This window comes from Streptomyces sp. cmx-18-6 (genome assembly GCF_046548915.1).
In the GTDB taxonomy this organism is placed as follows: domain Bacteria; phylum Actinomycetota; class Actinomycetes; order Streptomycetales; family Streptomycetaceae; genus Streptomyces.
The window spans coordinates 396,220-452,097 of sequence record NZ_JAEBEP010000003.1 but is presented as its reverse complement, the minus strand read 5'-3'; the positions used below and the strand labels follow the sequence as shown (position 1 = coordinate 452,097).

The following is a 55,878-nucleotide window of genomic DNA, read 5'->3' as shown; positions in this document are numbered from 1 at the left end:
TCCGCGTCTCCACCCAGCGTGAGCCCGTGGGCGTGTGCGCGGCCATCATTCCGTGGAACTTCCCCTTCGCCTGCATCTCCTGGAAGATGGCGCCCGCCCTGGCGGCGGGGTGCACCGTGGTGATCAAGGCGGCCGAGCGGGCGCCGCTCTCCGCGCAGGCACTCGCCTCGCGGTTCGCCGAGGCGGGTTTCCCGCCGGGCGTGGTGAACGTCGTGACGGGCGCCGGAGATGTCGCGGGAGCGGCGCTCGCCTCGGATGCGCGCATCGACAAGATCACGTTCACGGGCAGCGCCGAGACCGCCCGGTCGATCACGCGCGGCTCGTCCTGGAGGATGCCCCGGCTGACCACGGAACTGGGGGGCAAGGGAGCCAACGTCGTCTTCGCCGATGCCGACCTGGACGCGGCCCTGGACGCCACGACCGACGCCGTATTCGATCTTTCCGGGCAGAACTGCTGTGCGGCCGGGCGTACTTACGTACAGCGTGAGGTGTACGAGGAGTTCGTCGGGCGGTTGGTGAAGCAGGCCAGGTCCAGGCGGCTGGGAGATCCTCTCGACGACTCCACGCAGCAGGGCCCCCTGATCGACCGTGACCACCTGCGTACCGTGAGCGGCATGGTCACGCAGGCGTTGGACGACGGGGCGCGGCTCCTGACCGGGGGTTCGCCGGCCGAGCTCGGCGGCCTCTTCTACGAGCCGACCCTGCTCGGCGATGTGTCGGCCGGTGATCGCATCTCCCGCGAAGAGGTGTTCGGGCCCGTGGGCTGCGTCTACCCGTTCACCGACCTCGACGAGGTCGTGGCGCTCGCCAATGACTCGGACTACGGGCTTTCGGCTTCGGTCTGGACCTCGCGCCCGGGCACCGCCGACTCCTTCGCCGAGCGGGTGCGCGTCGGAACGTGCTGGGTGAACTGCTTCGGCTACTTCCTTCCCTACGTGCCCTGGGGCGGCGTCAAACTCTCCGGCAACGGTCACGATCTCGGTCGCGAGGGCATCGAAGCCTTCTTGAGCACGAAGGTGGTCTACCGGGCCCCCTGACCTCCCCGCCCGCCGAACTCCGCAGCGTGGACGAAACCGGCCGCGAGCCTGTCGCCCGCCCCTCTCGAGGGGCGGGCGACGGTGAGTCGCGTTGTCCCAACTAGCCCGCCCCGCACGGCAGATGCCGTGTCGGGGCTTCGTGTGCTATCTGGAGTCAGGATGCCTTGGTTACGCAATTACGTCGGTCAGTTACGTCTGTATTCGTACGTTGATCTGCTGTTGCTCCTGGCCGCTCTGAACGCGGATCCGCGCGGGATTCTGGGCGTCAGCCTGCTGTGGTTCGGCTTCCTCATCCACCTGGAGTGGCGTCACCGCGACCGGGGCCGCCTCGGCTGGCACTGGTCGCTGTGGGCCGTGCCGTGGCTGCTGGCGCCTCTGGTGGCGCCGAGCCTCTGGTTGCCCGCCTTCTACGTGTCTGCCGTGGCCTACACGTACAAGAAGCGTTTCCCCTGGGCCGCGGCTGTCTCTCCGCTGTTGAACGGCGCGCTGAAGATGTTCCTGGTTCTCCTCGTACCGGGAACGACGGCATTCACCGCCGCACTCGTCCTCCTGCTCATGTCGGTACGCAACCTGCTCGGCGATGTCCGGGATGCCGGCAAGGACGCCGAGGAGCGGGTGATGACGCTCCCGGTGATACTCGGATACCGGCGGGCGACGCCGTACGTCTACCCTCTCGGTCTGGTCGCGACCTCACTGACCTGGACCCTTATGGGTGGACTTTCCTGGTGGGCGCTGGCCGGCGCCGTGTCGGTGCAAGCGGCGACCTACCATCTGACGCCGCGCTAGCCGGGCCGGCCGCTACCGCAATCCGCCCGGTCCGCGCAGCCAGAGGTGCGCCATCCGCTCGGCGACGGCGATGGTGGGCAGGGCTGTGTTTCCGCTGGGGATGACCGGCATCACCGACGCGTCACAGACCCGCAGGTCCGCGACGCCGTGTACGCGGCCGGCCCAGTCGGTGACCGCCCCGCTGCGCGGATCCTCTCCCATGCGGCAGGTGCCGACCGGATGGTGGTATCCGCTGGACGAACGGTTGACGTGACGCTCCAGTAGCGCCGGGTCTTCGAGCAGCGCCGGGCCAGGACGGGGCGTGGCGTCGAAGCGGTCGCGCAGCGGTGCCGCGCCGGTGATCCGGTAGGCATGGCCCAGGCCCTCTCTCAGGAGCCGGAGGTCTTCCGGATGGTCGAAGTAGCACGGTTCCACCACCGGCGGCAGGGCCGGGTCCCGCCCCGCGAGACGGACGCGCCCCCGGGACAGGGTCCGCATCACTCGTACGGAGACGAACGCCTCCGCGCGGCCCTCGCCGGTCGTGCCGGTGCACGCGCCGATGAGATGGAGCGCGACCTCGTCGGGCCGGCCCTGTGGATCCGCCGCCGTGACGAGCACCTGGTAGCGAGGTTCCATGGGTGCTGTCACCGGTGCCGACCATCGCAGTGACAGGCCCGTATGGTCCTGCAAATTCCTTCCGACGCCCGGCAGGTCGACCGCGGGAGCTATCCCCAGCCGGCTCAGTTCGGCGGCCGGCCCTATCCCCGAACGCAGGAGAATCGCGCAACTGCTGTACGCGCCGGCTGCCAGCACCACGACGCCGGCCGGTATCACCTCACCGGAGACCAGTCGTACACCTCGCGCCACACCGCGGTGCGTGAGGACCCGGTCGACTGCGGTACGGGAGCGAATCACCAGGTTCGGACGTGACCGCACCGGGTCCAGATAGCCCTGGGCCGTACTCGTACGACGGCCGCCGAGCAGGGTGATCGGGGCAGGGCCCGCGCCCACCGCACCCGGCCGGTTGTGATCGTCCACGGGCGTCGCCCCCGCGGCCCGGGCCGCTTCCAGCAGGGCTGCGCTGAAGGGCGTCATCTCCTGCGGGGTGTAGCGGCGGATGGGCAACGGGCCGCCCGCCCCGTGGTGGTCGCCGGTGAAGTCGAGGTCGTTCTCCAGCGTGCGGAAGAACGGCAGCATCGCCTGGTAGGACCAGTCGGCGCCGCCCGCCTCGGCGGCCCACGCGTCGTAGTCCCGGGGCGCCCCGCGTACCGCCAGGCAGGCGTTGGTGGCCGAGCAGCCGCCCACCACACGGGCCCGAGGGAGGGGCTGGGCCGGGTTGCGCCGGCCCGCCGACGCCGTGTACTTCCAGTCGTGGGACGTGCTCAGATCGGCACACGAAGCCAGGTCGTGAGGCAGGGCGGAGGAGTGGTAGTCCGGTCCCGCCTCGACCAGGAGAGTGCGCCGGTCCGGATCGGCCGAGAGCCGGTTCGCCAGGACGCAGCCCGCGGTACCCGCTCCGACGATCACCAGATCGAAGGAGGAGGCTCCGGTATCGGCGGTCATGGGCGGACGGCTCGTGACCTGATCATCGGATCAGTGATCGCCCACATAGCGGAAGCGGGGAACCCGCCGCCCTTCGACGTCCACGTCCTCGACGAAATTGTCGACCGGTCTCACCCAGGTGTGGCGGTCACCGTAGGCGGGTGAGTGGAACAGCGCGTGGTAGACCACCGCGTCCTGGCCCACCTGTTCGTCCATGCCGTCGCCCAGGACGTGGTGTCCGAAGCCGGTGACTTCGTAGAGGTGCCCGCTGAAGTGCTCGTAGACACCGAGCTTGATCGTCGAATCGCTCATACCGTGTTCCCGTATCCCTGTTCACCGATGTCGTGCGAGCCGACGGCTCCGCTTCACCACCCCGGCTCTGACTGGCCATCATGCTAGCGGCGCTCAGGGGCATATGTGACGAATACGCGAGGTTGGGCGGACGTCGGTGCGGTCGTCTCCGCCGTGCCGTCCCGGTCGGTCGTACGCGAACGGCCGTTCGCCCGGTCCCAGGGGAATTCAGGCCCTCCCCGCCAGTTCGACCAGCTCCACCAGCGCCCCCGCCAGCGCGTCGAGCCCGGGACCCGCAGGCCCGCCCGGCTCGGTCATGTACGTGTCGCGGCGGATCTCGATCATCAGGGCCGAGACCCGGCGGTCCGTGCCGTAGTGCTTCAGGGGGACGTACGTGCCAATGAACGGGCTGTCGACGCCCGTGCCGCCGAAGCCGGCGAACGCCGCCTCGGCCAGGGAGCGCAGTTCGGGCGGGGTGTGGAAGGGGTCCGTGCCCAGGCAGACGGGCGGTCGGGGGCCCGTTCCGTGGAGTTCGTACGGGAGGGGCGCGGTCGGGTACGAGTGGACGTCGACGATCACCGCGCGGCCCGTGGCGGCGATCCGGGCGTCGACCGCCTCCGTCATCGCCCGCGCGTAGGGGTGGAAGTACCGCTCCAGCAGGGGTGTTTGGTCGAGGCCCGGCGGGCGCAGCCGCTCGCGGTGCGTGGTGTGGGTGTACACCGCGCCCATGCCCACGGCGCGCATCTCCTCGCGGTCGTCCGGGAAGCGCTCGGGGTCGACGACCAGTCGGGAGAGGGCGTTGACGAACCGCCAGGGCCGGACGGCGCACGCCTCGGCCGCCCGGGCCGCCAGCTCGGCCGTATGGGCGTCGGTGATGTGATCGAGTTCCCGCTCCAGAGCACTGTCGTCCAGGACGACTCCGCCGCGTACCTCCTCGGGAATCGCCCGGGAGCCGTGCGGCACGTGCAGCAGTACCGGGGACTCAGAGCTTCCGGGCAGGAGGCGGAACGACGGCTGGGGGTCAGTGCTCATGGAGCGGTCTCGGTCCTTCTCGGTGCTTCAGTGGGGAGACGGGGAGCCCGATTGTCCCATCCGTGAAGTCAGTTGGCGGAACCGATCACCGGGTAGTGGTCGGAGAGGTTCGTGTACGTGTAGTTCTTGCCCCAGCTGGAGACCGTCCAGGGGGCGCTCTGCTCCTTGATCACGTCGTTCTTCCAGCCGGACGGCTTGACGTGGCCGGCGCGGTGCAGGACGTGGTCGAGGTCCTCGCGGGGGTCGTTCGGGTAGCGCTCGGAGGCGATCGAGTTGTCGCGGGTGTCGAAGGAGTACGGGTGGCCGGTCTTGGTGTCGGCCGCCGTTAGGTCCGCGTCCTTGAGGAAGGAGGCGTACTCGGCGGAGTGCGCGTCCACGTTGAAGTCGCCCGCCACGATGACCTGTTCGGAGGCGGGGATCTTCTTCGCGTCGAGGAAGGCGTCCATCGCCTTGAACTGCCGGCTGCGCATCTGGGCCGCCTCGCCCGCCGAACAGCCGGGGTCGGTCGACTGGGCGTGGGTGCCGACGACGTGGACCCGGGCGCCGTTGACGTTCAACACGGTATAGGCGAAGCCCTTGTTGGACCACCAGTCGCCGCCGCAGGCGTCCTTGAAGACGTACTGCTCCTTGCGCACGATCGGCCACTTGCTCAGGATCGTGACGCCGCCGTCCTCCGGGGTGGTCGCCGAGTACGAGCCGCTGGTGGCGTCCCAGCCGCTCTTGCTCCGGCCGACCACCGGCGTCTGGTACGGGTACTGGGACGCGGAGTTCCGCAGCAGAGCGTCGGAGGCCCCGTTGTCGAACGCCTCCTGGATCACCACGACGTCGTTGCCCCGGAAGAACGACGTCTTCGGGATCTCCGCCGCCCGGTGGTCCTGGCCCCAGTTGGGGTAGAGGCTCTTGCTGAAGATGAACGTGTTGTACGAGAGCACCCGCAGCGACGGGGTCTCGGCGGCGGGGGCCGCCGCTGCCTGGGGCGAGTTCGCGGCCAGGGTGACGCCGGCGAGCGCGGCGGACAGAGCCACGCCGGTCAGGCGGCGGAACGCGGTGTGCGGCACGAGGTCTCCTGCTGATGAGTGGGGGCGTACCGGGTGGCACCCATCAAAGCAGCGGCAGTTACCCACGGGTAGACATCGGATGCCGTCAGTCTGTCCGGCTCGCTGCCATCAGGATTCCGTCGGTTCGGCGTACACGATGAGGTTGTCGACGGGGTGCCCCTCGGCGTCGAACGCTCCGTCGCAGGTGACCAGCCGCAGCGCGCTGCCCCTGGTCGCGCCGTAGACCCGTTCGGTGGGGAACGCCTTCTTGCTCACCGTCTCCTTGCCCGTGACGGTGAAGCTCAGGGACTTTCCGTCGCCGTCGCGGACGACGACCTCGGCGCCCTTGCGGATGTCCTTGAGGTCGTGGAAGACGGCCCTGCCGAAACGGGTGTCGTTGTGGCCGATCAGTACGGCCGCTCCGGGCCGGCCGGGTATCGCTCCGCCGGTGAACCAGCCCGCCTTCATGCCCTGTTCGGCGGGCGGGACCTCGACCGTGCCGTCCGCGTTGAGGCCGAGGCGCATGAGGGAGCTGCGGATGCCCAGGGAGGGGATGGCGACGTGGGCGGGGGCCGAACTGTCTGTGCTGGGTGTGGTGGGTGTGCTGGCCGTGGGGGGCGGCTGTCGCGTTGGGGTGGTGTCGGGGGCCGACGTCGGGGCCGGGTCCGGGGGCGTGGCGGGAGTCGGTGCGGCGCAGGCTGCCAGGGTCGCGCACAGGACGAGGCCGGGCAGCAGGCCGGCCGTTCGGGGGCGGCGGAGGAGGGGGGAGAGGCGGGAGGGCATGAGGCTCCGGTCGGCGGGGCCGTCACCGGATGTGGCGCCGCCCCCGTGCACGGCGGCGCCACATCCGGAGTCAGCGGTGGGCAGTGATGTCGGGTCAGCCGTTGCGGCGGCGCAGCACGAGGGTGCCCGCACCCGCGAGCAGGGCCGCACCGGCCACCGACCCCGCGAGGGCCGTGGCGCCGCTGCCGTCACCTGCGCCGGCCGGGCGCTCACCGGCCGCGACACCGCCGCGCGGCACGACCGCCGGGGCGGTGGCGGCCTCCTTGGGGGCCGCGGGCGCGGGTCGGTCACCGGCGGCGACTCCACCGCGCGGCACGGCCGAGGGGCGGGCGTCCTTCGCGGCCTTGGCGGCCTTCGCCCGCTCCGGCGACACCGCGGGGGCGCTCTCGGCGGGCGCGGACGGCCTCGGGGACGGGGCGGCGAGGGCGGCGGTCGACGGGAGCAGCACCGCGCCGGCCGCGACGGCGGCGAGCACGGCGGTGCGCAGGGAGAGGCGAGTGATCGAAGCGGTCATACGGAAGGCTCCATCCGTTGGTCGCCCCGTGACGGGCCCGGGTGCCGGTTGTGCACCGGGTGCGGGGCGTGGAGCCAGGCTGTCCGGAAGTTATGAGGAAACTGTCAGGACGTTGTGGTCATCCCATCAGGTCATCTCGTCGGGCCGTCTCGTCCGGTCATCCCGTCAGCCCGTCTCATGGGGCCACCTCATCGGGTCATCTCATGGGGCCGTCTCATCAGGTCATCTCGTCGGGACCGCGATGCAGTGCCGGGAGGCGCAGGGGGAGGCGCAGGGTGAAGGCCGAGCCCTTCCCCTGCGTACTGGTCGCGCTCGCCGTGCCGCCGTGGGCCTCGGCCAGTTTGCGGACGATGGCGAGGCCGAGGCCGCTGCCTCCCGTACGGCGGCTGCGCGACTTCTCGGCGCGCCAGAAGCGGTCGAACACGTGAGGGAGGTCTCCGGGCGCGATCCCGCTCCCGGTGTCCGCCACCTCGATCACGATCTCGCCGGACTCGGACTCGGACTCGGACTCGGATTCGCCTGACCCGTCCCGGTCCCCTGAGTCGGACCCGTCCCGGCCCCCGGATGCGCCGGCGTCCCGGTCCCCGAACCCTGACCCGTCCCGGCCCCCGGACCCTGACCCGTCCCCGTCCCCGTCCCCGTACGCGCGCAGCGTCACCGTCCCGCCCGCCGGCGTATGGCGTACGGCGTTGGAGACCAGGTTGCCCACCGCCTGCCGCAGCCTGACCGGGTCCGCGTGCAGGGTGGGGGCCGGGGCGGCGGTCACCACGGTCAGGGTGACGCCCGCCGTCTCCGCGCGTGCCTGGTGGGCGGCGGCGACCTGGCTCAGGAGGTCGTGGATCCGGACCGGTTCGGGGTGCAGCCGCAGCGCCCCGGCGTCGGCGGCGGCCAGGTCCTGGAGGTCGTCGATGATGTGCTGGAGCTGCACCGCCTCCTCCAGCAGCGAGGAGACGAACGCCGGATCCGGGTCGGCCAGACCGTCCTGGGCCGCCTCCAGCCAGCCCCGGATGTTGCTCAGCGGAGTGCGCAGCTCATGGGCCACGTCGCTCACCATGGCCTTGCGCTGCTCCTCCAGCCGCGCCCGGTGCGCGGACATGTCGTTGAACGCGGCGGCCAGCCTGCCGATCTCGTCGTCCCCCGCGACCGGGACCGAGGCGTGCTCCTCACCGTCCCGCATCCGCTGCGCGGCCCCGGTCAGCGCGTGCAGCGGACGGACCAGCCGCGCGCCCGCGAGCACCGACGCGCCCACGGTCAGCGCCAGGACCAGCGCCGCGACCCCGGCGATCTTCGCGGTGTTGGCCGGGGAGAGGTCGAAACCGGGCACCGTGGCGCCGCCCTCGTCGCCGATGAACAGGAGCGCGGGGGAGGCCACGTACGAGCTGAGCTGTTCGCTGCGCGCCGTCCCCACGCATGAGGCGATGGCCCGGTCGTCCTCCCCGGTGAGCTCCCGGGGCGGTTCGACGGCCGGAGCGGGGGCGGCCTCGCGCGCGTCGCTCGGCCGGGGAGCGGGCAGGGGGCCCGGCACCGGCACGACGGCCACCCCGCCCCACGACAGGTCCTGGTTCAGCCGCACACCGCTGCGGTCCTGGCGCTTCAGGCAGGCGTCGGCCAGTTCGTTGAGCGCGCTGAGCGCCTTCCGCTCCGTAGGGGTGGGCGCGTCCAGGTCCGTGGGGTCGCACCGGGCGCCCAGGGCCCGTTCGGGGTCGTTGCCCACCATCTGCACCCGGGGCCGACCGCTCGGCCCGACGACGACGTCCGAGGCGATCCCCACCCGGTTCAGGCACTCCGCCTTCCGGTCGGCGGTCCGCCGCAGCGCCGTACGCTCGGCCGCCGGCAACAGGAACGGGCCCACCGCCCGCGGGTCGATCCGGTCGGCGGCCGTGCCCCGCGCCTCGGTGCTCCGCGCGGCCAGGACGGTGTCCACCGACAGCGGGTCGACCACCGCCGAGGCTTCCGGCGGCAGGGCGGGGGCGGTCGGCGCGGTGGCGGAGTCGGCGAGCGGCCGCCGGCTCTGCGTGGTGAGGGCGACCCGGCGGCCCGAGTCCCGGGCCAACTTCCGTACGGTCGCGTCCACTTCGTCCCAGGTCGGGTTGCGGGCGGCGTAGTCGAGCAGGGTGTCGTAGATCCGGGCGTCGGCGGTCAGGTTCTGGCCCTGCTCCTGACGGATCGCGACCGAGGTGGTCTGTACGGCGAGCCAGGCGGTGGCCGCCACCGAACACGCGGCCACCAGCGCCGACACCCCGAGCAGCCGCCCCAGCAGACTCCGCCGCAGCGGTACGCGGGCCTGATCCCGGGGCCGGGTCCCCGCGCGAGCCCTGGGCCTGCCTTCCGCGCGGGACCGGGGCGGGCGCTGGGCCTGGCCCCGGCCCTGGCCCTGGCCCTGGCCCCGGCCCTGGCCCTGGCCCCGGCCCTGGCCCTGGCCCCGGCCCTGGGCCGTGGGCATGCTCCGGGCGCTCCGGGCCCCGGTCCGGGTGTGATCGTCGCCCCGGCCCCTACCCACGCCGCGCGGCCTTCGCCGGGTCGGTGAGTTTGTAGCCGACCCCGAAGACGGTGAGCAGACGGACCGGCCGCCGGGGTGCGGGCTCGATCTTCTTGCGCAGGTTCATGACGTGCACGTCGACCGTCCGGTCGCTGATGTAGCGGTCGAACCCGTGCAGCTCCTCCAGCAGCCGCTGACGGCTGAACACCCGGTCGGGGCCAGCCGCCAGTGCGGCCAGGATCCGGAACTCGCCGCGGGTGCACTCCACCGGCTCGCCGTCCACCGTCACCGTGTGCCGCTCGGGGTCCACCACGAGGCCGCCCACCCGCAGGGCCTGGTCCCCGGACGCCCGTTCCGCGTCGCCGCCCGGCCGCCGGGTGCGGCGCAGCAGTGTGCGGACGCGGGCCATCAGCTCGCGCGGGCTGTAGGGCTTGGTCATGTAGTCGTCCGCGCCGAGGTCGAGCCCGAGCAGCAGATCGTCCTCCGTGGAGCGGGCGGTCAGCATCAGCACGGGCAGTTCCCGGCACTCGGCGCGCAGCACCCGCACCACGTCCAGCCCGTCCGCCCGGGGCATCATCACGTCGAGGACGAGGAGGTCGGGTTCCTTGTGCCGTACGGCGTCGAGCGCGGCGAGACCGTCGCTCACGGTCCGTACGGCGTGTCCTTCCCGTTCCAGGTAGCGGCGTACGAGTTCGGCCTGCTTCTCGTCGTCCTCGGCAACTATGACGTCTGCGCACACGCACCCGAGCGTAGAGCGGGACCACAGCGCGAGGCCGGGCGGGGCCCCGGGGACGTAGACCGGGGGAGGGGCCTCTGCGACCGGTGGAGGGAGTCTCCGCGCCCCGGGGGCCGATCCGGTGGTGACGGTTGCCCCCCGGGCGCGGCCCCGTTCCGGCTGGAGGCCGATGCCGCCCTGCCCGCTCTGTTCGAGCGCTTCCCCGGCCTGCGGCTCGCGGTCCCGGACGCCGAGCCCACCAAGCTGCCGGTGATGACGCGGAACGACATGGCGGCCATTCCGGTGCTGCTGGGCCGAGGCGAGGGCGAACGGGGGACGTCCGCCGCCGAGCACAACCGCACGGTGACGGGCGGCACGAACTGCCGCCCGTCACCGCAGGGATGGGGAGCGGCAGAAGCGGCGGGGGTGACGCAGGAGAAGGGGGCGGGCCAGAAGCGGCGGGGGTGGGGCAGGAGAAGGGGGAGGGGCAGCAGCGGCAGAGGTGACGCAGGAGAAGAAGGGGGCGGGGCAGAAGCGGCGAGGGTGACGCATGGGACGCTGGACTGGACCACGCCTGTGGCCAATCCGTGGCCGGCCGGCCCGTCACCGACGAGGCGCCGTCGGGACCGCTCGTCGTGATCGGGGCGGAGCGGATCCTCTGCACCGAGCACTGGCTGCGGCGCGAGGGTTTCGCACCGCAGCCAGCCCTGGACCCGGGCGGGCGGGTAGGACGCGTCGACGGAATCGGCCGCACATCTCCGGCATTCAGGCCGGTCCTCATCTAGGACACAAGTTGTCCTATAGGGCTCCTAGTGTTGTCTCATCAGGAAGAACTGCAGGAGGGAAGAGACTGATGAGTCACGCCGCACCCGAGGGCTACACCAGCGTCGCGCCGTGGGTGGTCACCGACGACACCGGTGCACTGCTCGACTTCATCACCGTCGCGTTCGGCGGCGAGGAGACAGCGCGGGTGCCGGTCGAGGACGGCAGCATCGGCCACGGCGAGATCCGCGTCGGCGACACGGTCGTGCTGGCCTTCGACCGACGTCCTGACTGGCCGTCGATGCCGTCCCTGTTGCGGGTCTATGTCCCGGACGCCGACGCCGCCATGGCCGCCGCCGTCGCCCACGGGGCGCAGGTGATCACTGAGGCTGCCGACAGTGCGTGGGGGGACCGCGGGGGCAGGGTGCGCGACCCGTTCGGCAACATCTGGTGGGTGACGAGCCGGGCCGAGCAGATCGCGCCTGACATCGCCCTGGAGCGAATGTCCGAGCCGAAGTACGCCGAGGCGATGCGCGTGGCTCAGGAAACCCTGGACGCCACGCTCGGGGGCCGGGAGACCGGCGTGTCCAGCGCCCCGCAGTACCAGGCCCACTGAGCCTTCGCCGGGCCGGCGCTCGCGCCGGAGCGCGTGGGGGGCAGCTCCGCACGCTCCGGCGCGAGCGCCGGTCTCCGGCGTACGCCCGAAGTTCACGCGGCCCTGACACCCACCCCCTTCTGGCAGACACCGTAGGTGGTCTCCACGGTGACTGACTTCCCGTCCACCTTCCCGTCCACGGAGAGCTGAAGCAACCGGTCGACCCGGCCGCCGGGAGGTTCACGGCCGGTGTCGCCCGCGTTCCCCATGGGCGGGCTCGCGCTCGGGCCGCCCACGCCTGCGCCACCGCGCGGGCTCGTTCCCCGACGCTCTTGCCGACCTCCTGCTGTGTGGGGGTGCTGGATGCCTGCCCGGACGCGGTGGTGCCGTCTCCCTGGCCGCGTCCGGACAGCGCCCCGGCACCCCCGCCCTGGCCGCGTCCGGACAGCGCCCCGGCACCCCCGCCCTGGCCGCGTCCGGACAGCGCCCCCGGCACCCCCGCCCGAGGCCACCCCGAGTGAGGTGTGTCACGCAGAGTGAAATTCTTGGCATACATTCCGCCGAACCGGGGAGGGGCCCCGACCGCTGGTGCGGCCGTACCCCGGTCCACCGCGCAGGACGCCCCCGCTGAACCGAACGGGGGCATTTCGGGTACGGAAGGCAGAACACGACATGTCGGCGCTCAGCACCATCCACATCGACGGCGCCTGGCGGGCCGCCGGATCAGGCGCGACGCGCGAGATCCTCGACCCCGCCGACGCCACCGTCCTGGCCGTCGTCGCCGAGGGCGGCGTCGAGGACACCGATGCGGCGATCGCGGCGGCGCGGCGCGCCTTCGACGACGGCCCCTGGCCGCACAAGCCGGTCGCCGAGCGGGCCGGGCTGCTGCGCCGGGTCGCGGAGCTGCTCCAGCGGGACCGCGAGGAGATCGCGATCACCGAGAGCCGTGACACCGGCAAGACCCTCGAAGAGGGCCGCGTCGACGTCGACGACGTGACCAACGCCTTCCGCTACTTCGCCGACCTCGTGATGAACGAGAGCGGCGGCCGGGTCGTCGACGCCGGCGACCCCGACGTGCACAGCATCGTCGTGCACGAGCCGGTCGGCGTCTGCGCCCTGATCGCCCCCTGGAACTACCCCCTCCTCCAGGCCAGCTGGAAGATCGCCCCGGCCCTCGCCGCCGGCAACACCTTCGTGCTCAAGCCCAGCGAGGTCACCCCGCTCTCCACCGTCCACCTGATCCGGCTCCTGGCCGAGGCGGGCCTCCCGGACGGGGCCGCCAACCTGGTCACCGGCGCGGGCGACCCCGTGGGCGCGCGGCTCTCCGAGCACCCGGACGTGGACCTGGTCTCCTTCACCGGCGGCCTCGCCAGCGGTACGAAGGTGGCCCAGGCGGCCGCCCCCACCGTGAAGAAGGTCGCCCTGGAGCTCGGCGGCAAGAACCCCAACGTGGTCTTCGCCGACGCCTGCGCCACCGACGAGGGCTTCGACACCGCCGTCGACCAGGCCCTGAACGCCGCGTTCTTCCACAGCGGCCAGGTCTGCTCCGCCGGGGCCCGCCTGATCGTCCAGGACACCGTCAGCGAGCGCTTCGTCACCGAGCTGGCCCGCCGCGCCGACGCCATCCGCCTCGGCCGGGGCACCCTGGACGGCGTGGAGTGCGGCCCGCTCGTCTCCGCCCAGCAGCTCGCCAAGGTCGAGGCGTACGTCGCCTCCGCCCGCGAGGAGGGCGCGATCGTCCGGGCCGGCGGCGCGCGCCCCGAGCCCAGCGACGTACGCCCCGAAGGCGGCTACTTCTACCGGCCGACCGTCCTCGACGGCTGCCACCGGGGGATGAGGGTGGTCCGCGAGGAGACCTTCGGCCCGATCCTCACCGTCGAGACCTTCCGTACCGAGGAAGAGGCCATCACGCTGGCCAACGACACCGACTACGGACTGGCGGGCGCGGTCTGGACGAGCGACGCGGGCCGGGCCCGCCGGGTCGCCGGACGACTGCGCCACGGCACCGTCTGGATCAACGACTACCACCCCTACCTCCCGCAGGCCGAGTGGGGCGGCTTCGGGAAGTCCGGTACGGGGCGTGAGCTCGGCCCGACCGGCCTCGCCGAGTACCGCGAGTCCAAGCACATCTACCAGAACCTCAACCCGCGCCCCCAGCGCTGGTTCGCCGGCTGACGCCTGCGGGGACCCGGGCCGATCGACGCCCGGGTCCCGCCCGGCTGTTCGCAGCACCACGCACACGCACGAACCTTGCAGAAGGAGCAGTGACCGATGCCTCCCACCCCTCGCAGCACCGCAGCCCCCGACCCCGAAGGCCCCGTGGCCGACTACGTGATCGTCGGCGGCGGCACCGCCGGATCGGTCATCGCCTCCCGTCTCACCGAGGACCCGGACACCACCGTCACGGTCATCGAGGGCGGCCCCACCGACATCGACCGCGACGACGTCCTCACCCTGCGCCGCTGGCTCGGCCTCCTCGGCGGCGACCTCGACTACGACTACCCCACCACCGAGCAGCCGCGCGGCAATTCGCACATCCGGCACAGCCGGGCCCGGGTCCTCGGCGGCTGCTCCTCGCACAACACGCTCATCAGCTTCAAGCCGCTGCCCGGCGACTGGGACGAGTGGGCCGAGGCCGGCGCGGAGGGCTGGGACGCGGCCGCGATGGACCCGTACTTCGCCAAGCTGCGCAACAACATCGTCCCGGTCGACGAGAAGGACCGCAACGCCATCGCCCGCGACTTCGTCGACGCCGCCCAGACGGCGGCCGGGGTCCCGCGCGTCGACAGTTTCAACCGCAAGCCGTTCCATGAGGGCGTCGGCTTCTTCGACCTCGCCTACCACCCCGAGAACAACAAGCGCTCCTCCGCCTCGGTGGCCTACCTCCACCCGCACATCGAGGCCGGTGACCGTCCCAACCTCCGCATTCTGCTGGAGACATGGGCCTACCGGCTGGAGTTCGACGGCGCCCGCGCCACCGGCGTACACGTCCGTACGAAGGACGGCGAGGAGATCCTCCTGCGCGCCGCCCGCGAAGTCATCGTCTGCGCGGGCGCGGTGGACACCCCGCGCCTGCTGCTGCACTCCGGGATCGGTCCGCGCGAGGACCTCGAAGCGCTCGGCATCGACGTCCGCCACGACCTTCCGGGCGTCGGCGAGAACCTGCTCGACCACCCCGAGTCCGTCATCGTCTGGGAGACCGACGGGCCCATCCCGGAGAACTCCGCGATGGACTCCGACGCGGGACTCTTCGTCCGCCGCGACCCCGGATCCCGGGGCCCGGACCTGATGTTCCACTTCTACCAGATCCCGTTCACCGACAACCCCGAGCGCCTCGGCTACGAGAAGCCCGAGCACGGGGTGTCGATGACGCCGAACATCCCCAAGCCGCGCAGCCGGGGCCGCCTCTACCTCACGAGCGCCGACCCCGAGGCCAAGCCGGCCCTGGACTTCCGGTACTTCACCGACGAGGACGACTACGACGGCCGCACCCTCGTCGACGGGATCAAGCTCGCCCGGCGGATCGCGGCCACCGAACCGCTCGCCCACTGGCTCACCCGCGAGGTCTGCCCCGGACCCGAGGTCACCTCGGACGAGGAGATCAGCGAGTACGCCCGCAAGGTCGCCCACACCGTCTACCACCCGGCCGGCACGTGCAGGATGGGGGCCGCCGACGACCAGGAGGCGGTCGTGGACCCGCAGTTGCGCATCCGTGGCCTTCAGGGCATCCGGATCGCCGACGCGTCCGTCTTCCCGACGATGCCCGCCGTCAACCCGATGATCGGAGTCCTCATGGTCGGCGAGAAGTGCGCCGAACTCCTCGGCGACCAGGCGCGTGACGCCGTCCCGGTCACCGGTGCCAGCACCGGAGGTGATGTCCGATGACCGCAACCCGGGCCACCGAGGCCGTAGTCGGGGCCGCCGACGAGAACGCCGTGTTCTCCGTGCGCAACCTCTGGAAGGTCTTCGGCCCCAAGGCCGACCGCGTCCCCGGCAGCGAGCACGCCGCGCTCCCGCCCGCCGAACTGCGCGAGGCCACCGGCTGCACCGCCGCCGTACGCGATGTCTCCTTCGACGTCCGCAAGGGCGAGGTCTTCGTCGTCATGGGCCTGTCGGGCTCCGGCAAGTCGACCCTCGTACGCTGTCTGACCCGGCTGATCGAGCCCACCAGCGGCACTCTCGCCATCGATGGCGAGGACGTCCTCGCGATGGACCGCGCCCGGCTGCGCGAACTGCGCCGCCACCGCGCCGCGATGGTCTTCCAGCACTTCGGACTGCTGCCGCACCGCACGGTGTTGGACAACGTCGCCTACGGCCTGGAGATCCAGGGCCTGAGCAAGGCCGAACGCCGCGCCAAAGCCGCCGAGTTGGTGGAGAAGGTCGGTCTGGCCGGCCTGGAGGACCGCCGCCCCTCGCAGCTTTCCGGCGGCCAGCAGCAGCGCGTCGGCCTGGCCCGCGCCCTCGCCGTCGACCCGTCCGTCCTCCTCTTCGACGAGCCGTTCAGCGCGCTGGACCCGCTGATCCGCCGCGAGATGCAGGACGAGGTGGTCCGGCTGCACCGCGAGGAGGGCCGCACCATGGTCTTCATCACCCACGACCTCAGCGAGGCGCTGCGCCTGGGCACCCGGATCGCCCTCATGCGCGACGGCGGCATCGTCCAGCTCGGCACCCCCGAGGAGATCGTGGGCTCGCCCGCCGACGACTACGTGCGCGAGTTCGTCCGGGACGTGCCGCGCGAGCAGGTCCTCACCGTCGCCACCGCCATGCGCCCCGCGCTCGCCGGGGAGAGCGAACGCGGCCCGGCCGTACGCCCCGACGCCACCGTGTACGAGGCCATTGAAGCGGTCTCCCGCTCCGGCGACCCCGCCGCCCGGGTGATGGACGGCGGACGGCTCGTCGGCGTCGTCGACCACGCGTGCCTCCTCGACGTCGTCGCCGGAACAGCCGCGTCCGCCCACACGACCGGACCCGCGAAGAGCCCCGCCGACACCGCCGCGACCGGCGGCCCGGACGCCCCGGACGGCCCCCGCGAACGCGGGGTGACCGCCTGATGGCCACCGCCCAGGCCACCCCCGTGCGCCCCGCGCAGGCGGGCGCGCGCCGGGGGCCGCTGGCCGCCCTCCGCGAACGCCCGGCGGCCGGGAAGCTCCTGCTGCTCGCCCTCGCCGCCGTAATCCTCGTCCCCCTCGTCCACAGCCGCTGGGGCGGCGGCGTCTGGCCCGAAGCGCTCACCGCCGACCTCTCGGCCCCGCTGGGCGACGTCACCGACTGGATCGTCTCCAACCGGGACGACCACCCCCTCTTCCTCTACTTCTTCGGCCACATCAGCAACGCCGTCGTGCTCTCCGTACGCGGTGTCTATCTGGTGCTCCTGGCCCTCGGCTGGGCCGGCGTCACCGTGCTCGCCGCCGCCGTCGCCTGGCGTGTCGCGGGCCTCCGGCTCGCCCTCACCGCAGCCGTGTCGTTCCTGGCCTGCGGGCTGCTGGGCATGTGGGTGCCGACCATGCAGACGCTCGCCCTGATGGTCGTCGCGGTCCTCGCCTCCGTCGTACTCGGACTGCTCCTCGGCCTCGCCGCCGGGCTGTCCGACCGCGTCTTCCGCGTGCTGCGCCCGGTGCTCGACACCATGCAGGTGCTGCCCGCCTTCGCCTACCTGCTCCCCGTGGTGCTGGTCTTCGGCATCGGCGTCCCGGGAGCGGTCCTCGCCACCGTCGTGTACGCGGCTCCGCCGATGGCCCGGCTCACCGCGCTCGGCCTGCGCGGCGCGGACGGCGGCGTCATGGAGGCCGTCGCCTCGCTCGGCGCGACCGGCCGGCAGCGGCTGCTCACGGCCCGCCTCCCGCTGGCCCGCAAGGAACTGCTCCTCGGCCTCAACCAGACCATCATGATGGCGCTCTCCATGGCCGTCATCGCCTCGGTGATCGGCGCCGGCGGCCTCGGCGACCGCGTCTACCAGGCGCTGTCCTCCGTCGACGTGGGCGCCGCCCTCGCCGCCGGCATCCCGATCGTGCTGCTGGCCGTGGTCCTCGACCGTACGACGGAGGCGGCCGGCCGCCGCATCGGCGCGGAGCCCACCGGCCCGGCCCTCCTCAGGGGGTGGCGCGGCTGGGCCCTGGCCGCCGTGGCCACCGCCGCCGTCGCGTTCGCCGGGCGGCTCACCGACGGCCGGGTCTGGCCCGAGGACGTCACGGTGGCCATCGCCGGACCGGTCAACACCGCCAAGGACTGGATGGTCGACCACCTCTACACCGGCGTGCCCGTCGTCGGCGGCACCGCCGACCTGGCCTCCCACTTCACCAGCGGCGTCCTCAACCCGCTGCGCAGCGGCCTCACCGGGCTGCCCTGGTGGTCGGTGCTGCTGATCGTCGCCGCCCTCGCCTGGACCATCGGCACCTGGCGCACCGCCGCCACCGCCGTCCTCGCGATGGCCGCGATCGGCGTCCTCGGCGTGTGGGAGCCCTCGATGGACACCCTCAGCCAGGTGCTCGCCGCCGTCGCCGTCACCCTCGTGCTCGGCTTCGGCATCGCGATCGGCGCGGCCCGCAGCGAACGCCTGGAGCGGCTGCTGCGACCGGTCCTGGACGTCTTCCAGACCATGCCGCAGTTCGTCTACCTGATCCCCGTCGTCGCCCTCTTCGGCGTCGGCCGCGCCCCCGCCGCGGCGGCCGCCGTCGTCTACGCGCTGCCCGCCGTCGTCCGCATCACCACCCAGGGGCTGCGGGGCGTCGACCCGGCCGCGATGGAGTGCGCCCGCTCGCTCGGCGCGACCCCCGGCCAGCAACTGCGCCAGGTCCAACTACCCCTGGCCAGGCCATCGTTGCTGCTCGCCGTCAATCAGGCGGTCGTGCTGGTCCTCGCCGTCGTCATCATCGGCGGACTCGTCGGCTCCGGAGCGCTCGGTTACGAGGTCGTCCTCGGCCTCGCCCAGGGCGACCTGGCCACCGGGCTCGTCGCCGGAGCCGCGATCGTCTGCCTCGGCCTGACGCTCGACCGGGTCACCCAGCCCACCGCCCGCCGCCAGCGACAGGAGAGCTGAGATGAACCGCTCCCGCAAGCGCCTGCTCGTGGCGCTCACCTCGGCCACCGCCCTGCTCGCCACGGCCGGCTGCGGCGCCGCCGACATGACGAAGCAGTCGTCCCCGTTCGCCGCCCCCGCCGGGGTCAAGACGGTCACGCTCTCCGTCCAGTCCTGGGTGGGCGCCCAGGCGAACGTCGCCGTGGCCGAGCAACTCCTCAAGGAGGAGCTCGGCTACCGCGTCGACCTGGTGCAGACCGACGAGGTCCCCGCCTGGGACGCCCTCAGCCAGGGCCGCGTCGACGCGATCCTGGAGGACTGGGGCCACCCGGACCAGGAGAAGCTGTACGTCGACGAGAAGAAGACCATCGTCCGGGGCGGCGACCTCGGGGTCACCGGCCACATCGGCTGGTACGTCCCCAAGTACTGGGCGGACAAGCACCCCGACGTCACCGACTGGAAGAACCTCGACAAGTACGCCGACGAGCTGAAGACCGCCGAGAGCGGCGGCAAGGGCCAGCTCATGGACGGCTCTCCCTCCTACGTCACCAACGACGTGGCCCTGGTGAAGAACCTGGACCTGGACTACAAGGTGGTCTTCGCCGGCTCCGAGGCGGCCCAGATCACCCAGATCCAGCAGTTCGCCAAGGAGAAGAAGCCCTTCCTGAGCTACTGGTACCAGCCGCAGTGGCTGTTCAACGAGGTGCCGATGGTCGAGGTGAAGCTCCCCGAGTACACCGACGCGTGCGCGGCGAAGGACCCCGAGGACATCGACTGCGCGTACCCGACGACGCCGTTGCAGAAGTTCCTCAACGCGGACTTCGTGGAGCGCGGCGGCGACGCGGCCTCGTTCCTGAAGAAGTTCCACTGGTCCGAGAAGGACCAGAACGAGGTCTCCGAGATGATCGCCTCGCAGCGGCTCACGCCCGAGGAGGCGGCGAAGCGCTGGATCGACCGCCACCCGGACGTCTGGGAGAAGTGGCTGGAGAAGGGGTAGCGGAATCCCGCCTGCCGGGGGAGCGGCGGGGGAGGCCGGGGCCGGCCGAGTCGGACACGGGGCGCTCCTCGGGTTCGTCGGGTTCCGTACGGGGTCGGGTCTGCTTCATCGGGGGAGTGCGGCGGCTTCGTGGGCGTCGGGCGCCGTGCCTTCGCATGGGCGTCCGGCGCGGCGCCTTCGCGGGTGCCCGGCGGCGGGAGCGCCGTCAGGCGAGCTGGATGGTGAGCGAGCCGGCGATGAGCAGGGCCAGGCCGATCACGCGCGGTCCGGTGAGGGTCCGCCGGGGCAGCCGGAACAGGCCGCGGTGGTCGATCAGGGCGGAGGTCAGCTGCTGCCCGGTCACGGTCAGCGCGATGGTGACGGCCGCGCCGATGGACGGCATGAGCAGGAAGGCGCCGGTGACATAGGCGGCGGCGCAGGCCCCGCCCAGCCAGCCCCACCACGGCATCTTCCGCAGAGGGGCGACCTTCGGCCCGGGCGTCCTGCGGGTCGCGTACAGCACGAGCAGCACGACGGCGATGGTGAACGTGGCCACCGCGAAGCTGACGAGGGCGACGGCGACCGGTTCCTTGAGCTGAGCGCGCAACTGGGCGTTGACCGCGCCCTGTACGGGCAGGGCGGCCCCCGCGAGGACGCCGAGGCCCAGCCGGCCGGCCCTTGCGGCCTGTCCGGCGCCCCCGCTCCTTCCGGCCCGCCCGGCACCGGAGGCCGTGGGTGCCGCGGCCTTCTGGCCCCTGATGATCACGACGATGCCGGCGAGGACGGCCAGGGCCCCGAGGGCGATCCCGGCGCTCAGGTCCTTCTGCGCGATGCCGAGCAGGCCGAAGAGGTCCAGGGCCAGTGACGCGAACATCTGACCGGTGACGAAGAGCCCGACAGCGGCGAGCGCGCCCAGCCGGGGGAACAACAGGATGCCGCTGGTGATGTAGAGCGGACTGGCGAGCCCGCCGAGCAGTTGCCAGGGCTCCACGTCGGGCAGCCCGCCCAGCGCGCCCAGAGCGCCGGTCGCCACCGCGAGGGCCAGGAGCAGCCCGGTCGCCACGCCGAGCTGGATCGTGGACGCGCCGTACGGGGTGCCCACGGCGGAGTTGAGCTGGAGGTTGACCGCGGCCTGGACGGCCAGCAGGCAGCCGACCAAGAGGGCCGCGGCGAGCAGCGCGATGTGCATCTGGATCTCCTGAGGCAGGCGAGGAGGGGATGGGGAGCACGGCTAAATGGACACCGTGTCCGCTTAGAGTGCCACGCCTCCAGGTAAACGGACAAGCTGTCCACTTGGCTCGGCGGCACGTAAGGTCGACGCATGAGCGACGACGAGCAGGGCGGACGCGGATCCGCCGCCGTACACCGTGTCGGGGGCCCCCTGGGCGACCTCCAGGCTCCGGGGGGCGGGGGCGGCCGGGCCGCGGCGGCACCCCGCCGGCGTGCGGACGCGGTACGCAACCGGGCGCAGATCCTGGCGGCGGCCGAGCAGCTCTTCAGCGAGCAGGATCCCCGTACGGTGACCATGGACCGCATCGCGAAGGCTGCGGGCGTCGGCCGCGCGACGCTCTACCGGAGCTTCCCCGACCCCTCGTCGGTCGCGGTGGCCCTGCTGGACGAGCACGAACGCCGCCTTCAGGGCCGGCTCATCCACGGGCCTGCGCCGCTGGGGCCCGGCGCGCCCCCGGCCGAACGGCTGGCCGCGTTCTACCTGGCGATGCTCGACCTGCTGGAGCACCATCTGCCGCTGGCGCTCGGCGCGGAGGTGGGTCCCGACCGGTTCACCACGGGTGCGTACGGCTTCTGGCGCGTGCACGTCCGCACACTGCTCGTCGACGCCGGCGCCCCCGACCCGGACGCCGCCATCGACATCGCCCTCAGCCCGCTCGCCCCGGAGCTCTACCGGTTCCAGCGCCACGAACTGGGGCTCTCCCACGACCGGATCGCCGCCTCGCTGAGCGGCCTCGCCCACCGGCTCCTGGCGCCCCCGCGAACCGGCTGACGGGGATGCGGGGGAGGAGGACGCGGGGCGGAGCGGTCCGGGAGGGGATCACCTCACCGGTGGTCGCCGTACGGGACGGTGAAAGAGTTGGTTCGCGGGGGCGACGGAACCGGGTAACGTCTTTGCCATGTTCTTCCAGACGCCGGTTCACGGGTGAGCGCGTGATGGGCCCCCGCTGACGTCCCCGACGTCGCCGCGCCCGTCCCCCACCGACGAATCCGTAGATCCTTCACACCACTTCGGGAGAACCCATGACCGTGAGCAAGAACATCAACAACCCCGTGGGCATGGGCGGCGGCCAGCGCAAGAGGCAGTCCCGCGCCGAACGGCAGAACAACGGTCCGCACCGCAACCTCGACCGCCGGAGCGCCGCCGACCAGAAGGCGGAGCTGGTGCGCAAGATGCGCGAGAAGGCGGGCGCGGCCGAGGGCGCGGTCCAGCCGGGCGACGACGCCGCGCAGAGCTGAGGCACCGCCGCGTAGGGCGGCACCGCACGGGGCAGGGCCCGGACCGCGCGTCGCGGTCCGGGCCCTGCTGCCGTACGGGGCACGGTCACCTCGCCGACACCGCTGAGTCCGGGCCGGAAAGCGCGGCCACAAGGCCCTCAGGCCGCTGGGGCCACAGACCTCACAGACCCCGCAGCCCCCGCAGACCTCATAGGCCCGCAGACTTCGCAGGCCCCCGCAGCTCCACAGACCCCACAGGCCCGCAGACTTCACAGGCCGCACAGATCCCGCAGCCCCCCTCAGCCCCCGTGCGGCACATGCACCGGCCGGCCGCGCCCCCGCGTCAGCGAGTAGCCGAACACCGCCGCCAGCGCGGCGAGCACCCCGCCGCCGATCGTCCACAGCCAGCGGCCGGTCCACCAGCCGGAGGCCCAGCCGTCCTCGGGCGCACCGGCGGCCCGGGCCTGGGAGGCTCCCGGCGCACCCGTCACCGAGACGCCCGGCACCAGCGGCTCGGCGAGGGTGCCGTCCACGTGGTGCGCGCCGCCCGCGTCCACCGCGTCGGCCCGCACCTCGGCCTCGAACGGCAGCCCGAGCTCGTCGGCGGGGAGGTTCACCACCGTCAGCCGCACGTAGTAGCTGCCCGGCAGCGGGTCATTGGCCCACGGCTCGGACCAGGACCGTACGGTGCGCAGCACGCAGGAGAGCTCGACCGCCCGCGCGTCGGCGGCCGCCTTGCGGGTCTGGTGCCCGTATGTGCACGCCTGGCGGCGGCGCAGCCCGTCGTACACATCGATCTGCCAGGTGGAGCCCGACCGCTTCGCCTCGCTCTCCGGCAGCTTCACCGTCGCCCGGACGGTCGCGCGCTGCCCGGTGTCGGCCGGGAACACCCAGTACAGGTAGTCGCCCGCCGACGCCCGGGCGGTGCCGGTCTGCCCCTGCTGGAGCGCGGTCGCGGTACGGAAGGCGGTGCCGGCCTCCGTGGGCCCCGAGCCCTCCTCGCCGGAGCTCGCGCTCGGCGACGGGTCGGCGGCCACGGCCGCGCCCGCCGGGGTGAGCAGGGTGATTCCGGCGAGCAGCGCCCCGGTGACCGCGCGCCGCGCGCCGCGCGTGCGGCGGGATGTCGTCGTCACCATCAGTTGGTCCTCCATACGGCGATGCGCCAGCGCGTGAGCCAGCCGGTCAGCAGGCCCGCGACCAGGCCGGTCAGGACGAGGACGCCGAGCAGCCACCAGCCCCGGCCGAGTCCGAAGGCGGCCACGTCGGCCGCCCGGTCCGGTCCGTCCACCACGTCCACGGTCAGCTCGACGGGCAGACCGGGCGACTTCTTCACGGAGGCGGGGGCGGAGAAGGCGTTGGAGAGCTGGAGGCAGACGGTCTCGGCGGCGGGCTTGCCGCTGCCGTCGTCGCCGTCCTCCACCTCGGCCTTCGGGTAGCGCAGGCCGGACGAGATCACGTCCGTACGTCCCGTGCCGGATTCGGAGCCCCGGACGATCTCGCGTCCATGGACCGTGACCGCGCGCAGCAGTACGCCGTAGTCGTCGTCGACGGCTCGGTCGGCGGCCACGCTCGCGGAGGCGCGCAGTTCCTGACCGGGCAGCACGTCGACCCGGTACCAGCGGTGCTCGCCGATCTTCTCGCGGTCGGTGTAGAGGCCCGGCTCCAGCTTGGGCGCGGCGGCGCAGCTGCCCGCGCCCTCGGTCGCCACCGGGGTGACGACCGGCTCGGCCGCCCGGTCCACCAACTGGGTCACGCGGCGCGAGAGTTCGTCCTTGTGCTGGACGGCGGTGTAGGTACCGCCGGTGGCCTCGGCGATGCAGGTGAGCTGCTGGCGGATCTTGGCGTTCGGCACCAGGCCGAGCGTGTCGATGACCAGGTGGGTGCCGCGCGCGGCGATCTCCCGGGCCACCTCGCACGGGTCGAGCGGGCCGCAGGTGTCCTCGCCGTCCGTGATGAGGACGATCCGCCGGGTCGCCTCGCCGCCTTCGAGGTCGTCGGCCGCGCCGAGCAGCGCGGGGCCGATCGGGGTCCAGCCGGTGGGGGCGAGGGTGGCGACGGCGGTCTTGGCCTCGGTGCGGTTCAGCGGGCCGACCGGATAGAGCTGCCGGGTGTCCTTGCAGCCCGTCCTGCGGTCGTCGCCCGGGTAGTCGGCGCCCAGGGTGCGGATGCCGAGGTGGACCTCCTCGGGCACCGCGTCCAGGACGTCGTTGAACGCCTGCTTGGCGGCGCTCATCCGGGACTGGCCGTCGATGTCGCGGGTGCGCATGGAGCCGCTGACGTCGAGGACCAGCTCGACCTTGGGGGCGGGAGTCGTGGGGGGTCCGTCGGCGGCGGCCGGGAGCGCGGAGCCGAGTCCGGCGGCCAGGGTGGCGAGCGCTATGCACACCCCGGTCGTCAGCCGTTTTCTTGTGATCATCGCCGGATCTTATGGAAAATCAGTTCGTATTCCCAACCGGGTCCGCCGCGCCCGACGCCTGACGGGCCCTCAACCGCCCAGCAGGGGACCCGAGGCGCGGTCCAGCACCGAGGTGACGCGCTGCCAGGTCTCCATGTCGCGCTCCCGGGCGTCGAGCCGGCCGCCCGTGTCGCCCGCGCCCCAGGAGGTCGCCAGGGCCACCGGGTCCCCGCCGCCCGCGGCCGAGGCGGCGAGCGCGGCCGCCCCCAGGGCCACCAGCTCGCCCCCGGCGGGGATGACGAGCGGACGGCCGGAGAGCCTGCCGACCGTCTCCACCCAGCTCCGCCCCTGCGCCCCGCCGCCGATCAGCCGCAGCGGACGGGCGGCGACCTCGGGGGAGTCCGGGTCCAGACCGCAGGCCCGCAGCAGCTCGTCCATCGCCCGCAGGACGGTGACGGCCGCGCCCTCGTAGGCCGCGCCGAGCAGTTGCTGCGGGGTGGTGTCGTGGCGCAGCCCGGTGAGGAGCCCGGACGCGGTGGGCAGGTCGGGGGTGCGTTCGCCGTCGAGGTAGGGGAGGAGTACGGCTTCGCCGCCGGGGGCGGTGTCCTCGCGGTGCAGGCCGAGGAGGGAGGCGACCTTGTCCACGGCGAGCGTGCAGTTGAGGGTGCAGGCCAGCGGGAGATACGTACCGTCGGCGGCGGCGAACCCGGAGAGCGCCGGGGCGGTGGAGCGGGTGCGGGAGGCGGCGAAGACCACGCCCGAGGTGCCGAGGCTGAGGACGGGGTGGTCCAGCAGCCCCGCGCCGCCGAGCCCGAGGCCCACCGCCGCGCTCATGTTGTCGCCGGTCCCCGCGGCGACCGCGATGCCCGGGGACAGCCCCAGCGCCTCGGCCGCCGCGTCGGTGAGCGAGCCGATCCGGGTGGCCCCGGTGGGCGCGACCTCGGGGAGGAGGGCCGGGTCCAGGCCGAGGAGCTCCAGGAGTCCGGGGTCGTACGCGCCGGTCGCGGTGGCGTACCAGCCGGTGCCGGAGGCGTCCCCGGGGTCGGTCGCGGCGATGCCCGCGAGGCGCTCGGTGAGGAAGTCGTGCGGCAGCCGTACGCCTGCGGCGGCCTTCGCCGCGCCGGAGTCGTTCTCGCGCAGCCACTGCCACTTGGAGGCGGTGATCGAGGCGACCGGCACGGAACCGGTCCGCGCCGTCCACGCGTCGGGCCCGCCGAGTGCGGCCGTGAGCCCGGCGGCCTGCGGGGCCGAGCGGGTGTCGTTCCACAGCAGCGCCGGCCGCAGCGGGCGGCCCGAGCGGTCCAGCACGACGAGCCCGTGCTGCTGTCCGGCCACCGCGATCCCGGTGACCGAACGCGCGGGGAGCCCCGACTCCTTCAGCCCCGTCGCCACCGCGTCGCCCAGCGCCAGCCACCACACCTCCGGATCGCTCTCCCGCGCCCCGCCCTCACCCGTGACGACGTGCGGGGCGCGTCCCACGGCGAGCTGTTCGCCGGTCACGGCGTCGATCACGGCGGCCTTGGTGGACTGGGTGGAGCTGTCCACGCCGATGACGACGGTGCGTGACGACATGGGCGGCCTCTTTCGTGTGGCGGGTGGGACTCATTCGGCTGTGCAGCGAACAAATTACGTGATGCGCGGCCCGGGGAACAGGTCCCGAACCCGCTCCGCTCCGACCAGGGGGTTACGCCGGGAGGACCGCGTGTGCATGATTAGTCATGGCACTGAACAAATAGGGATGCCGGGCTCTGGTCCTGGCTCCCCACGGCAGGCGAAGGCGGTCGGACGACGATGACGGAACGCTTCACCCCCACCCCCGAGGACAAGTTCAGCTTCGGCCTGTGGACCGTGGGCTGGCAGGGCCGGGATCCCTTCGGCGACGCGACCCGCGAGGCCATCGACCCCGTCGAGTCCGTACAGCGGCTCGCCGAACTCGGCGCCTGGGGCGTCACCTTCCACGACGACGACCTGATCCCCTTCGGTTCGACCGGCACGGAACGCGAGGCGATCGTCAAGCGGTTCCGGCAGGCGGTCGACGCCAGTGGGCTCGTCGTGCCCATGGTGACGACGAACCTTTTCACCCACCCGGTCTTCAAGGACGGCGGGTTCACCGCCAACGACCGCGACGTACGCCGTTACGCGCTCCGCAAGACCCTGCGCAACATCGACCTCGCCGTCGAACTCGGCGCCACCACCTTCGTCGCCTGGGGCGGGCGCGAGGGGTCGGAATCCGGCGCGGCCAAGGACGTACGCCTGGCCCTGCACCGGATGAAGGAGGCGTTCGACCTGCTGGGGGAGTACGTCACCGAGCAGGGCTACGACCTCCGCTTCGCCATCGAGCCCAAGCCGAACGAGCCGCGCGGCGACATCCTGCTCCCCACCATCGGCCACGCCCTCGCCTTCATCGAGCGCCTGGAGCGCCCCGAACTGGTCGGCGTCAACCCCGAGACCGGGCACGAGCAGATGGCCGGGCTCAACTTCCCGCACGGCATCGCCCAGGCCATGTGGGCCGACAAGCTCTTCCACATCGACCTCAACGGCCAGTCCGGCATCAAATACGACCAGGACCTCCGCTTCGGCGCGGGCGACCTGCGCCAGGCGTTCTGGCTCGTCGACCTGCTGGAGAGCGGCTACGAAGGGCCGCGCCACTTCGACTTCAAGCCCCCGCGCACCGAGGACTTCGACGGCGTGTGGGCCTCGGCGGCGGGCTGCATGCGCAACTACCTGATCCTCAAGGAGCGTACGGCGGCCTTCCGCGCCGACCCCGAGGTGCGGGCGGCGCTGCGGGCCTCCCGCCTGGACGAACTGGCGCGCCCCACCGCCGGGGACGGCCTCACGGGCCTGCTCGCCGACCGCACGGCGTACGAGGAGTTCGACGTGGACGCCGCCGCGACACGCGGGATGGCCTTCGAGGCGCTGGACCAACTGGCCATGGACCACCTGCTCGGGGTGCGCTGACGGGGGGCTGACGGTGTACGGGGGTGGGTCGCCGGCACGGGGTGGGCCCCGGCGACCGTGGGTGAGTCGCCGGTACGCGGGTGGGGGCTGAGCCGCCGGTACGGGGCCGGCGCGCTGGTGTGGGGTGGTGCGCTGCCGGTACGAGGCCGGCGTGGGGCGGTGCGCTGCCGGTACGAGGCCGGTGTGGGGCGGTGCGCTGCCGGTACGAGGCCGGCGTGGGGCGGTGCGCTGCCGGTACGGGGACGGGCCCGGCCACCGTGGGGGAGCCGCCGGTACGCGGGCAGGTCGCCGCCCCGCGCCTTCCCCCGGCCCTCACCCCCCGGACGGCCCCGCGTACGCCACCGGGTCGTCCAGCACGTCCCGCACCACCAGTGCCGCCGCGCCCCGCGCCGCGTCCCCCGCCACCGACGACGCGCGGAGCCGGCCGCTGCCCGGGGACCAGAGCCCCGACACCACCCGGCCGGTCAGCTCCTCGTCGGCCGGCGGCGACAGCCACGGCATCAGCCCCCGGTAGATCCCGCCGAGCACCACCGCGTCCGGGTCGACCAGATTCACCGCACCCGACACCACCCGGCCCAGCATCCGCCCCGCCCCGGCGAGCGCCGCCACCGCCCGCTCGTCCCCGGCCCGCGCGCGCCGCTCCAGCTCCCGCACTCCGTCGCCGTCCCCGGCCCCCTCGACCCCGGCCGCCCGCAACAGCGCCGACTGGCCCGCGTACTGCTCCAGGCAGCCCCGCGAACCGCACCGGCACGCGGGCCCGTCCGGGTCCACCACCACATGGCCGATCTCCCCGGCGAACCCGTGCGCACCGCGCAGCAGTTCGCCGTTCAGCACGAGCGCGCCGCCGACCCCGATCTCGCCGGTCAGATACAGGAAGCTGCGTACGTCACCGAGGCCGCCGAACCACAGCTCGGCCAGTGCCGCGAGGTTGGCCTCGTTCTCCGAGGCGACCGGCAGCACGTCGTGGCCGGGGCGCAGCGCGGCGAGCGCGTCCGCGAACAGCTCCTGCGCCGGGACCTCGCTCCAGCCGAGGTTGGGGGCCTGTCGCACCGAGCCGCCGGAGACCAGGCCCGGCAGCGCCAGCGTCGCGCCCACCGGCCGCAGCTCCTGCTCACGGGCCGAGTCCAGGGTCCGGGCGGCGATCCGGGCCGCGCGGGCGAGGACCTCGGCGGCGGGCGCGGCCCGGTTGTCGAGGTGCTCGGTCTGCCGGACCCGGCCGGTGCCCGCGAGGTCGACGACGCAGACCGACACGTAATCGACGTTGATCTCCACGCCGAGCCCGGCGGGGCCGGTGCGGGTCACCTTGAGCGCGGTGCCGGGGCGGCCCGCCTGGCCGCTGAAGGTCTTGCCCGACTCGGTGAGGAACCCGCTGTCCATGAGCTGCTCGACGAGCGAGGACACCGCGGCCCGGGTCAGCCCGACCCGGGCGGCCACTCCGGCGCGGGTCGCCTCCCCGCTCTCGCCCTCGTCCCGCACGGCGCGCAGTACCAGGCTCAGATTGTGCCGTCGCACGGTGTCCTTGTCGGCCTTGGGCCCCAACGGAGTGAAGCTGCTCTTCATATCGTCGCCGAGCCTATGTGATGCCGGGCGCGACGGGCAGCGGGGCGGACGCGGCCCCTTCCCCGGAAGACGCCCGGGGAGGGGGCCGCCCGCCCTTACGGCTTCGCGCCCCGGGCTTGCAGCATGTCCGCCATGAGCCCGATCTCGGACTGCTGGCCGTTGACCATGCCCTTGGCCAGGTTCCGGATGACGTCGGTCCCGGCGGCTTCGGCCCCCGCCCGCGCCATGTCCGCACCGGCCCGGTGATGCACGGTCATCAGCCGCAGGAACAGCACCTCGGCCTCCTCGCCCTCGGCCGCCCTCAACGCGTCCAGCTCGGCGTCGGTGGCCATGCCGGGCATCAGCGAACCGTCGCCCGTCTGCTCGACCGTGTGGCCCATCCAGGCCATCGGCGGCTCGGCCGAGCTCTTGGGCAGACCCCACATCTCCAGCCAGCCCAGCATCATCCCGCGCTGGTTGGCCTGGGTGTTGACGATGTCGTACGCCAGTCGCCGTACGTCCTCGTCCTCGGTGCGGTCGCGCACGATGAACGACATCTCCACGGCCTGCTGGTGGTGGATCGCCATGTCCCGGGCGAAGCCCGCGTCCGCCGAGTCCTCCGCCGGCGCGGACCGCGCCGAACCCGTCCCGGCCGCCGGCCCGGACGGGGACGCCGCGGACGGCCGTACCACCATCAGCACCACCAGACCCAGCGCCACCAGCAGCACGACCGCGCCCGCGAGCACCATCCGGCGGTGGGAGGCCACCGGGCTCGTCACCGAGGTCACTTGTCGAGTCCGCCGGTGCAGGCGGCCCCCGGCTCAGGGGTCTGCGGGCCCTGCACGTACTTGGTGAAGAACTGCGCGACGCGGTCGTCGGAAGCGCTGTCGACCGTGACCTGCTTGCCCCACGCACTGAGCATCAGCGGGTCCTTCTGGTTCTTGACCGGGCTCATCAGGGAGTACGGGGTGGACTCGACCTTCTTCGTCAGCGCCTTGACGTCGGCGTCCGACGCCTCGTCGTTGTACGTGACCCAGACGGCGCCGTGCTCCAGGGAGTGAACGGCGTTCTCGTTCGCTATCTCCTCGGTGTAGACGTCCGCGTTGCAGTTCATCCAGACCTGGCTGTGGTCGCCTCCGACCGGCGGGGTCATCGGGTAGTCGATCTTCTTCTCCACGTGCTTCTGGGTCAGCTTGTCCCAGGTGCGCTCGCCGGTGACGGGAGAGATCTTGGCCTGCTGCTCCTTCTCCTTCTTCTCGTTCGCCTGGTACACCAGGTAGCCGCCCCCGGCGACCAGCGCGAGGACCACGGCGACCGACGCGCCGATGGTGATGATGCGGACCCGGCGCTCACGGGAGCGCTCCTTGCGGCGGGCCTCTTCGAGCTTGGCGCGGCGTGCCGCGGCGGTGGTGTTCTGGTTCTTGGCGGAAGCCATGGGAGGTCCTCGTCGTTCAGCGGATGCGGAGGTGCGGGAATGCACGGCGGTGCGGGGTGGTGCAGCGGTGCCGGGAATACAGGGATTCCAGGGATTGCGGGGATCGCACACGTGCGGCCGCTCCCGGCGTCCGGCACGGGGCGCGGAGTGAGGAGCGGGCCGGGGGTCTTGCCTCTAGATCCGTTGGACCTGAAGACGCAGCTGATCGACGGAACGCACGCCGTCATGGGCGGGGCCCCGGATGGCGGCCGACCCGGTCAGCGGGGCGACGGGGACGACCGCCCCGGGGGAAGGGGACGCCACGGGCGCGGAGGGGACCGGGAAGACGATGGCCGCCGCGTGCGTCGAGCCGCCGTGGCACGAGGTGCCGAGACCCCGGTCGGCCGTCATGATCATGACGGCTGGTTCGGCGGCCGCGTCGCGGGCCGGCGTCAGCGCCCGTACGGGAACGGCGCCGGGCCCGGCGTCGGCGGCCGGCAGGGCGCCGGCGACCGGCACGGCCGTGGCGGTCGACACGGTGGCAGCGGCCGAGGAAGTGACCGAGCAGCAGAAGAACATGGCCAGCAGGACGAACACCCAGCCCAGCGAGGCGGGCAGGCGTGAGCGGTACCGCTGCCGGTCGGTCCGAGCGCTCACCCTGGTCATGGCCCGTCATCGTAGTGGGTGCATGAAGATTCAAAGAAGATGGGTCGTCTGTCGCACGGGATAGTGTGCCTCGGTGACCACGCAATCGAACATAGCTGCGGGTTGGTTCCCGGATCCCCATGGCGCGCCTCAGCTGCTGCGCTACTGGGACGGGAGCCAGTGGACCGAGCACACGCATCCGGCCGATGGGCAGCAGCCCCCGGCCACCACGGGAGCCCCGGCGGCGGCAGGCCAGGCCCCCGCCGGAGTCCAGCACGCCGCCGGCGTCCCCGCGCAGCACGCCGTCTCCGCCGGTTCGCTCTTCGACCAGCCCGTCCTGGTGGTGAACCAGAAGGCCAAGCTGATCGAGGTGACGAACGAGTACCGGGTCTTCGACCAGCACGGCGCGACGGTCGGCTCGGTCGTCCAGGTCGGCCAGGGCGCGCTGCGCAAGGTGATCCGGTTCGTCTCCAGCATCGACCAGTACCTCACCCACCGGCTGGAGATCCGCGACGCGCACGGCCGTCCCCAGCTGCTGCTGACCCGCCCGGCCAAGTTCATCAAGTCCCGGGTCATCGTCCAGCGCCCCGATGGCCGGCCGGTCGGCGAGATCGTCCAGCAGAACGCGATCGGCAAGATCAATTTCGCCATGACGGCCGGTGGCGTACAGGTCGGCGCGATCAGGGCGGAGAACTGGCGCGCCTGGAACTTCGCGATCGTCGACCACGAGGGCACCGAGATCGCCCGGATCACCAAGACCTGGGAAGGTCTCGCGAAGACCCTGTTCACGACGGCCGACAACTACGTGCTCCAGATCCACCAGCGCCTGCCCGAGCCGCTGCTCAGCCTGGTCGTCGCCACGGCCCTGACGGTGGACACCGCGCTCAAGCAGGACGCTCGCGGCCTCGGCTGACTCACGCACGACGACGCACACGCGGACGCACTCGGCGCCGCCGCCCCTCAGGGACGGCGGCGCCGCGCTGTCCGGCCCCTCGAAGCAGTTCCGCCGCCCCTCCCGTCCGGGCCGAAGTCTTTTACGGGTGTATTACCTGCTAACGTGTGTACGTGAGTGATACAGCCACCCGAACGCGGCAGCCTCCCGTCCGCAGCCTCCCCCTGACCGCCGCGCTCCGGCTCCAGCGGCCCTCGGACACCTGGTTCAAGCCCGCACTGAGCGTGGTCCTCGCCTCCGCCGTACCTCATCTGACGCTCCTGGCCGCCGGCCGGCTCGACCTCGTGATGTACACGATGGCCGGTTCGCTCTGCGCGCTGTACGGCCACAGCCTGCCCTACGCCCGGCGCGCCCGGACCGTGGCCGGCGTCGTGCTCGGCATGGCGGCCGGACTCGCGATCGCGCTGGTCACGGCCTCGCTCACCCAGTCCACCGCCGTGCTCGTCGCGGTCGGCGCGCTCCTGGCGGCCGCCCAGAAGGTCCTGTGCGACGCGACCCGGATCGGCCCGCCCGGCCATGTGATCCTCACATTCGTCAGCTCGGCCGCGCTGTTCGCCCCGCAGCGCCTCGGCCAGGTCCCGGGCCATCTCGTCCCGACGCTCGCCGCGGGGGCGGTGGCCTGGCTCGTGTGCCTGGGGCCCGCCGTGTTCCGCCGCGAGGGGCCCGAGCGCCGGGCCGTCGCCCGGGCGCTCGACGCCGCCGCCGACCGTGCGGCCGACCCGGGGCCCCGCACCCGGCACGCCGCTGCCGCCGCCGTGCACGCCGCCTGGCAGTGCCTGTTCGCCTCCGGCCGGCCCACCCCCGTACGGCGGTCCCTGGAACGGCTGGTGGTGCACGCCGAGGCGGCCGGCGGCGCGTCGTGTCCCGGCTCGGACCGGCTGCGGGCGTGGGCCGCCCTGGCCCGTGGCCGGGGACCCGTGCCCGTACCGCCGCCGGCCCCCGGCACGGCGCACGAGCTGTACGGGATCGACGCCGAACGCGCCGTGCTCCGGGCGGCCGGCCACCGACGCACGGTCCGCCGCGCCCTGCTCCGGAAGCTCGGCCCGGGGTCGCCCCTGCTGCCCGTCGCCGCCCGTACGCTGACCGGCTGCGCGCTCGCCGGGTACCTCTGCGCCGCCCTCGGCGTCGGCCGCCCCTACTGGGCCATCGTCACCGCCGCCTCCCTCTACCAGGTCAACGTCACCCTGACCTGGAACCGGGCCCTCCAGCGCACCCTCGGCAACCTCCTGGGCGTCCTCGTCTTCGCCGCCGTGCTGCCGCTCTCCCGGACCGGGCCGCTCGCGCTCGTCCTGTGCTGCCTCTTCTTCAGCTTCGCCGCCGAGGCCCTGATCACCCGGAACTACTGGCTCGGCTCCGTCGCCGTCACCCCGATGGCGCTCCTGGTCCTGGAGTTCGGCGGCCCCCACCCGGCCGGGGAGCTGATCGGCGACCGGGTCCTGGACACCGTCATCGGCGCGCTCGTCGGCTTCCTCGCCGCCGCGCTCGTCACCAACCGGCGGGCGACGGGCCGCGTCGAGCACGCCGTCGAAGCCGCCGAACGGGCCCGCGCCGAAGCCGAGAAGGCGTACGCCGAACGCGCCCACGCCGCCCCCGACACGCTGGACCGGGCGCGCCGTGCGCTGACCGCGAGCCTCGTCGAACTGCGCGAGGCCGGCGACGCGGCGGCGGGGGAGTGGTGGCAGCGCGCCATGCCCGGGCAGGAGGTCCTGGCGATCGAGCAGGCCGGACACCGTACGCTCGCCGCGACAGCACAACGGCGGGGCGCGGTGACGCCCGCCCCGGAGGCGCGGCTGGGTCCGGTGGCCCACGCCCAGGAGACGCGGCGGGGCCGGGTGGCCGACGCCCTGGAGAACGGAGCGGAGTGACCGACGACATCGTTGCCTCGGTGGTGCGGCAGTGGCAGGCCGTCAATCCCGAGCTCGACACCGGCCCGATGGAGCTCATCGGCCGGATCAACCGCTGCGCCGCCCTGCTCCAGCAGGCGGAGGACGCCCCGCTCCGCTCCGCCGGGCTGACCCGCGCCGAGTTCGACCTCCTCGGAGCCGTACGCCGCACCGACCGGGAACTGACCCCGGGGGAGCTCGCCCGGGAGACCTTCTCCTCCGGCGCCGCCGTCACCAAGCGGCTGCGGGCGCTCCAGGAGCGCGGCCTGGTGGACCGCCGCGGCGACGAGCGGGACCGGCGGGTCGCCCACGTGCGCCTCACCGACGAGGGGCGCGCCCTGGTGGACCGGTTGCTGCCCGAGCAACTGGCGTACGAGCGCACGGTGCTGGCCGGGCTCGACGACGAGAGGCAGAGCGAACTGAGCTCCGGCCTCAGTGAGTTGCTGGTCCAGCTGGAGGGACGCATCGGTGGGGCCCGGCGCTGATCTGCTCATCCGGTGGTCGGATGGGCGGGCGGTCCGGCGATGCGCTCCTGCGGTCGGGCGGTCGGGCGGTCGGCCGCCCGGTGGGTCGGTGCTCCGGCGGTCCGCTCCTCCGCTGGTCCGCTCCTCCGCTCCTCCGCTCATCCGCTGGTCGGATGAGTCGGCACCGCCGCCGGCCGTCGTGGCGCTATCAGCGCGGCCGACTGCCGTAGGCGCTCCGCCCGTTCGGCCAGCGCGGCGTCGCCGGACCGGTCCGCCGGGGCGGCGGCCACCAGCGCGAGCCGGTCCCGCCAGCTGGTTCCGGCCAGGGACACGGCGACGGTGGTCATGCCGGGGACGGATTCGCCCCGGCTGACCGCGTGGCCGCCGCGGCGGATCAGCGCCAGCTGGTCCAGCAGGGCCGTTCGCGAGGCGAGCGTGTCCGGTGTGACCCGCTCCAGCTCCTCGTACGGATACAGCGCGCACACCTGGTCCGTCGTCATACGGGAGAGCAGCAGCTTGCCGCCCGACCCCGCGTGGGCGGGACCGGTCCGCCCCAACTCCAGGGCCACGCGCACCGGATGGGACGACTCGCGGCCGTCCGTGACGATGACCTGGTCGCCGATGAGCGCCGCGCTCCACACCGTCTCGCCGGTCCGCCCGGCGGCGTCCTCCAGCACCGGCCCCAGCCGTTCACGGGCCGCGCGGCCGAAACCTGCGGGCCGGCCGAGCCGCACCAGCTCGGGGCCCGCCGCGTAGCCGCGCCCCGAGGTGTCCCGGATCGCGAACCCCCGGCTCTCCAGCGTGCTCAGCACCCGGTGCGCGGTGGACCGTCCCACGCGGAGGAGGTCGGCGGCCTCGGTGACGGTGAGGGTGTCATGGGTGAGGAAGAGCCGCATGGCGCGGAGCCCCGTATCCAGCGAAGCGATCGTGTAGTCACCTGCCGCCGTCATGATGCCGCCCGCTCCCTCTCGTCACTTTGGGTGTCGCCCGGGCGTCGCCTCCCGACGCCGCCGACCGCCATGATCCCCGCTTCGGAGCCGTACGCGCCGGGCGATCGGGGGGCCGGTGGAATCCGCGGTCGTATACGCGTCAGCACGGCGATTTTCCGGGTCACCCGCCGAGTGGTCAGGAATCTGTTCCTTTCGAGCCGGTTCGATCGCCTGTGCGCCTGTCCCGCTCTGCGGGACGCAAGGGACGACGAGTGTAGTCAGGAAGGCGAATTGCCCGGCTATGAGGACCAATCGCACTCCACCCTGTCTCGCTCTCCCGTACGCGCAAGGGTGGAACCGGCCGGTTCTCGGCGTCCGTCACTCCACGCGCACGCTCCACAGCGGTGAGTGCGAAAACTGGCGAGTGTATTCCTCTTCGCGAGCTCCCGCAGGGGGTTGGGTGAATATGCCGATCCCCTGTTCTGATCTGGCTAAGCTCACGCGCAGTGAAGTCGAGTTGATACGAATTCGAGCACTTGTTCATGAGTCTCCACTCACATGCGTATACATCCCGGAATCGACCGCCAGAGGGTTTAGATGGTCCGTGCTGAATCACCGCCGACCGACAGAGAAGTCCCCGTCGTCCGCGTAGTCCTGCCGCCCGTGGTCCTGCTGGCCGGCGCCACCGCCGCCGGTGCGGCCCTGGTGGTCCCGGCCGCGCGGATACCAGTCGCCGTGTGCGGCGCGATCACCACGCTCGTGGTCGCCGTGCTCACCGTGGCGCTGCACCGTCGCCGGCGCGCGATGGCCGCCCAGCGCGCGGAGTACGAACAGCGCATCGCCTACCTGGAACACCGCATCCTCAACCACGACTCCGAGACCGTGCGGCTCACCAAGGAGGTCATGCCCGCCGCGATCCGGCGGCTGCGCGTGGGCAATTCGCCCGAGGAGGTCATGCGCGACATCGTCGACGCGGATGTGGCCAACCGGCATCTGCCCAAGGCGCTGCGCGAGCAGATCTACCAGGTCCTCGAAGTCATCGACAACGAGGAGGCCCGGCGCGACTCCGCCCAGCGCGCCTTCGTCAGCGTCGCCCGCCGCGTGCAGGCGATCGTGCACCGCCAGGCCAGTGAGCTCCGGGAGATGGAGGACCACTACGGGCGCAACCCCGAGGTCTTCGACGACCTGCTGCGCATCGACCACGGCACCGCGCTGATCGGCCGGCTCGCCGACTCCATCGCCGTCCTCGGCGGCGCCCGCCCCAGTCGCCAGTGGCCCAAGCCCGTACCGCTGTTCAGCGTGCTGCGCGGTGCGATGTCCCGCATCCTGGAGTACCAGCGCGTCGATCTGCACTCGATCGCCAAGGTCGCCATCGTCGGCACCTCGGTCGAGCCGCTCATCCACGCCTGCGCCGAACTCCTCGACAACGCGACCCGCTACTCGCCGCCCCAGACCCGGGTGCACGTCACCGCGGTCGAGGTGCAGACCGGCATCGCCATCGAGATCGAGGACGGCGGCGTCAGCCTGAGCGAGGAAGCCCGCGCCCGGGCCGAGAACATGCTCGCCCAGGCCCAGGCCGGCATCAACATGAACGACCTCGGGGAGTCCCCCCGACTCGGCATGGCGGTCGTCGGACGGCTCTCGCGGATGTACCAACTCCAGGTGTCGCTGCGCCAGTCGGCGTACGGCGGTGTCCGCGCGGTGCTCATCGTGCCGCGCGACATGATCACCACCGGCCCCGCCCCGGGCATCGCCCACGGCATCGGCGCCACCTCGCGGCCCACCAGCTCGCTGGACATGTCGCAGCTCCAGCACGTGGTGCCGCCGCCCGGCAAGCGCAAGCCCAAGCCGGCCGCCACCGGTCCGGTGCCCTCCGTGGTCGCCCCCGTCTCCACCGGGGCCCCCACGGCCGCATCGCGTCCGGCCGTTCCCGCCGCGGCCATGGAGGACGACGTTCCGGTGGTCACCGAGTGGACCGAGAACGGACTGCCGCAGCGCCGCAGCCGGGGCCGCGCCCCGCTCGGCTCGCACAACCTGCCGCAGCCGCCCCCGCCGCAACCCGCCCCCGTCAACGGGCATCTGCCGGGCAGGGACGGGGCCCCGAGCGGCTCCGGCGGCGGCGAGAAGCCGCCCGGCCTGTGGCTGGAGGCGTTCACGAAGGCCGTCAACGGCGTACCGCAGGAACCGAAGCACGGCGAAGACTCCGATGACGCGTGGGACAAGGGAGACCTGAAGTGATCCAGCAGCGCGGGAACATGGACTGGATGCTCAAGGAACTGGCCGACGACGTGCCGAGCATCCACCAGATCGTGGTGCTCTCGTCGGACGGGCTGCGCATCGCCATGCACGGCGGCGACCCCGACGTCGCCGACCGGCTGGCGGCCGCCTGTGCCGGGCTCCAGAGTCTGGCCGCCGCGGTGGCCACCGAAATCCCTTACAGCGACGGCCTGATGAAGCTCGTCGTCATCGAAGTGACCGGCGGTTTCTTCTACTTGATGGCGGCCGGCACCGGTGCGTATCTCGCCGTGCTCGCGGGCGAGACCGTCGACGCCGGTCTGGTCGGCGCCAGGATGCGGGACATGGTCGTGCGGATCGGCGCCCACCTGACCAGTCCGCCCCGCCACGGCGGGCAGTCCGGATGAGCGGACCCCGACGAGAACGCCGCAAGACCGATCCGGCGCTCATTGATCCGGAACGGCTGTACGTGATCACCGGCGATCTCGACGGCAGCGAACGGGCCGCACTGGATCTGGTCACGATGGTCGTCGCGCAGGCCGAGCCCTCGCCGACGTTCCAGCCCGAGCAGGCCGCGATCCTGCGGCTGTGCCAGGCCCCTTTATCGGTCGCCGAGATCTCCGCCTACCTCAGCCTGCCGTTCAGCGTGGTCACCTCGCTCCTGAGCGATCTCCTCGCGACCGAGCTCATCGAGTCGCGTGCGCCGATCGTCCGCGCCACACTCCCCGACAGGTCCCTTCTCGAAGCGGTGATGCATGGACTTCAGAAGCTCTGACACGATCACCGGACCCCGCAGCGAGGACGTCCTCCCCACCACGGCCACCGCCGCGGTGAAGGTCGTGATCGTCGGCGGGTTCGGGGTCGGCAAGACGACCATGGTCGGCTCGGTCAGCGAGATCCGGCCCCTGACGACCGAAGAGACCATGACCCAGGCCGGCGTCGGCGTGGACGACAACGCCGGGGTGGAGACCAAGACCGCCACCACCGTCGCCATGGACTTCGGCCGGATCAGCCTCAGCGAGGAGCTGATCCTCTATCTGTTCGGCACCCCCGGCCAGGAACGCTTCTGGTTCCTGTGGAACGGCCTCTTCGAGGGGGCCCTCGGCGCCGTCGTCCTCATCGACACCCGGCGGCTCGAAGTCAGCTTCGACGTCATCGGGCGGCTGGAGGAGCGCGGCGTGCCGTTCGTGGTAGCCGTCAACACCTTCCCCGACGCACCGAACCACCCGGTCGAGGCCCTGCGCAGAGCCCTCGACCTGCCCGACGCGGTCCCGATGATCGACTGCGACGCCCGGCTGCGGGTCTCCAGCCGCGATGTGCTGATGACCCTGATGCGCTATCTGCACAGCCTGGCCGTCCCGCTCGCCTGACGGCCGCGGGACGTCCCGCCGGCCCCGGGACGGTTCCCGGCCGTCCCGGAGCCGGGGGTGCGCGCCGTGCCCCCGGCGCGCACCCGGGTCCCACACCCCGGCGCGCACCCGTGGGGTCCACACCCCCGCGCACCACCGGGGCCCACGCACTCCGGCGCGCACCCGGGTACCGCACTCCCGGGCCGTACCCGGACCCCGGAGCGCGCCTCGGGTCCGCGCCCGGCGCACGCCCCGTACACCCCTGCCCACCTGCGCTCGATCCTCGGCCGTCCTGATCCCTGGAGCCACTGTGACAACCCCCTTCCACCACGAACCCGGCGTCGTCCCGCCGCCCCAGTGCCCCGCGCACAACCTCGCCACCGGCCCCGGCGGTCTGCGCCGCCTGTACGGCCCCGAGGCGGAGAACAACCCCGCCGGCCTCTACGACAAACTCCGCGCCGAACACGGCACGGTCGCCCCGGTCCTGCTCCACGGCGACGTCCCCGCCTGGCTCGTCCTCGGCCACAGCGAGAACCTGCACCTCACCCGCACCCCGTCCCAGTTCTCCCGGGACTCCCGGCGCTGGCGGGCCCTCCAGGACGGCAGCGTCGCCCCGGACCACCCGCTCGCCCCGATCTTCACCTGGCAGCCCGTCTGCGTCTTCGCGGACGGCGCCAAGCACGAGCGGCAGCGCGGCGCGGTCACCGACAGCATGGAGCGCATCGACACCCGCGGCGTGCGCCGCCACATCAACCGCTTCAGTAACCGCCTGGTCAACGACTTCTGCGAGAAGGGCGCCGCCGACCTGGTCAGCCAGTTCGCGGAGCATCTGCCGATGATGGTGATGTGCGCGATCTTCGGCATGCCCGAGGAGTACGACGAGCGCCTCGTCCAGGCGGCCCGCGACATGACCCGGGGCACCGAGACCGCCGTCGCCAGCAACGCCCACATCGTCGCGGTGCTGACCCGGCTGGTGGAGCGCCGCCGCGCCGACCCCGCCCCCGACTTCGCCTCCTGGCTCGTCGAGCACCCCGCGACGATGTCCGACGTCGAGGTCGTCGAGCACCTGCGCCTCATCCTCATCGCCGCGTACGAGTCGACGGCCAACCTCATCGCCAACGTCCTGCGCATGGTCCTCACCGACCCGCGCTTCCGCGCCCGGCTCAGCGGCGGCCATATGACCGTGCCCGAGGCGGTGGAGCAGACCCTGTGGGACGAGCCGCCCTTCACCGCCGTCTTCGGCCGCTGGGCGGTCGGCGACACCGAGCTCGGCGGCCAGCAGATCAAGGCCGGCGACGCCCTGCTCGTCGGGATCGCCCCGGCCAACACCGACCCGACCGTCCGCCCCGACCTCACCGCCAACATGGAGGGCAACCGCGCCCACCTCGCCTTCAGCGGCGGCCCGCACGAATGCCCCGGCCAGGACATCGGCCGCGCCATCGCCGACGTCGGCGTCGACGCCCTCCTGATGCGGCTGCCGGACCTGGAGCTCTCCGTCCAGGAGAGCGAGCTGCGCTGGGTCGGCAACATCATGTCGCGCCACCTGGTCGAGCTGCCGGTGAAGTTCGCCCGCAGCCCCCAGCAGAAGCTGGACTCCGACCCGCTCTCGGTGATGGCCCGCGCCACCCGCCCCACCGACGCCTGGGAGGTCTCCTCCCCGGCCCGCCCCGTCCCCGAGCCCGCGCACGCCCTCGCCGGGATGCAGCCCGCGCACGCCCCGGGCGCCGCCCCGCCCGCCAAGCCCGCCGCGGCCCCCGCGGAAGGACCGCTTCCGGCGACCGTGGAACCGGCCCCGGGCCCGGCGGCGGCCGTCCCCCGGCAGCGCCGCCCGGCCGCGCCTGCCCGGCTCTGGCAGGCGGTGTCCCGCTGGTGGAGCGGCTACTGACCCGCCGCTGAACCCGCCCGACCCTCGAGGCGGCCCCGGAGCCGTACCACCGGCGCGCGGGGCCGCCCCCGCATCCTCCGTACCCCGTACCATCGAGCAGCGTGAAGCTGACGATTCTTGGCGGTGGCGGATTCCGGGTGCCTCTCGTGTACGGGGCTCTGCTCGGCGATCACGCCGAGGGCCGCGTGTCCCGGGTGACGCTGTACGACACCGACGCCGACCGGCTCACCGCCGTCGCCCGCGTCCTGGCCGAACAGGCCGAAGGCGTCGCCGACGCGCCGGTTGTCGTCGCCACCACGGAGCTCGACGAGGCGTTGCGCGGGGCCGACTTCGTCTTCTCCGCGATCCGCGTCGGCGGCCTCGCCGGACGGGCGGCCGACGAACGGGTGGCGCTGGACCTCGGCGTACTCGGCCAGGAGACGGTCGGCGCCGGAGGCATCGCGTACGGGCTGCGCACGGTCCCCGTCGCCGTCGAGCTGGCCCGGCGCATCGCCCGGCTCGCCCCGCACGCCTGGGTCATCAACTTCACCAACCCGGCCGGGCTGGTCACCGAGGCCATGTCCCGCCACCTCGGCGACCGGGTCGTCGGCATCTGCGACTCGCCGGTCGGGCTCGGGCGGCGCGTCGCGCGTGTCCTGGGGGCCGACCCGGACCGGGCCTGGATCGACTACGCCGGGCTCAACCACCTCGGCTGGCTCCGGGGCCTGTACGTCGACGGGCGCGACGAACTGCCCCGACTGCTCGCGGACCCGGCGCTGCTGGGCTCCTTCGAGGAAGGCCGCCTCTTCGGCGCGGAACTGCTCCAGTCGCTGGGCGCGATCCCCAACGAGTACCTGCACTACTACTACTTCAATCGGGAAGCGGTCCGCGCCTACCAGGAGACGGAACAGACCCGGGGCGCGTTCCTGCACGATCAGCAGCAGGGCTTCTACGCCCGGTTGAGGGACCCGGCCGCCCCCGCCCTCGCCACCTGGGACCGCACCCGCTCCGAGCGCGAGGCGACGTACATGGCGGAGAACCGGGACGTCGCCGGGGCGGGGGAGCGCGAGGAGAGCGACCTGGGGTCCGGCGGCTACGAACAGGTGGCGCTTGCTCTGATGCGGGCCATCGCCCGCAACGAACGGACCTCGCTGATCCTCAACGTCCGCAACCGCACTGCCCTTGCGGCCCTGGACGCCGAGGCGGTCGTCGAGGCGCCCTGCCTGGTCGACGCCAACGGGGCCCACCCGGTGGCCGCTTCGCCACTCCCGTACGACGCCATGGCTCTCGTCACCGCGGTGAAGGCCGTGGAGCGCGCGGTGCTGGAGGCGGCGGAGAGCGGGTCGAGGGCAGCTGCTGTCCGGGCCTTCGCGCTGCACCCGCTGGTCGACTCGGTCTCGGTGGCGCACAGGCTGGTCGAGCGGTACATGGAGGTCCACCCGGGGCTGGCGTACCTCAGCGGACCCTGACCCGGCCCGTCCGGCGGCCGCGCCCGCTGGATAGGATCGGGCGCTATGACCGCTTCGGAGCCCACCATCGTCGCCACCTCGGGCGGACACCGCACCGGAGGCCGCACCATGGTGACGTTCGACGCGCTGGTGCACCACGCGGTCGAGCTGTCGGGCGCGCACGGCCGCCGTCCCCGGATCATGTACGTCGGCACGGCCATCGGTGACGCCGAGCACTTCACGGCCCGCATGACCGAAGCCGCCCGTGTCGCCGGCTTCGACCTGACGCCCCTGAATCTCTTCCCCATGCCCAACCTCGAGAACATCGAGGAAACCGTGCTCGCCCAGGACGTCGTGTGGGTGATGGGGGGATCAGTGGCCAACCTGCTGGCGGTGTGGCGTGTCCACGGCCTGGACCGCGTCATGCGCCGGGCCTGGGCGTCGGGCGTCGTGCTGAGCGGAGTGAGCGCGGGCTCGATCTGCTGGTTCCGGGGCGGTGCCACCGACTCGTTCGGGCCCGAACTCCGGCCCCTCACCGACGCCCTCGGCTTCCTGCCGTACGGCAACGGCGTGCACTACGACACGGACCGGGGGCGACGCCCACTGGTGCACCGGCTCGTCGCGGACGGCACCTTGCCCGAGACCCACTGCACCGACGACGGTGTGGGCCTGGTCTACCGCGGCACCGAGCTGGCCGAGGTGGTCACGGAGGTGCCGGGGAAGGGCGCCTATGTCGTGGTGCGCGAGGGTGACTCGGCCGTCGAGGAACGCATCGAGCCGCGCAGACTTCCTCCGTCGGGTAGTTGACCGGCTCTGGATGACGCCGCGACGGCCGAGGACCTGACCGGCGCTGGCGGAGGCCACCCGACGCTCCCCTAGGACAGCAGCAGCGGCATGTCCCAGTCCGAGGGCGTGCCCCCGGCGGAGTAGGAGTCCAGGGCCAGCGCCAGGCCCGCCGCCCCGTCGAGGTAGCCGGAGACGTCTGTCGCGTACGGGGTCTTCGTCATGGTGAAGCGGTAGCCGAAGGGCAGCTCCGGGTCGAACGCGCCGACCAGGGCGGCCGCGATCCGGTCGCGGAGCTCCTCGACGCGCTCGTCCCCGAAGTGCTCGTTGAGCCGCCCGAGTTGGTGCAGGGCCCCGGCCCAGCCGTGGCAGAGCGCGTTGTCGTTGATGCCCCACCGCTCCATCGGCAGGGTCAGCAGCCGTTCGGCCGACGCCTTCGCCGTACCGGCCCAGTCCGCACGGTCCAGAGCCAGGCCCGCCAGTTGCAGGGCGCGGGAGACACCGGGCGCGCCGTAGCACCAGGAGGGCCAGCCGGCGGGTGCGGTGAAGGCGTCGGGGCCGGCCAGCCAGTCGGCGAGGCTCAGGTGCGGGGGCCAGAACAGCCCGTACTCGTCGCGCACCGCCCACCGGGTCAGCAGTTCCGCCGCCGACTCGATGGCCTCCCGCTGCCCCGGCACGCGCACCCCCTGCCGCCAGGCGAGGGAGAGCAGGGCCAGGGGTCCGGCGACGCCGTGGGAGATGCCGAGGTTGAGGTGGCCGTCGGGCAGGGTGGCCTCGGAGCCGATCCGCGGTGCGTCCAGGGCCCACCACCGGGGCACCCGGTGGCCGCGGTGGTCCACCTCGCCGCGGGCGAGACGGGCCAGATAGGTCAGTACGGTCTCCAGCTCGTCGCCGCACGTCTCCGCGCGGGCCAGCAGATAGCGGCCCACCCCCGTCATGCCGCGCACCACCTCGTAGTGCCCGATGGTGGGGAGCGGGGAGTTCTCCGGGACGGCGGGCAGCGCCGTGCGCACCAAGTCGCGCTGGTAGCCGTCGAGTTGAGTCAGCGCGGAAACGTAGCCGCCGGTGGCGCGGTGGGCCAGCAGGGCGGCGAAGCCGAGTGCCCCCGGGCCCTTGAAGATGCCGCTGCGGGCGGCTCCTCCGGTGGCGGCGGCGCGGGTGGCGGCCGCGAGGTAGGCGTGCGCGCGGGCCGTGCGGTCGGTGCCCGGGCGGGCCGCGCCGCTGAACGCGATGGCCAGGCCGGGGCTGCCGCTGCCGAGGGTCATCTCCGCCCAGATGTTCTCCGGCTCGCCGTCGTCGGACGCCTCGGCCGGGATCCGGGTCGCGGCCATGGTGGCGGCCGGGTCGGCCAGCCGGTCGAGGACCTGCTCGGAGACCTCGCCGGCGCGCTCGCGCAGCCCGGCCGCGTGCAAGGTGGTCATCGGGCGCTCCTGACGGCCGGGGCGGTGGACCGGGCCGCATGGGCGCGGCCGGCGAGGAAGGTGCGGGCGGCCCCGCGCAGGACCGCGTAGGCGCGCGCCTCGGCGGCCGGGTCGATGCCGAAGAGCCGGTTGTGCCGCATGTGCAGCAGGGAGAGCACGGCCTCGTCGCGGTCGGCCTCCGACGCTGCCAGTACCAGCTTCCCGTAGGTCCGGGGCTCGGGTGCGTCAGCCCACACCTCCGCGAGCGCCGGTACGCGCAACTCGGCGGCGGCGCGGCGGGCGGTGTCGCCGGGCAGGTCCCCGGGGCGGACCAGCAGGTCGGCCAGGGCGCGGTGGCGCTGGTAGACCTCGTGGTCGGGACCCTTGGTGAACATGTGGTCCGCCCAGGCGCACCAGTCCCAGTCGCCGAGCGCGTCCAGCAGGACCGCGTGCCCCGCCGCCGCGAGGACGTCGTCGGGTACGGCGGCCGCACCGGCGCGGCGGGCCCGGAGCGTGAGGAGCGCGGACCGGCTGTCGGCGAGGAACAGTCCTTCGGCGGTCTCCTGCGCGGTGGGGCCGAGGTAGCGGTCGGTCTCCGGGCGGTAGGCGTCCAGCACCATCGTCCGTACGGCTCCGGATTCGGCCAGGCGGCGCACGTGCCGGGCGAGAGCCGGCAGGACCCTCTCCCGCAGGGCGGCCGGATCGCCGTGGAAGCGGATGCGCAGATGCGGGTCGGGGTCGCGGTAGCGCAGGAAGAACCAGCGGTCGACGTCCGCGTCGACCTCGGCCAGCAGCACGGGGAGGTGCTCGGCGATCAACGCCTCGTGGGCGGACTGCTCGGCGTACACCTTGACGGAGAGCCAGTCCTCGCCCGGCAGGTGGACGGCGGTGGGGGAGACGCGGAGCCCGGACCTGGCGAGCGCCGGCGCGGGCCCTCCCGGACCGGCGGGCTCCGGGGCGCGGGCGGCGCGGACGAGCGGGACGACGATCTCGGTGCTGTGCCCGGAGTTCCAGCCGAGCCCGGCCCCATCGGCGGTGAGGTCCTCGTACAGCTGGAACCGCGGCTCCTTGGCGGTGAGTTCGGCGCGCAGCAGCCCCTGGTCCCACGGCTCGCGCAGGTCGATCGGGAACATCTGGTCGTTGCGGGCGACCTGGATCCGGTCGGGCACCCGGCCCCGCCGCCGCCAGTCGCGCAGCCCCTCCTCCCAGACGGTCGTGGAGGCCGAGCGGGCCGCGTCCATCAGCCGGCGTCCGGCGAGCCAGCGGCGCGGCGAGGTCAGCACCCGGCCGTAGCGGACGCGGGGGAGGTAGGGCAGGACGTCGAGGCCGGCCCAGTCCCAGCCGGACCAGACCCGGGGCCGGGCCGCGGCGAGGTCGGAGAGGAAGCGGGCGACGGGCGGGGCCTGGGCGTCCAGGGCCAGCATGTGGGGGAAGACGGGCACGACGGGGCGGCCGGCCGGCCCGTGCAGCAGCCGCAGCCCGTCCTCACCGGCGGCGACGAGGAGGGTGCGCCAGTCCAGGCAGTGCGGGTCCCCTCGGTCGTCGGCGACGCCCACGGGGATGCGGTACGGCAGCAGCGGCGGCACCTGCACGATGTTCAGCGAACGCGGGTCGCTCGGCGCGACGTCGACCTGCGCCACCAGGACGTCTTCCTCGCCGGGTCCGGCGTCGGGACCGGCGGCCAGCTCCGCGAGGTCCTCGGTGAGGCCGGCGACGGCGGCGAAGCGGCCCGCGGTCGCCCCGGCCGTCCAGGAGCCGATGTGCGGGCTGCCCAGCAGCAGGAAGTCGCCCCGGTCCAGGGCCTCCTGGCTGTCGGCGAGGATCTGGAAGCAGAGTTCCAGGGTGCGCGGCGGGCGGCTCACGGGGGTGTGCCCGACCGCCTTCGCCAGCCGGGCCACGTCGGCGTCGCTCAGTTCGATGTCACCGCCGTCGAGGACGGCCTGCTGGGTGAGTTCGGCGATCGCGGCGCGCCGGGGGCGGTCGGCGTCCTCACCGGGGCCGACGCGCGGGTGGGCGGGTGCGGGGGCCCCGTACTCGGGCGGCAGGCCGAGGCCGCGGTGCGGGTCGACGAGGTCGCCGAGGGGGACGGCGGAGGCGGTTCCGTACCGCTCGATGAACCGGTCGCGGTAGTCGCGCATGTATTCGAGGGTGGTCCACTGCGGGGTCATCGCCCAGATCGCCGCGGCGTAGCGGCGCACCTCCTCACCCACGGCCGGCGGCAGCACGATGTCGGCGGGCATCCGCAGGTCCACGTGGACGGGGGGCCGCTGCCCGCTGTCCGCCGCGCTGCCGTCCAGGGTGCGCACGGCGGCCAGCAGGGCGCGCCAGGAGTCCTGACCGTGCCCGGGCAGGTCCCTTTCATGGTCGGCCGCGGAGGCTCGGATCGCGCGCAGCCCCTCGGCGGCGCCCGGGACGGCCCCGTCGACGGCGGCCTCGATACGGCCGAGGAGGGCGGCGTCGATGCGGTGCGGGGTGAGGGAGGTGAGCAGGAAGCCGTGCTGGATGAGCCCGGCGAGGAGGCCGTCGACGCGGTCCGGCCCCACGGAGGGGAAGCGGGCCGCCAGGTCGTCGAGCAACGCCGCGTACGCGACGGGTCGTTCGGCGGCCTCGCGGACGGCGGCGACCAGGACGTTGTCCCGCACCGAGACCTCCCGCCCGCCGGTGTGCAGGAGGAGCCTGCCGTCGCGCCGGCCGCACAGGTCGCTCAGGACGACGTCGGTGCGGCGGCGGACCTCCGGGACGGCGAGCCAGTCGAGCACCCGGCGGTGCAGCCAGCCGCCGTCGAGGCGGACCGACACCTCGCCGGGGCCGGTGAGCCGGGCCCGGGCGGCGGGGCCGAAAGCCGCCCTGCCGACGCCCGCGAACAGGCCGAAGGGGGTGGGGCGGCCGCCGGCCCGGCGCGCGTAACGGGTGAGGGTCCGGGCGGCGCTGAGCGTGCGCTTGCGACCGAGTGCGGCGGCGCCCTCGTCGGTGGCGAGGCGCTGGAGGCTGAGGGAGAGGCTGCCGCTGGCGACCTCGACGGCCTGGCGGAGCAGCGGGTCGGCGGCCAGGCGGCGGAGCCCAGGCACCGGATCGGTGGCGTCGACGCGGCTCTCGGCACGGTCGCGCGGGCTGTTCGCCATTCGCACGAGCACCGGCTCGCGGACCTCGAAGAGATCCAGGTCCAGGTCCGGGTCCAGCTCTGGTCGCACGTCGGTGGCCCTCCAAGGCGCGGTGGATACGGCGAGGCGGGGCGGGCTGAGCCCGCCCCGCCTCATTTCAGTCGCGTCCCACGTCGGTCAGGACGCCGCGCCGCGTCAGCAGCAGACGGGACAACGCGTGCCAATGGCGTAGCTGCTCGGCGAGGTGTACGTGCCGGCGCCGAACTCCTGGGTCTGCTCGGGCGCCTCCGAGATACGGAGGTCGAGGTCCAGGTCGGTGGCGTCGTTGGCGATAATCATTTCGGTGCGCATGCGTCCCCCTAGGGGTTCGGTGAGGCGAACAAATGATCGGTGCATCAGAGCTGTTGTTCTGCTCCGCGCCCCTCACCTTTCACTGTGGTCACAGCCACGGGGAGTCGGTTTTCGGCCGACTGCAAGAAGCGCCGGAACGGCGCACTTTCGGCGTAGGTATTGGTCCGAACGGGGCCTCGGCGTCCTCACACGCCCACGTGCTGACCCTGGGACAGGAAATCCTTTACCGGGTGCCGACAGAGCCGTCACCGCTGTGACCGGGGGGTTTTGCCCACGGTGACGCTCGGCAGGGCGTTGCCGCCGACCGTGGGGCGGCAGCGGAAGGTGGCCGATCATGCGTGGCGCGATCCGGTGCTTGACGGGAGTTCGTTAGCGAACGGGAACGGCTTGCGACCCGCCGTCCGGCGCCCACGACGGCGCCGCGTTCGTGACCTGGCAGACCATGAGGTAGAGCGGGATGGGCGGGGTGTAGGGCGTGCGGCCGTCCGGTGCGTGGATCAGCCGGGGCCGTACGGCGGGGACGTATGCCCCGGTGGCGTACGAAGTCTGCTCGGGCCAGTCCAGTTCGAGGTCCGAACCCGAGGGGACGATCCACCACCAGCGGTCCGCGTCCGCGAACACGCAGCCGGTGCGCGGCAGATGCGACATCAGGCGGAACCCGTGCCGGGCGGGCACGCCGACCGCGTCGCACCCCAGGCTGGCCGACATCGAGGGCGGCAGCGACAGCCGCACCCGGCCGCCTCGGGCGTCCTCGGACAGGGGCGAGCGGTGCGTTCCGCGCAGCCGGGACAGGGCGTTCCTCAGCATGGCTGCTCCGTGCCGTGCGCGAGGCCGTGCGAGCCGTGTGCGCCGGGTGAGCCGTGCGTGCCGTGCGGGAGTTGCCGCGGCAGGTCCTGCGCGAGTTCGTGCGGGAGCTCCGCCCACACGATGCGTCCGGCGGTGTCCGAGGCGTCACGGGACCCCCACGCACTGCTCAGCGCGTCCACGAGCAGCAGACCGCGTCCGTGCTCGTCGTCGGCCGAGCGGCGCAGGCGCGGGCCGCCCCCCTGGTGCCCCTGGTCCTGAACGGCTATCCGCAGGCGTCTGCCGAGACAGCGCAGCTCGCACACCACCCGGGTGCTCGCCGTGTGCACGACCGCGTTGGTGAACAGCTCCGACACGATGAGGAGGGCCGACTCGTACGCGTCGCCGCCGAGCTTCCAGCTCTCCAGCCGGACCCGGGTCAACTGCCGCGCCCCCGCCACCGACTCCGGGCGCGCGGGCAGCGCGAAGCAGTAACGGAGCGCTTCCGTCCCGGGGCTGAGGTCCAGGAGCCGGGGGATGAGCGCGCTGCCAGGTGCCACGACCGATCCTCACAGTGGGGCTGCGTCACGCTTCGTTCCCCGGGAGGGAGGAGCGGCCATGACTGAGCGAACTGGTTCGACACCCAACTCTCCCCCTGACGAAGACACTTGGCAAGGGGCACTCTGAAATTTCCAGAGTGGCTGTGTCGTTGGGGGCGCACGCATGGCACACTGCTCGCAAAACAGCGCATGGGGAGGTCTCAAGTGAGCGAACCGCGGTCCGCTCCGACCGTGGGCCAGGTCGTACTCGGCAAGCGCCTGCAGGATCTGCGGGAGCGCGTCGGCCTGACCCGTGACCAGGCGGCGAAGGTGCTCCGGGTCGCTCCCGCGACGATACGCCGGATGGAGACGGCCGAGGTCGGGCTCAAGATCCCCTACGTCCAGCTGCTGCTGAAGGCGTACGGCGTCGCCGACGACGAGGCGGACGCCTTCGTCGAACTGGCCGAGGAGGCCAACAAGCCGGGCTGGTGGCAGCGTTTCCACGACGTCCTGCCCGACTGGTTCAGCATGTACGTCAGCCTGGAGGGCGCGGCGAGCCTGCTGCGCATGTACGAGCCGCACTTCGTCCCCGGGCTCCTCCAGACCGAGGACTACGCGCGCTCCGTGATGCGCACGGGAGCGGTCGGCCAGACCCGGCCCGAGGACATCGAGCGCCATGTGGCGCTGCGGATGGAGCGCCAGGCCCTGCTGGCCAAGGAGGACGCCCCCAGGCTCTGGGTCATCATGGACGAGACCGTCCTACGGCGGCCGGTCGGCGGCCCGCGGGCGATGCGCGCGCAGATCGACAAGCTCCTCGCAGCCACCGAGCTGCCCCATGTCACCCTGCAGATCGCGGAGTTCGCGAGCGGCCACCACCCGGGCACCTACGGGCCGTTCGTCCTCTTCCGGTTCGCCATCCCCGAACTGCCGGACATGGTCTTCAGCGAGTACCTCACCGGAGCCGTCTACTTCGACTCCCGGCCGGAGGTGGCCTCCTACCTCGAAGTCATGGACCGCATGGCGGCTCAGTCCGCGACTGCACAACGCACGAAGGAAATCCTTCGGGACTTCCGCGAGGAGCTGTGATGAACCACATATACAACGGCATGCCGGCCGCCGACCTCGGCACCGAAGGCTGGTACAAGCCGTGGAGCGGGGGGAACGGCGGCAACTGCATCGAGGCCATGAAGCTCGCGGACGGCCGGGTCGCGGTGCGCCAGTCCGCCGATCCGGACGGCCCCGCCCTCATCTACTCCAACGGTGAGATCGCCGCGTTCATCCAGGGGGCCAAGGCCGGTCAGGCGGACTTCCTCCTCACCTAACGGGATGTCGTACGTGCGACGCCCCCGTCACTGACGGCTGACGGACCGGGTGATCCCCGCCGCGATCGTCGTCGCGAGCAGCCACCCGGTGACGATCAGCAGATACGACAGCCACTGGTACCACCCCTGCGGGTTGAACGCCTTCTCCTGGCCGAAGTCGACGATGGGCAGCAGCAGGTCCAGGGTGTAGAACAGCGGGCTGAAGTCCGGCGCCTCGTCCTCCTTCAACGGCAGGGGATGGCGCGCCGCGTACGCCACCGAGCCCGCGAGCAGCAACGAGAGCAGCCAGGCAGCCGCCCGCACCGGCCGGAACCCGTAGCCGACCGCCGCGTCCTGGAGATACCCCCAGAGCCGGGCGTACGCCGGCAGCGTCCCGCGCCGTCTGCGCTCCTTGGCCAGGAGCACCGTACGGGCCGCGTCGTCGTCGCCGATCCGCCGGTACGCCGCCGTCAACTGCTCGTACGCGAAGGGGGCGTAGCCCTCCTCCTCCCGCTCCAGGAGCGGCAGCCGCCGGGCGGCGGGCAGATGGGGGAGGAGCGAGGTGTAGGCGAGGCCCTCCAACTGGACCACGGGCGGCCAGACGGACGGTTCGGCATGGATGAGGTCGATCTGGGAACGCCGCAGATTCACCATGCCCTCGATGGGAGCCGCTCCCCGTAGCCACAGCTCGCCCACGGTCATGCTGCTCGCCCGCAGGGCCACCGCACCGGGGTGGGAGAAGCGGGCGTACGCGAAGTTGAGCTGCCCCGGTATCCGGCAGCCCCGCAGGTTCACCCGGCCCCGCACGCGGATGCGCATGGCGTGCAGGTCCGAGCCGACCGTGACGTTCTCCGCCTGGAGAGCGGTTTCGCCGGGATGGGTCAGCTCGGCGTCGTTGAGCTGGATCTGTCCGGTGACGGCCGCCCCGTCGAGCTTGACCTCGCCGTGCGCCACGAGCCCGTTCCACCGGAGGTCGTCCTCGACGACCGAGTGGTTCAGCCGGAGGGCCGGCTCGTCCGTCCCGGCGGTCGAGCCGTCCGCGTTCACCCCGATCCTCGCCCCGACCAGCACGACGGCCCGGGCGATCCGGGCGGCGCTGAGCCACACGGTGCCCGGGATCCGGCAGCCGCTCAGCGTCACCACCCCGTCGACCCGGATCGTCGCCGCCCTCAGACCCGGCAGCACCGAACCGCTGAGGTTCAACTGGCGCAGCTGCGCCCCGTACAGGTCGGGCGCCTCCTCGAAATGGCAGCCGCTGAGGATCACCGCGCACTCCGCCACCGCATAGCGCGCCTGGAGCGTCCCGGTGATCCGCGCCCCCATGACCCGTAACGCCGGAACCTCCCCCTCCGTACGAACTCCGCCGAGCAGCAGCGCGCGCAGCACCTCGGCCCGCACGGTCCGCTCCGGGCCCCAGTCGCCGCCGCCCTCGGGATCGTCCGCCGACGCCGATCCCGTACGGAAGTCGACGGGATCGCCGCTGGGGAAGGCGTCCCGGACACGGCGCTCGGCGGGCGTCAGCACGATGATCTCCATCCGCCGGACTCTGACCCGGGGCCGGTGGGGTGTCAACCCCCGCCGCGATCGGCCGTGCTCACCCGGGCCCGCCGCGCCGGGTGACAATGGACGCATGTCACGACGCACCTCCCGGCCCCGGCAGCCCGCCGCCCCGCAGGCCCCCCGCATCACCGCCGCCTCGCCCTGCCCCTGCGGGCTGCCCGCGACGTACGGGGAGTGCTGCGGCCGGTTCCACTCCGGGGGCGCCGCCGCGCCGACCTGCGAGGCCCTGATGCGCTCCCGGTACGCGGCCTTCGTCGTCCAGGACGCGGCGTACCTGCTGCGCACCTGGCACCCGGAGACCCGGCCGCCCGGCGTCGACTTCGACCCGGCGATGCGCTGGAGGGGGCTGGAGATCCTGGACACCACGGAGGGCAGCGCCTTCCACACCACGGGGACGGTCACCTTCCGTGCCCACTACACCGACGACGGGCGGCCCGACTCGCTCCACGAGCAGAGCCGATTCGCCCGGCACGAGGGCGCGTGGGTGTACGCGACCGCCGTCTTCGTCGACTGAGGTCCGGGCCCGGTCCCTCCCCGGTCCTTCCCCGGTCCGGATCCCTGGAGCGCGCCCCGCCGGGCTCAGGCCGGCGCGCCCACCCGCGTGGAGCCGCCCGGGTGCGGGGCCGGGGACAGCTCCTGGGCCAGGTCCTCCGCCAGCAGCCGTTTCGCGATCATGTCCACGGCGATCCGCAGCCGGCGGTCGTCCGGCGGGGCCCCGTCCTCGGCGAGCTGCTCGTTGAGCCAGTGGCCCCAGGCGTCCGAGATCACGGTGGCCTCGCGCCGCCCCGCCGCCGTGTGGGAGAACAGGCGGCCGTCGCCGCTCAGGTACCCCTCCTCGATCATCCGGTCGAAGACCGGCACCAGCACCTCCGGCGGCAGGCGGTGCCGGGCCGCGATCAGCCGCAGCCCCGCGTGGCCGACCATCCGGGTGAAGAGGTCCACCTGCATCACCGCCCAGGCCCCCGCCATGTCCAGCCGGGTGTCGGACTCGGCGACGATCCGCCGGGCCGTGTCCGGGCCGGCCCCGTGCAGGATCTTGGCCACCGCGATCTCGAGGAGCTTCTCGGAGTCGCCGCTGCCGGGCTGGGCGAAGCCGTCGCCCATGTCCGTCGACCCGAGCCGCGCCGAGTCCCGCAGCTTGACCTCCTTGAGGAACAGCGCGACGACGAAGCCGATCAGCGCCACCGGGACCGTCCACAGGAACACGGTGTGCAGCGTCTGCGCGTACGCCTGCGCCAGCGGTTCCACCTGGGCCAGGGGCAGCGCGTGCAGGGCCTGCGGGCTCTGCGACGCACCCGCCAGCGTCGCCGGATCGCCGCCCGCCGCGATCGCCTCGGCGACCCCGTCGGCCAGGTTGGGGCCCAGCGCGTTGGCGTAGATCGTCCCGAACACGGCCGTGCCGAAGGCGCTGCCGAGCGTACGGAAGAACGTCACGCCCGAGGTCGCCGTACCCAGGTCCGCGTAGTCCACGGTGTTCTGCACGGCGATCGTCAGCACCTGCATGGCCAGCCCGATCCCGAGCCCCAGCACCACCATGTAGAGCGACTCCAGCCACACCCCGCTCTCCGGCCCCATCCGGGACAGGAGGAACAGCCCGGCCGCCATGACCAGGGTGCCGACGATGGGGAAGAGGCGGTAGCGGCCGGTCTTGCTCACCACGTTGCCGCTGAAGATGGAGGCGACCAGCAGGCCGACGACCAGGGGCAGGGTCCGGACGCCCGAGAGGGTCGCCGAGTCCCCGTCGACGTACTGGAGATAGGTCGGCAGGAAGATCATCGAGCCGAGCATCGCGAAACCCACGATGAAGCTGAGGATCGAGCAGACCGTGAACACCGGGTTCCGGAACAGCCGCATCGGCAGCATCGGTTCCTTCGCCCGCGTCTCCACCCGGCAGAACAGCGCCAGCGCGACCAGCCCGGCGATGAACAGCCCGATGATCATGGGCGATCCCCAGGCGTACTCGTTCCCGCCCCAGCTCGTCGCCAGGATCAGCGCGCTCGCGCCCACGGCGACCAGGGCGATGCCCGCGTAGTCGATCACCGGCCGGCCCGCGGCCTTCACGGACGGGATGTTCCGGGCGGCGGCGATGACCACCACGATGGCGATCGGCACATTGACGTAGAACGCCCAGCGCCAGGTCAGGTGGTCGGTGAACAGCCCGCCGAGCAGCGGCCCGATCACCGTCGAGATGCCGAAGACCGCCCCGATCGCGCCCTGGTACTTGCCCCGCTCGCGCAGCGGGATCACATCCGCGATCAGCGCCATCGACGTCACCATCAGCCCGCCCGCGCCGATGCCCTGCATGCCCCGCCAGATGATCAGCAGCAGCATGTCCGAGGCGAGGCCGCACAGGAACGAGCCGGTGATGAAGATGATCGCCGAAATCTGGAAGACCAGCTTCCGCCCGAACAGGTCCCCGAACTTGCCGACCAGGACCGTCGCGACGGTCTCCGCCAGCAGATACGCCGTGACCACCCACGACATATGGGCCGCGCCGCCCAGGTCCGAGACGATCGTCGGCAGGGCCGTGCCCACGATCGTCTGGTCCAGCGCCGCCAGCAGCATGCCGAGCACGATCGTGGCGAAGATGATGTTCCGCCGCCGCCGGTCGATGACGGGCGGCGGCGCGGCGGCACTCTGCGCGGCGGGGGCTTGCTCGCTGGCAGTGGTCACGTCTGCACCCTCACACCGGCCCCCGCAGCCCGCATGCGGGGGCGGGCCGGACGGGGGTCAGCCGGTCAGCCCGGCCAGCGACCTCTTCAGCCGCGCCACGAACGCCTCCCGGACCTCCTCGGCCACCCGGTCGAGCGACAGGAACGGATTGAGGTCCTCCAGCTCCACGAGCAGCAGCCCGCCCTCCGCCGTACGGCAGGCGTCGACCCGCTGGATGCCGTGGGTGAGGGAGTTCCAGTCGATGAAGCGCTGAGCGAACTCCAGATCCGCCGCGCTCGCCGCGTACGGCTCCAGCACCCACCGCCGCTCGGGGTCGGGGGCGTACAGCGCGTACTGGAAGTCATGGTCGACGAAGTAGAAGGAGACCTCGTGGCGGAAGTCGATCCGGGGCTGGAAGAGCAGACCGCCGTCGCCCTGCGGCGGACGCGGCTCACCTTCCGCCACCGCCTCCGGTCCCGCTCCTGCCACCGCCTCCGCCTCCGGTCCCGCTCCTGCGACCCTCTCCGATCCCGCCTGTGCTTCTGGCCCCGCTCCTGCCTCCGCCTCCGCCCTCGTGACGAACCGCAGCCCCACCGAGTCCGCCCCCAGCTTCGGCTTGACCACGTACTCCCGGGCCTCCGGCAGCAGCCCCAGATCCGCCGCCCGGTCCACCGTGGGGATCACCGGGAACCCGGCCCGGCTCAGCTCCACCAGATACTGCTTGCCGGCCATGTCGCCGCGCCCGTCCAGCGGGTTGAAGACCGGAACCCGCAGCTCCAGGGCGCGGGCGCGGAACGCGTCGTACGCCTCCCGGTAGTGCAGGACGGGACCGCTGTTGCGGACCAGTACGGAGTCGAAGCGGTCCAGCAGCGCCGCCGCGTCCCGGGGGTGGCAGAGCGCGACGTCGAACTCTTCGCGCAGCCGGGAGGCGAGGAAGATGTCCTCGTCGCAATAGCGGCGGCCGCGCGCCCGGTAGCCGAGGTCGGTGACGAGGAGGACGGACGGGCGGTCACCGGTGTCAGCGGGGAGCACGGGGGCCATGGGGATCTCCGGGGATGTGTGCGCGGGCGGACGCCCACTATCCCCGACCGTCCTCGCCCCGCTCCAGGGAGGGGGCGAGGACGGTGCCGGAAGGGCCGCTTCCGGCACCGGGCTCGGAGCGGCGCGGGCTCGGGTGCTCCGCGCCCCCACGGACGCGTTCACCCGCTCGCGCGGTCAGAAGACGGAGCCCGGCCGCACCGCCAGCCGGGGGTGGTGGGCGGCCAGGACCTTGTTGGCGCGGGCCAGTTCGGACAGGGCCTGCTCACGGTCGGCCTCGTCCTCGACGCCGAGCCGGGGCCCC

General features: G+C 72.9%; 49 protein-coding genes and 3 pseudogenes (2 of these 52 cut by a window edge). 26 read left to right on the top strand and 26 right to left on the bottom strand.

What is annotated here, in order from left to right:
• Together ACLJPL_RS10160 and ACLJPL_RS10155 are read left to right on the top strand one after the other, a co-directional pair.
• Window positions 1-1,037, top strand: partial view of an aldehyde dehydrogenase family protein gene (locus ACLJPL_RS10160; RefSeq protein WP_411080421.1) — the 3' portion only. It extends 457 nt beyond the left edge of the window; only the last 1,037 of its 1,494 coding nucleotides appear in the window; the start codon falls outside the window, past its left edge; the stop codon is at window positions 1,035-1,037.
• A gap of 159 nt (window positions 1,038-1,196) precedes the next feature.
• Window positions 1,197-1,823: a hypothetical protein gene (locus ACLJPL_RS10155; RefSeq protein ID WP_411080420.1), complete on the top strand. Its 627-nt coding sequence runs from the start codon at window positions 1,197-1,199 to the stop codon at window positions 1,821-1,823.
• A 12-nt stretch (window positions 1,824-1,835) separates the two neighbouring features.
• Here ACLJPL_RS10155 and ACLJPL_RS10150 read toward each other — a convergent pair whose 3' ends face one another.
• The 8 genes from ACLJPL_RS10150 to ACLJPL_RS10115 all read right to left on the bottom strand — a co-directional run bounded on the left by ACLJPL_RS10150 (window position 1,836) and on the right by ACLJPL_RS10115 (window position 10,219).
• Window positions 1,836-3,365 carry a GMC family oxidoreductase gene (locus tag ACLJPL_RS10150; RefSeq protein WP_411080419.1) on the bottom strand — a complete coding sequence of 510 codons (1,530 nt, stop codon included), beginning with the start codon at window positions 3,363-3,365 and terminating at the stop codon, window positions 1,836-1,838.
• Between the two features lie 30 nt (window positions 3,366-3,395).
• Window positions 3,396-3,656, bottom strand: a complete 261-nt coding sequence (locus ACLJPL_RS10145) for a DUF1653 domain-containing protein (protein ID WP_411080418.1) — start codon at window positions 3,654-3,656, stop codon at window positions 3,396-3,398.
• Between the two features lie 207 nt (window positions 3,657-3,863).
• Window positions 3,864-4,667, bottom strand: coding sequence for an N-formylglutamate amidohydrolase (locus ACLJPL_RS10140; protein WP_411080417.1), 804 nt, complete (start codon window positions 4,665-4,667; stop codon window positions 3,864-3,866).
• Window positions 4,668-4,735: 68 nt separating this feature from the next.
• Window positions 4,736-5,725 (bottom strand): sphingomyelin phosphodiesterase, encoded by a 990-nt coding sequence (gene sph, locus ACLJPL_RS10135; RefSeq protein ID WP_411080416.1) that lies wholly within the window; start codon window positions 5,723-5,725, stop codon window positions 4,736-4,738.
• A 108-nt stretch (window positions 5,726-5,833) separates the two neighbouring features.
• Window positions 5,834-6,487: a class F sortase gene (locus ACLJPL_RS10130; protein ID WP_411080415.1), complete on the bottom strand. Its 654-nt coding sequence runs from the start codon at window positions 6,485-6,487 to the stop codon at window positions 5,834-5,836.
• 94 nt (window positions 6,488-6,581) lie between these two features.
• Entirely contained in the window at window positions 6,582-7,001 is a 420-nt protein-coding gene (locus tag ACLJPL_RS10125) for a hypothetical protein (RefSeq protein ID WP_411080414.1), read from the bottom strand.
• Window positions 7,002-7,218: 217 nt separating this feature from the next.
• Window positions 7,219-9,444: a sensor histidine kinase gene (locus ACLJPL_RS10120; RefSeq protein WP_411080413.1), complete on the bottom strand. Its 2,226-nt coding sequence runs from the start codon at window positions 9,442-9,444 to the stop codon at window positions 7,219-7,221.
• A gap of 49 nt (window positions 9,445-9,493) precedes the next feature.
• Window positions 9,494-10,219, bottom strand: coding sequence for a response regulator transcription factor (locus ACLJPL_RS10115; protein ID WP_411080412.1), 726 nt, complete (start codon window positions 10,217-10,219; stop codon window positions 9,494-9,496).
• 135 nt (window positions 10,220-10,354) lie between these two features.
• On the opposite strand from ACLJPL_RS10115, the pseudogene ACLJPL_RS10110 reads away from it, so the two are divergent.
• The 8 genes and pseudogenes from ACLJPL_RS10110 to ACLJPL_RS10075 form a co-directional block, all read left to right on the top strand.
• Window positions 10,355-10,510, top strand: a pseudogene (locus ACLJPL_RS10110) (cytochrome P450); the annotation flags it as partial.
• Window positions 10,511-10,803: 293 nt separating this feature from the next.
• Window positions 10,804-10,896 (top strand): annotated as a pseudogene (locus ACLJPL_RS10105) (pyridoxamine 5'-phosphate oxidase family protein); the annotation flags it as partial.
• Between the two features lie 152 nt (window positions 10,897-11,048).
• Window positions 11,049-11,573: a VOC family protein gene (locus ACLJPL_RS10100; protein WP_411080411.1), complete on the top strand. Its 525-nt coding sequence runs from the start codon at window positions 11,049-11,051 to the stop codon at window positions 11,571-11,573.
• Between the two features lie 651 nt (window positions 11,574-12,224).
• The gene (locus tag ACLJPL_RS10095; protein ID WP_411080410.1) at window positions 12,225-13,727 is read left to right on the top strand and encodes an aldehyde dehydrogenase family protein; all 1,503 of its coding nucleotides are present in this window, start codon (window positions 12,225-12,227) and stop codon (window positions 13,725-13,727) included.
• 96 nt (window positions 13,728-13,823) lie between these two features.
• Entirely contained in the window at window positions 13,824-15,437 is a 1,614-nt protein-coding gene (locus tag ACLJPL_RS10090) for a GMC family oxidoreductase (RefSeq protein WP_411080409.1), read from the top strand.
• Entirely contained in the window at window positions 15,434-16,603 is a 1,170-nt protein-coding gene (locus ACLJPL_RS10085) for a quaternary amine ABC transporter ATP-binding protein (RefSeq protein WP_411080408.1), read from the top strand. Before ACLJPL_RS10090 ends, ACLJPL_RS10085 begins: the two co-directional genes overlap by 4 nt.
• Window positions 16,603-18,588: an ABC transporter permease gene (locus ACLJPL_RS10080; protein ID WP_411080407.1), complete on the top strand. Its 1,986-nt coding sequence runs from the start codon at window positions 16,603-16,605 to the stop codon at window positions 18,586-18,588. The genes ACLJPL_RS10085 and ACLJPL_RS10080 overlap by 1 nt, the downstream gene beginning before the upstream one ends.
• Before the next feature lies 1 nt (window position 18,589).
• Window positions 18,590-19,564 carry an ABC transporter substrate-binding protein gene (locus ACLJPL_RS10075; RefSeq protein WP_411080406.1) on the top strand — a complete coding sequence of 325 codons (975 nt, stop codon included), beginning with the start codon at window positions 18,590-18,592 and terminating at the stop codon, window positions 19,562-19,564.
• 205 nt (window positions 19,565-19,769) lie between these two features.
• Here ACLJPL_RS10075 and ACLJPL_RS10070 read toward each other — a convergent pair whose 3' ends face one another.
• Window positions 19,770-20,732: a DMT family transporter gene (locus ACLJPL_RS10070; protein ID WP_411080405.1), complete on the bottom strand. Its 963-nt coding sequence runs from the start codon at window positions 20,730-20,732 to the stop codon at window positions 19,770-19,772.
• A 132-nt stretch (window positions 20,733-20,864) separates the two neighbouring features.
• Here ACLJPL_RS10070 and ACLJPL_RS10065 point away from each other — a divergent pair, with 132 nt between their 5' ends.
• Both ACLJPL_RS10065 and ACLJPL_RS10060 read left to right on the top strand, forming a co-directional pair.
• The gene (locus ACLJPL_RS10065; protein ID WP_411080404.1) at window positions 20,865-21,545 is read left to right on the top strand and encodes a TetR/AcrR family transcriptional regulator; all 681 of its coding nucleotides are present in this window, start codon (window positions 20,865-20,867) and stop codon (window positions 21,543-21,545) included.
• Between the two features lie 251 nt (window positions 21,546-21,796).
• Window positions 21,797-22,012, top strand: coding sequence for a DUF6243 family protein (locus tag ACLJPL_RS10060; protein ID WP_411080403.1), 216 nt, complete (start codon window positions 21,797-21,799; stop codon window positions 22,010-22,012).
• Between the two features lie 278 nt (window positions 22,013-22,290).
• Here the strand turns inward: ACLJPL_RS10060 and ACLJPL_RS10055 are convergent, their stop codons facing one another.
• From ACLJPL_RS10055 to xylB, 3 genes are all read right to left on the bottom strand, one after another.
• Window positions 22,291-23,127 (bottom strand): hypothetical protein, encoded by an 837-nt coding sequence (locus ACLJPL_RS10055; RefSeq protein WP_411080402.1) that lies wholly within the window; start codon window positions 23,125-23,127, stop codon window positions 22,291-22,293.
• Window positions 23,127-24,407 carry a VWA domain-containing protein gene (locus ACLJPL_RS10050; RefSeq protein WP_411080401.1) on the bottom strand — a complete coding sequence of 427 codons (1,281 nt, stop codon included), beginning with the start codon at window positions 24,405-24,407 and terminating at the stop codon, window positions 23,127-23,129. The genes ACLJPL_RS10055 and ACLJPL_RS10050 overlap by 1 nt, the downstream gene beginning before the upstream one ends.
• A gap of 69 nt (window positions 24,408-24,476) precedes the next feature.
• A complete protein-coding gene (gene xylB, locus ACLJPL_RS10045) occupies window positions 24,477-25,958 on the bottom strand; it encodes a xylulokinase (RefSeq protein WP_411080400.1) in 1,482 nt (493 codons plus the stop codon).
• A 219-nt stretch (window positions 25,959-26,177) separates the two neighbouring features.
• Here xylB and xylA point away from each other — a divergent pair, with 219 nt between their 5' ends.
• A complete protein-coding gene (gene xylA, locus ACLJPL_RS10040; protein ID WP_411080399.1) occupies window positions 26,178-27,344 on the top strand; it encodes a xylose isomerase in 1,167 nt (388 codons plus the stop codon).
• Between the two features lie 312 nt (window positions 27,345-27,656).
• Here xylA and ACLJPL_RS10035 read toward each other — a convergent pair whose 3' ends face one another.
• From ACLJPL_RS10035 to ACLJPL_RS10020, 4 genes are all read right to left on the bottom strand, one after another.
• On the bottom strand, window positions 27,657-28,904 hold the full coding sequence (locus ACLJPL_RS10035) for an ROK family protein (protein ID WP_411080398.1): 1,248 nt from the start codon (window positions 28,902-28,904) through the stop codon (window positions 27,657-27,659).
• Between the two features lie 95 nt (window positions 28,905-28,999).
• Complete coding sequence (locus ACLJPL_RS10030) at window positions 29,000-29,632, bottom strand: DUF305 domain-containing protein (protein ID WP_411080536.1); 633 nt, start codon at window positions 29,630-29,632, stop codon at window positions 29,000-29,002.
• A gap of 35 nt (window positions 29,633-29,667) precedes the next feature.
• The gene (locus ACLJPL_RS10025) at window positions 29,668-30,318 is read right to left on the bottom strand and encodes a DUF3105 domain-containing protein (RefSeq protein ID WP_411080397.1); all 651 of its coding nucleotides are present in this window, start codon (window positions 30,316-30,318) and stop codon (window positions 29,668-29,670) included.
• A 174-nt stretch (window positions 30,319-30,492) separates the two neighbouring features.
• Window positions 30,493-30,963, bottom strand: a complete 471-nt coding sequence (locus ACLJPL_RS10020; protein ID WP_411080396.1) for a hypothetical protein — start codon at window positions 30,961-30,963, stop codon at window positions 30,493-30,495.
• A 73-nt stretch (window positions 30,964-31,036) separates the two neighbouring features.
• Here ACLJPL_RS10020 and ACLJPL_RS10015 point away from each other — a divergent pair, with 73 nt between their 5' ends.
• The 3 genes from ACLJPL_RS10015 (at window position 31,037) to ACLJPL_RS10005 (ending at window position 34,262) form a co-directional block, all read left to right on the top strand.
• Entirely contained in the window at window positions 31,037-31,855 is an 819-nt protein-coding gene (locus ACLJPL_RS10015; RefSeq protein ID WP_411080395.1) for a phospholipid scramblase-related protein, read from the top strand.
• Window positions 31,856-32,007: 152 nt separating this feature from the next.
• Window positions 32,008-33,759: an FUSC family protein gene (locus ACLJPL_RS10010; RefSeq protein ID WP_411080394.1), complete on the top strand. Its 1,752-nt coding sequence runs from the start codon at window positions 32,008-32,010 to the stop codon at window positions 33,757-33,759.
• Window positions 33,756-34,262, top strand: a complete 507-nt coding sequence (locus ACLJPL_RS10005; protein WP_411080393.1) for a MarR family winged helix-turn-helix transcriptional regulator — start codon at window positions 33,756-33,758, stop codon at window positions 34,260-34,262. The genes ACLJPL_RS10010 and ACLJPL_RS10005 overlap by 4 nt, the downstream gene beginning before the upstream one ends.
• Window positions 34,263-34,399: 137 nt before the next feature.
• Here ACLJPL_RS10005 and ACLJPL_RS10000 read toward each other — a convergent pair whose 3' ends face one another.
• Complete coding sequence (locus tag ACLJPL_RS10000; protein ID WP_411080392.1) at window positions 34,400-35,191, bottom strand: IclR family transcriptional regulator; 792 nt, start codon at window positions 35,189-35,191, stop codon at window positions 34,400-34,402.
• A gap of 576 nt (window positions 35,192-35,767) precedes the next feature.
• Here ACLJPL_RS10000 and ACLJPL_RS09995 point away from each other — a divergent pair.
• The 7 genes from ACLJPL_RS09995 (at window position 35,768) to ACLJPL_RS09965 (ending at window position 42,873) form a co-directional block, all read left to right on the top strand.
• On the top strand, window positions 35,768-37,408 hold the full coding sequence (locus tag ACLJPL_RS09995; RefSeq protein ID WP_411080391.1) for a sensor histidine kinase: 1,641 nt from the start codon (window positions 35,768-35,770) through the stop codon (window positions 37,406-37,408).
• Entirely contained in the window at window positions 37,405-37,812 is a 408-nt protein-coding gene (locus ACLJPL_RS09990; RefSeq protein ID WP_006128841.1) for a roadblock/LC7 domain-containing protein, read from the top strand. The genes ACLJPL_RS09995 and ACLJPL_RS09990 overlap by 4 nt, the downstream gene beginning before the upstream one ends.
• On the top strand, window positions 37,809-38,180 hold the full coding sequence (locus ACLJPL_RS09985; protein ID WP_411080390.1) for a DUF742 domain-containing protein: 372 nt from the start codon (window positions 37,809-37,811) through the stop codon (window positions 38,178-38,180). Before ACLJPL_RS09990 ends, ACLJPL_RS09985 begins: the two co-directional genes overlap by 4 nt.
• Entirely contained in the window at window positions 38,161-38,775 is a 615-nt protein-coding gene (locus ACLJPL_RS09980; protein WP_411080389.1) for a GTP-binding protein, read from the top strand. The genes ACLJPL_RS09985 and ACLJPL_RS09980 overlap by 20 nt, the downstream gene beginning before the upstream one ends.
• Window positions 38,776-39,064: 289 nt before the next feature.
• Window positions 39,065-40,639: a cytochrome P450 gene (locus ACLJPL_RS09975; protein ID WP_411080388.1), complete on the top strand. Its 1,575-nt coding sequence runs from the start codon at window positions 39,065-39,067 to the stop codon at window positions 40,637-40,639.
• A 101-nt stretch (window positions 40,640-40,740) separates the two neighbouring features.
• Window positions 40,741-42,087, top strand: coding sequence for a 6-phospho-beta-glucosidase (locus ACLJPL_RS09970; RefSeq protein ID WP_411080387.1), 1,347 nt, complete (start codon window positions 40,741-40,743; stop codon window positions 42,085-42,087).
• Window positions 42,088-42,132: 45 nt separating this feature from the next.
• Window positions 42,133-42,873, top strand: coding sequence for a Type 1 glutamine amidotransferase-like domain-containing protein (locus tag ACLJPL_RS09965; RefSeq protein ID WP_411080386.1), 741 nt, complete (start codon window positions 42,133-42,135; stop codon window positions 42,871-42,873).
• 68 nt (window positions 42,874-42,941) lie between these two features.
• Here ACLJPL_RS09965 and ACLJPL_RS09960 read toward each other — a convergent pair whose 3' ends face one another.
• The 5 genes and pseudogenes from ACLJPL_RS09960 to ACLJPL_RS09940 all read right to left on the bottom strand — a co-directional run.
• Window positions 42,942-44,270 (bottom strand): lanthionine synthetase C family protein, encoded by a 1,329-nt coding sequence (locus ACLJPL_RS09960; RefSeq protein ID WP_411080385.1) that lies wholly within the window; start codon window positions 44,268-44,270, stop codon window positions 42,942-42,944.
• Window positions 44,267-47,371, bottom strand: coding sequence for a lantibiotic dehydratase (locus tag ACLJPL_RS09955; protein WP_411080535.1), 3,105 nt, complete (start codon window positions 47,369-47,371; stop codon window positions 44,267-44,269). The genes ACLJPL_RS09960 and ACLJPL_RS09955 overlap by 4 nt, the downstream gene beginning before the upstream one ends.
• A 174-nt stretch (window positions 47,372-47,545) precedes the next feature.
• Entirely contained in the window at window positions 47,546-47,689 is a 144-nt protein-coding gene (gene lanA, locus ACLJPL_RS09950) for an SCO0268 family class II lanthipeptide (protein WP_411080384.1), read from the bottom strand.
• Window positions 47,690-48,070: 381 nt separating this feature from the next.
• Window positions 48,071-48,508 (bottom strand): hypothetical protein, encoded by a 438-nt coding sequence (locus ACLJPL_RS09945; RefSeq protein ID WP_411080383.1) that lies wholly within the window; start codon window positions 48,506-48,508, stop codon window positions 48,071-48,073.
• Window positions 48,509-48,594: 86 nt separating this feature from the next.
• A pseudogene (locus ACLJPL_RS09940) lies at window positions 48,595-49,044 on the bottom strand (ATP-binding protein); the annotation flags it as partial.
• A 204-nt stretch (window positions 49,045-49,248) separates the two neighbouring features.
• Here ACLJPL_RS09940 and ACLJPL_RS09935 point away from each other — a divergent pair.
• Together ACLJPL_RS09935 and ACLJPL_RS09930 are read left to right on the top strand one after the other, a co-directional pair.
• Window positions 49,249-50,109 (top strand): helix-turn-helix domain-containing protein, encoded by an 861-nt coding sequence (locus tag ACLJPL_RS09935; RefSeq protein ID WP_411080382.1) that lies wholly within the window; start codon window positions 49,249-49,251, stop codon window positions 50,107-50,109.
• Window positions 50,109-50,345, top strand: coding sequence for a DUF397 domain-containing protein (locus ACLJPL_RS09930; protein ID WP_014049581.1), 237 nt, complete (start codon window positions 50,109-50,111; stop codon window positions 50,343-50,345). The genes ACLJPL_RS09935 and ACLJPL_RS09930 overlap by 1 nt, the downstream gene beginning before the upstream one ends.
• A 27-nt stretch (window positions 50,346-50,372) precedes the next feature.
• On the opposite strand, the gene ACLJPL_RS09925 is transcribed toward ACLJPL_RS09930, so the two are convergent.
• Window positions 50,373-51,860 (bottom strand): membrane-associated oxidoreductase, encoded by a 1,488-nt coding sequence (locus ACLJPL_RS09925; RefSeq protein WP_411080381.1) that lies wholly within the window; start codon window positions 51,858-51,860, stop codon window positions 50,373-50,375.
• Between the two features lie 94 nt (window positions 51,861-51,954).
• Between ACLJPL_RS09925 and ACLJPL_RS09920 the strand changes: the two genes are divergently transcribed.
• Window positions 51,955-52,398 carry a YchJ family protein gene (locus tag ACLJPL_RS09920; RefSeq protein ID WP_411080380.1) on the top strand — a complete coding sequence of 148 codons (444 nt, stop codon included), beginning with the start codon at window positions 51,955-51,957 and terminating at the stop codon, window positions 52,396-52,398.
• 65 nt (window positions 52,399-52,463) lie between these two features.
• Here ACLJPL_RS09920 and ACLJPL_RS09915 read toward each other — a convergent pair whose 3' ends face one another.
• The 3 genes from ACLJPL_RS09915 to ACLJPL_RS09905 all read right to left on the bottom strand — a co-directional run.
• Window positions 52,464-54,557, bottom strand: coding sequence for an MDR family MFS transporter (locus tag ACLJPL_RS09915; RefSeq protein WP_411080379.1), 2,094 nt, complete (start codon window positions 54,555-54,557; stop codon window positions 52,464-52,466).
• Window positions 54,558-54,614: 57 nt separating this feature from the next.
• Window positions 54,615-55,577, bottom strand: coding sequence for a hypothetical protein (locus tag ACLJPL_RS09910; protein ID WP_411080378.1), 963 nt, complete (start codon window positions 55,575-55,577; stop codon window positions 54,615-54,617).
• Window positions 55,578-55,751: 174 nt separating this feature from the next.
• Window positions 55,752-55,878, bottom strand: the 3' portion of a protein-coding gene (locus ACLJPL_RS09905; RefSeq protein WP_411080377.1) for a hypothetical protein. 137 nt of this gene lie beyond the right edge of the window; only the last 127 of its 264 coding nucleotides appear in the window; the start codon falls outside the window, past its right edge; it ends in the stop codon at window positions 55,752-55,754.

What these genes read in the sequence shown, in the direction of transcription:
- ACLJPL_RS10140 (WP_411080417.1), bottom strand. Translation starts at nt 4,667, where the DNA reads ATGAGCACTGACCCCCAGCCGTCGTTCCGCCTCCTGCCCGGAAGCTCT.
- ACLJPL_RS09965 (WP_411080386.1), top strand. Translation starts at nt 42,133, where the DNA reads ATGACCGCTTCGGAGCCCACCATCGTCGCCACCTCGGGCGGACACCGC.
- ACLJPL_RS10080 (WP_411080407.1), top strand. Translation starts at nt 16,603, where the DNA reads ATGGCCACCGCCCAGGCCACCCCCGTGCGCCCCGCGCAGGCGGGCGCG.
- lanA (WP_411080384.1), bottom strand. Translation starts at nt 47,689, where the DNA reads ATGATTATCGCCAACGACGCCACCGACCTGGACCTCGACCTCCGTATC.
- ACLJPL_RS10145 (WP_411080418.1), bottom strand. Translation starts at nt 3,656, where the DNA reads ATGAGCGATTCGACGATCAAGCTCGGTGTCTACGAGCACTTCAGCGGG.
- ACLJPL_RS09985 (WP_411080390.1), top strand. Translation starts at nt 37,809, where the DNA reads ATGAGCGGACCCCGACGAGAACGCCGCAAGACCGATCCGGCGCTCATT.
- ACLJPL_RS10155 (WP_411080420.1), top strand. Translation starts at nt 1,197, where the DNA reads ATGCCTTGGTTACGCAATTACGTCGGTCAGTTACGTCTGTATTCGTAC.
- ACLJPL_RS09955 (WP_411080535.1), bottom strand. Translation starts at nt 47,371, where the DNA reads ATGGCGAACAGCCCGCGCGACCGTGCCGAGAGCCGCGTCGACGCCACC.
- xylB (WP_411080400.1), bottom strand. Translation starts at nt 25,958, where the DNA reads ATGTCGTCACGCACCGTCGTCATCGGCGTGGACAGCTCCACCCAGTCC.
- ACLJPL_RS10120 (WP_411080413.1), bottom strand. Translation starts at nt 9,444, where the DNA reads ATGCCCACGGCCCAGGGCCGGGGCCAGGGCCAGGGCCGGGGCCAGGGC.
- ACLJPL_RS10090 (WP_411080409.1), top strand. Translation starts at nt 13,824, where the DNA reads ATGCCTCCCACCCCTCGCAGCACCGCAGCCCCCGACCCCGAAGGCCCC.
- ACLJPL_RS10025 (WP_411080397.1), bottom strand. Translation starts at nt 30,318, where the DNA reads ATGGCTTCCGCCAAGAACCAGAACACCACCGCCGCGGCACGCCGCGCC.
- ACLJPL_RS10000 (WP_411080392.1), bottom strand. Translation starts at nt 35,191, where the DNA reads ATGACGGCGGCAGGTGACTACACGATCGCTTCGCTGGATACGGGGCTC.
- ACLJPL_RS10130 (WP_411080415.1), bottom strand. Translation starts at nt 6,487, where the DNA reads ATGCCCTCCCGCCTCTCCCCCCTCCTCCGCCGCCCCCGAACGGCCGGC.
- ACLJPL_RS10055 (WP_411080402.1), bottom strand. Translation starts at nt 23,127, where the DNA reads ATGGTGACGACGACATCCCGCCGCACGCGCGGCGCGCGGCGCGCGGTC.
- ACLJPL_RS10065 (WP_411080404.1), top strand. Translation starts at nt 20,865, where the DNA reads ATGAGCGACGACGAGCAGGGCGGACGCGGATCCGCCGCCGTACACCGT.
- ACLJPL_RS10085 (WP_411080408.1), top strand. Translation starts at nt 15,434, where the DNA reads ATGACCGCAACCCGGGCCACCGAGGCCGTAGTCGGGGCCGCCGACGAG.
- ACLJPL_RS09980 (WP_411080389.1), top strand. Translation starts at nt 38,161, where the DNA reads ATGGACTTCAGAAGCTCTGACACGATCACCGGACCCCGCAGCGAGGAC.
- ACLJPL_RS09920 (WP_411080380.1), top strand. Translation starts at nt 51,955, where the DNA reads ATGTCACGACGCACCTCCCGGCCCCGGCAGCCCGCCGCCCCGCAGGCC.
- ACLJPL_RS10150 (WP_411080419.1), bottom strand. Translation starts at nt 3,365, where the DNA reads ATGACCGCCGATACCGGAGCCTCCTCCTTCGATCTGGTGATCGTCGGA.
- ACLJPL_RS10070 (WP_411080405.1), bottom strand. Translation starts at nt 20,732, where the DNA reads ATGCACATCGCGCTGCTCGCCGCGGCCCTCTTGGTCGGCTGCCTGCTG.
- ACLJPL_RS09930 (WP_014049581.1), top strand. Translation starts at nt 50,109, where the DNA reads ATGAACCACATATACAACGGCATGCCGGCCGCCGACCTCGGCACCGAA.
- ACLJPL_RS10035 (WP_411080398.1), bottom strand. Translation starts at nt 28,904, where the DNA reads ATGAAGAGCAGCTTCACTCCGTTGGGGCCCAAGGCCGACAAGGACACC.
- ACLJPL_RS10020 (WP_411080396.1), bottom strand. Translation starts at nt 30,963, where the DNA reads ATGACCAGGGTGAGCGCTCGGACCGACCGGCAGCGGTACCGCTCACGC.
- ACLJPL_RS09995 (WP_411080391.1), top strand. Translation starts at nt 35,768, where the DNA reads ATGGTCCGTGCTGAATCACCGCCGACCGACAGAGAAGTCCCCGTCGTC.
- ACLJPL_RS09925 (WP_411080381.1), bottom strand. Translation starts at nt 51,860, where the DNA reads ATGGAGATCATCGTGCTGACGCCCGCCGAGCGCCGTGTCCGGGACGCC.
- ACLJPL_RS09960 (WP_411080385.1), bottom strand. Translation starts at nt 44,270, where the DNA reads ATGACCACCTTGCACGCGGCCGGGCTGCGCGAGCGCGCCGGCGAGGTC.
- ACLJPL_RS10095 (WP_411080410.1), top strand. Translation starts at nt 12,225, where the DNA reads ATGTCGGCGCTCAGCACCATCCACATCGACGGCGCCTGGCGGGCCGCC.
- ACLJPL_RS10030 (WP_411080536.1), bottom strand. Translation starts at nt 29,632, where the DNA reads ATGGTGCTCGCGGGCGCGGTCGTGCTGCTGGTGGCGCTGGGTCTGGTG.
- xylA (WP_411080399.1), top strand. Translation starts at nt 26,178, where the DNA reads ATGACGGAACGCTTCACCCCCACCCCCGAGGACAAGTTCAGCTTCGGC.
- ACLJPL_RS10050 (WP_411080401.1), bottom strand. Translation starts at nt 24,407, where the DNA reads ATGATCACAAGAAAACGGCTGACGACCGGGGTGTGCATAGCGCTCGCC.
- ACLJPL_RS10125 (WP_411080414.1), bottom strand. Translation starts at nt 7,001, where the DNA reads ATGACCGCTTCGATCACTCGCCTCTCCCTGCGCACCGCCGTGCTCGCC.
- ACLJPL_RS10100 (WP_411080411.1), top strand. Translation starts at nt 11,049, where the DNA reads ATGAGTCACGCCGCACCCGAGGGCTACACCAGCGTCGCGCCGTGGGTG.
- ACLJPL_RS09910 (WP_411080378.1), bottom strand. Translation starts at nt 55,577, where the DNA reads ATGGCCCCCGTGCTCCCCGCTGACACCGGTGACCGCCCGTCCGTCCTC.
- ACLJPL_RS10060 (WP_411080403.1), top strand. Translation starts at nt 21,797, where the DNA reads ATGACCGTGAGCAAGAACATCAACAACCCCGTGGGCATGGGCGGCGGC.
- ACLJPL_RS10075 (WP_411080406.1), top strand. Translation starts at nt 18,590, where the DNA reads ATGAACCGCTCCCGCAAGCGCCTGCTCGTGGCGCTCACCTCGGCCACC.
- ACLJPL_RS09945 (WP_411080383.1), bottom strand. Translation starts at nt 48,508, where the DNA reads ATGCTGAGGAACGCCCTGTCCCGGCTGCGCGGAACGCACCGCTCGCCC.